We start from the raw sequence: 57,671 nt of genomic DNA on the forward strand, positions 1-57,671 counted from the left end.
CCGGTGAAGCGCCGCTCGCCTTTGGCAATCAGCACCGGATCGAACGTCCCTTCGCGGTCGCGGGGAATCTCGACGTCGAGCAGGTCGTCGTCGGTCGCAACGCGCTTGCGGCTCGTGCCATTGCGGTGGTTTGTACTGCCAGCCGGCTTGGCTTCGCCCTTCTCGTAGCCCAGGTGGTGGGCCAACTCGCCGCCCAGTGCGCGCTCGAAGATCGCCTTCTTGAGCGCGGCAAGCTGCTCGTTGATCGTCGCCCGGTCCAGCGTCCCGGGCATCAGTTGCTTGATCAGCTCCGGGTCAAGGTTCAAGCCCTTGCCCGGTTCAATCGTCACTTCTTCCTTGCGTTTGCGTGGCATAAAGTGGCTCCTTGGCCATCAGTTTATGCCTCACACACAAGGTTCCGGATAGGCTCCATGGGCTCGACACGCCACACCAATATTGCACAGCGATTCAGACAACCCACGATGCTCCGAATCTCGTAATCGTGCTTCCCGCCCGATGCCTCGGCCGTCTGCTTGTCCGAGTTCCTCAGTATCTCGGCAACGATCCGCGCTTCCGCATCCCGCTCGCGGATGCCGAGTTCCTTCGCGACAGTCTTCGCGTGCCGCTTCGCCTTATCGCATTCGCTCTGGTGAAGCCACCGATTAAACCGCACTAAATGGCCACGAACCGATTCCGAATAGCCTTAATGCCTTGTGCGGCGAGATAACCGACCACGGCGAGCAACGCTGAAAATGGGAAACCAGCAAACCAGAGTTGCGGCGGCTGCCCGTTGAGCATCCCGAAGGGGAGCATAAGCGACCACGCAAGAAGCGACGAGAAACAGACATGGACGAGCGGCTCTTTCGTCACTCGCATTGCAAGGATGCCATAGGTCAAAGGAGTCAACACGACATTAGCCGACATCAGCGCGATGACGGCCATCGGGCTTTCACGCAACAGATAACCGATAAATGCGCCCAACATTGGCGGCATTAATGCAATCAGCAAGAACGGAAAGAACCAACGCCCCGTTTCCAGACGCCAGTCGTTCGGCAAATCGGCAAGCGCATTTAGCTTCCGCCCAATGCGACGAAATATTCCGAAACCCAATGCACTGGCGCCTCCCGCCATGAACATAACCCGAAAATCAAAATCCGCCGAGCGAATGAAAGGCGCCCCAAATCCCTCGAACAAGGAAATTGCCAATACAGCCCCGAAAATCGAATAAACCAATACCCTATTTTTCATATCTCAACCAGCCCTCTCTAATTTTTAAATCTTCCCAGCGAAATAATTTCCGCCACATCAACACACCAATTCACCACCAAAGCTCAGCCCAATAATCGGCCACATGGCGGCTCACGATCGCCCCCGAGTTTCCCGCGATCACTTTCATATCATTGCCGCACAACTGCCAATTAAACCAATCCAAATTCATTTGCAAATTCCGGAAGCGTCACCTCCATATTTCATTGAGAAGCCGTAAACTTCGCGAGGTAGCCCGAGAGAGCTATCTACGTCAGAGTCAAATCAATTGTCGCAATAATTTTATTCTTACGGAGCATAAAATGATCTTTTTCGACGCGCTTATCCATCCACCCTCGATCTAGCAGCGCCACCCGATATTTATCCGCAAGTTTATGATTCCACGAATTTTTCAATATGTTTACGTACAGCAACGCACCGCCAAATTTTGCATTCGAATATTGGAGATCAACCGCCCCCCTTCATGCAAGGCGTAATCCATGTCTGCGCTCATCGCAGCCAGCTTCATCTTGGATTCCAGCCTCGATGGATTTTCAACCCCAAATATCAAGGACGCAATTACGCAAATCAGAACCCACACACCGATCAGAACAGTTCTCCAACTCCAACGACTAACGATTTTCATTGCCAATCCCTGGGATAGTAAAGATTTGTTCTCCCCCCGATCACAACTACCGGATCGGCAATCGCGAGGTGACCGAACAAGAGATCCAGGACCGGATCCACGACGAAGAACAATTCGCCACCGAACGACGGCCTCGACGTCGCCCTCGTTCGAAACAGGCATGAACACCAAGCCCGGCATCGACCGGGCTCGGTGTTCAGACTAGCGACCTGATCTCTTCTTTTCGCAAAACCACGTCACTGTTCCCGCGAACAAACTGAACAGCACAATGAACACCGCCATTCGGCCCGCGCGATTCCACGTCGGCAATTGATACGGGATGTCGTACAGCAACCATTGCAGTGCGGGGCCAGCGATCAGTTCGCTGATAGGAATGCAGATTCCCATAATAATCAGCCAAAGCAACGCATTGTGCATCCAACGGAACCATTCAAAGCTTGTCTTCGACTTCATTTCTTAACAGTGCCTCCGTCGAGCTTGTTCTGAACAGCCGCTCCCGTTTTCTCCTGTATTGCGCCCCCAACTACTCCGCCCGCCCACGATGGAACAGCACTCGGCGGGACATATTTCGACATCCCCAGACCAACGTCCTGCCACTCTTGCCGGTACCAAGGGTTCAGCACGCCATTGAGCTTGCCCTCAACCTTGGCACCAATCGGATACCCGATCGCCGTCCCAACCGCAGCACCCGCCATCGCCCCATTCGGGTTCTGACCTTGTAACGCCGAACCAGTCAACGCCCCGCCCACGCCCATCAGGAACACCGGACCGAACCGCATCCCTGTCGATATCGCTCCGGTCACGCCCGACAACGTGAAGCTCGTCCAGTCGAACGGCTGACCGCTCGCGATTTGCACGCCGCCGTTCGCTCCCAAGCCAAGCAGTGCACCGGCGCCCATCATTCCCGCCGAAGCCAGCGGGCCGCTCGTCACCACACCAAGCCCGATCATCCCCACACCGGCAACCGTCGCTCCCACCGGATCCTTCTGGATGTTCGACGTCACCAACTCGTTATACGTCTGCCCTTGACCCAACTGCTGCTGCCCACGGTCATACGCGTCCTGATTCGGCTTGATGTATTGGCCGTTGTAATCGTGATTCGCATACTGCGGATCGTTCTTGTAACCATCGCAATTCAAGTTCTGGCAACCCACGATCCGCCGAATCTCGTAGTCGTGCTTCCCGCCCGACGCCTCCGCCGTCTGCTTGTCCGAGTTCTTCAGTATCTCGGCAACGATCCGCCCTTCCGCTTCCAGCTCGCTGATGCCAAGTTCCTTCGCGACAGTCTTCGCATGACGCTTCGCCTTATCGTATTCGCTCTGGTGAAGCTGTCTGTTGAACCGATCCACACTCGCCCCCACCAACGCCCCGGTCCCACCACCCACCACCGCCCCCGCGGCCCCGGCGATCGCATTCGCGGCCACATTCCCCAACATCTGATCAACATCATCATTCCCGGTCACGCCCTTCATCGACCGCCCGACCTCCTCAAGCGTCGGAGCCAACCCCGCCGACACCCCCGCCCCCACCGCACCACCCACCGCTCCGAGCCCACCACCGGTCAACCCGCCCGTCACCGCTCCGCCCGCTGCATGCGCGGTCACACGATACCGCCCACCTTCCGCCCAGCGCTCCGCCTCCCGCCGATACCGCGCCGCCTTCTCCGGATCGCTCGCCTGCTCCGCCGCCTGTTCCGCGCTCGCCTTCTGCTGGTCCGCGAACGCGCCGATCTGCTTCGCGATCGTCTCCGCCGCCACCTGCGCCGCGCTCATCAGGTCGGCCTGCTTGCCGAGCACATCCTGCAGATCCGGTGTCTGCGACACCGTCCCGTTCAGGTTCGTCGTATCGCGATTCAGCGTCGCGAGATCCTGCTTCTGATTCGCCGGATCCGTGAGCGTGATCGCCCCTTCGCTGACCGCGCTGCGCGTCCATGCGCCGTCACTCCCGCTCTCGCTGACGAACATCGGCAACGCGCCGCCCGGATTCGCATTCCGCTTTTCGCCCTGCTTCTCGCCCTGCTGCTCGCCCTTCTGCTCACCCGGCTTCCCGCCCTGCACCGGCTTCCGCGAATCGACGCCCCGCGTCTTGTAGTTCGCACCACCGTCCCCGACGCCGCCCCCCGCGCTCACGCCGGCACTGCTCGCGCGGTAATCCGAATGATTCCGCACGTCTTCGAAGCTGATCGTGCCCGTCGTCAGGTGATTCCTGTCCCGTGTCGCATCACTCGCGATATACGCCCCCTTCAGATCCGTATTCCCCGTCACGCGAATATCGAACCCGTCGTCACCCGCCTGAATCCCCGACTGCTCGTTCACGCCCGCATAGCTTCCGCTCGCGCGCCCCTTCTGCATGCTGAAGCTGCCGCTCGCGCCGCCAAGGCTCGCGCTGAAGCCGCCGCCGATGCTCGTCTGATGCGCGGCGCTGCGGCTCGTGTCCTGCACGCTCTCGAGATTCAGATTCCCGCCGATGTCCGCGGTCACCCGCTTCCCGCGCACGTTCGCACCGGCGACGTTCGTATCGCCGCCGCTGACGATCGCGAGCTTCCCGCTCGCGACGATGTGCGTGTTGTTCTGCGTAGCCGCATCCGAGTTCGCGTCGCCGTGCGCGCGCGACATCGCACCCGACACGCCGAATCCACCCGTCCCGACCGATACGCCGACGTTCATGCTCGCCGACTCGTTCCAGCTGCGTGTGCGGTCCGTATCCGTGCTGCCGACGAGATTGACCTTGTCGCTCGCCTGCAGCCGCACGTTCGTCGCATACACGTCGGAGCCGCGAATCGTCACATTGCCCTGCCCGTCGGCCTTGTCGCCGGTCGCGACAAACCTGACGCCACCGCCCGCCTTCACGCTGCTGCCCGCGTGCTGCAAGCTGTCCTCGGTGAACGTCGTCTTGCTGCGCGATGAACCGAAGCTGATTTCGAGCTTGCCTTCCGGCATCTTCCCGGCGGCGGACATCGCCGCCGCATCCTTCGCGGCAAGCACCGAATCGACGCCGCTGCCCGCCGCCGCGATCGCATGCAGCGCCGCCGCGCGACCGTCGCGACTAGCGGCCACCCCCTGCGCCTGCTGATTCACGTTCTGCACGGCATCGATCACCGGCGCCTTGATCCCGATCGAGATGCCGGTGCTCTTCATTTCATGCGTCTCGTCGTGATGCCGGCTCGTCTGCGCGGCGTCGACGATCACTTCCTTCGCGACGCCGGTCACGTCGCGCCCGGCGATGACGTCCGACCCGGTCACGTGCAACGCGTTGCCAGCCCGCATATGTACGCTGCCGCCGGTGCTGCCGATCAGGCTGCCTTGCGTGCCGAGCACCGTGTCGCGGCTCGTGTCGGTCGTGCGGGTCGTCCCATACGACACACCGACGCCCGCGCTGCCGAGCCCCGACTTCTTCACGTCGCTGAAGTGATGCTCGCTCGACGCGGTCTGCGCGGTCGTGATCGACAGATTGCGCCCCGCGACAAGCTCCACGTCGCCGCTGCCGGCAACGGTCGCGGCCTTCGCGGTGACGTCGCGCCCCGCGACGACCGTCATCGTATCGCCCGACAGCGTCGTGCCGACCGCATTCGTATAGCTACCCGAATCAATCGTGTGCGTCGACTTCGACGACAACAACCCGCTCTCTTTGCGGTAGCGCTCGTCGTATGCGCTCGCGCTGTGCTCGCCGGCGTTCAGGTTCACGTCACGGCCCGCGCTGACGCCGATCGCACCCGCCGCGCCCACATACGCGGCGGTCGCGTTGACGTCGCGGCCCACCGCGATCGCGAGCCCACCGCCCGCCGCAATCTGCGTGCCGGCATCGATCGTTCGTTCGCGTGTGGAGCGATTGCGGCCGTCCCAGTTCGTCGCATCGCGGCTGCTTTGCCGCACCGCGTTCAGATTCACGTCGTTGCCGGCGACGAGCGCCGCATTGCCCGTCGTCGCGATCGCCGCCGCGTTCGCGTTCAGGTCGCGGCCCGCCTGCACGTGCAACGTGCCCGCGTTGATCGCCGACACGCGATCGATCCCGGTGGCCTCTCCGTTCGCACTACGCGCGGTGCGCGTCGTGCTCGTCAGATTCAGATCGCGGCCTGCCGACAGCGCGACCGCGTTCCCCTGAATCAACCCGCCCAGATTGCTCAGATCCTGCTTCGCTTTCGCATTGATCGAACCACCCACGAGCGTGCCGCGATTCTCGATCGAATCGGCGCGAATGATCGTCAGGCGCCGGCTCGCGATCGTCCCGGAATTCTCGTACGTGCCCTGCGCGTCGACCTGCACGTCCCGGCCCGCGATGATCGTCCCGTCGCCGGTCACGTCCGCCGCGTGCGCGCGCAGATAGACCTGCGGCACGAGCACCGTCTGCCGGCTGCCGTCCGGCAGCGTCGCGGACTGTTCGACGAGCCACACGATGTCGCTCGTCAGCGCCGCCATCTGCGTATCGGTCAGCGCGGTGCCGATGTTCAGCCCGAACTGCCGCGCCGCGTCGACGCCGTTCGCGAGCAGCGCCTGATACTGGCGCTGGTTGTCCGTGTAGTCGCCAACGAAGCGCTGGCCGGTCGCGCGAATCACTTGTTGCTGGATCAGCTGCTGCTCGTAGAAGCCGTCTCCGATCCGCTTGAGCACCGTGCCCGGATCGATCTTCAACGCATCGAGCATCGTGTCGCTCGACAGCCAGCTCCGGTAGTCGGCGAAGCGCGGATCGGTCTCGACGACGAAGCGGCTTCCCGGATCGCGCACGACGCGGTAGAGCGCGTTGTTCGGCACGCGCGTGTCCGGCGCGACCGTGCGCACGACATTGCCGCCAACGTTCGCGTTCACCGGCGGGATCACGTCCGGCGCGACGCCACCGATGCCACCGATTCCGCCGATTCCGCCGATTCCGCCGACGGCGCCGATGCCACCGCCCATGCCGACATCCGCACCGCCCGCGCCATCCCCGCGCGTGCCGGCAATCACGCTCACGCTAACCCCGCTCGTGCCTTGCGCGGCCGCCGCGTCGGCGGCGACCTGCTTCACCGGCTCGACGCGTTTCGCCGGGTCCTGCGCGAAGACCGGCAGCTCGAACGTGCGCGGCGGAATCGCGGGCACGAAATCGGCGCGACTGGCCTTGCGCGTGTCGCCCTTGCCGAAGCCGCCCGATTCCACCCACGTCGTCCATGCGTTGCCGGTACCGGTGAAGGTCTCGGTGCCCCACGCGCCTTCGTTGTGCACGTTGGTCGGATGATTGCGGTCGCCCGCGAAGATCCAGCTCTTGTCGTTCACGCCGGACGGCGTATCGATCTTCATCTTGCCGCCCGACGTAACGACGCCCGGTTGCGACGCGATCACGGTGTCCTTCGCCGACGTCAGGGCGACATCATGCACGGTCCAGCGATCGACGAGATGCGCGTCCACGTCGCGGTCATACGCGGCGATCGCCGCATTCAGCGCCCGATGCGCGCCGCTCCACTGCGCGACCTTCTCCTTGATCGGCGCGCACACGGCCGCCGACGATTCGGCACACGACGTCGGTTTTTTAAGGGGCGGCAAATTCACGCCCATGTCCTTATCGGTCGGGATTTTCAGCGCGAACCAGCCTTTCGGGCCGGGAATGCCGTCGGAGCTGACAGAACCTTCTTTAAGGCTGCCGTTCCTCGCCGGCGCGTCGACGAACGCGTCCGGCCACGGCTGTTGCGGCTGCGCGATGCCGAACGCGTCCCACAATGCCGGGTCCATCTCGCGGTAGATCTCCGGATACAGCTCGTCGGTGCCGGCGATCCGCCCGAACGGTCGCATCGCGGCCGAGTTGATGTAGCCGGCGACGCCGTTATGCGTGAAGCGCCCGAACTTCTCGCGCGGATACGCGTCCGACGGCAGCAACAGGCGCTTCTGATCGTCCTCGTCGAGGCCCCACGTGTAGTCGTCGCCCGGCTTGATCTGGTGATTGTTCTTCTGATACAGAAAGACGTCCGACGCGTCGATGTCGTCGGGCGCCCCGTCCAGGCGATACCAGATTCGCTTGCTGGTCCCGCCTTCAATCTTCTCGGTTCTGAAATCCGCGTTGAGGTTCTCGAAGCGGTCGGTCACGATCGTCAGGGCGCCGCCCGCGTCGATCTGCGCGCCTTTGTTCGTCACGATGCCGGCCGCGCCCGTCGCGCGGCGCGCATCGTCGAGCGCGCCGCCGATGCGGATGTCCCCGCTTGCGTGGATCAACGCGTTCTCATGATTCAGCACGGTGCCGGCGCCGATGTCGAGATCGCCGCGCGACGCGATCACGCCCGCGACTGACTGCGCGTTCCGGCCGTTCGTCACCTTGCGCGCGCCGAGCGCGACCGTGTCGCCGTAGATGCGGCCGGTGTTGTCGACAACATCGCCGGCCGTCACCTTCGTCGCGCCGCCGTCGATCAGACCTTCGTTGACGACGCCCCGGTTCGCGTGCACGTTCGTCGCGCCATTGCCGACGATTTCGCCGGCCGGCCGGTTGTGAATCGCGTCGGCCGTCACGTTCGCGACGCCGCCGGCCGACAGCGTGCCTACGTTGTCGAGCGTGCCGCCGGCGGTCGCGGTCAGGTCGCGGCCTGCAATGATCCGCCCGCCGTTCGTCAGATCGCCGTGTGTCTTCACGTCGACGCCGCCCGACGACTGCAGCGTGCCGCCGTTGTCGAGCCAGTCCGCCGACACCTTCAGGCGCTGCTCGCCGTTGACGTTGCCGCCGGCGTTGAAGACCGTATCCGCGACGTCCAGCGTCGCGTCGCCGCGCGACTGGATGCTGCCCGATGCGTTGTCGATCGTCCGTGCGTGCAGCGACGCATCGCGATCCGCGCGAATCGCGCCGTCTGCGTTGTCGATCGTCTGCAGTGCTTCGAGCGTGACGCGCGCGCCTTCGATCCCGGCCCTCAGTCCCGACACGCCGGCGGTCGTCGGCAGCGTCGCGTTCGCGGTCTGCGCATTGTGGATCGTGTCGGCGGATACCTTGAGCGCGCCGCCCGCCTGCAGCGCACCGCGCGTGTTGTCGACGCGCGTGCCGGTGACGCTCGCGTCGCCGTTGCCGCCGATCTGGCCCGCGACGTTCGACACGTCGCCCGCGCTGTGGATCGACAGCGTGTCGTCCGACACGATCGAACCGGCGTCGTTGGTCACAGAGGCCGCGTGGATCGTGGTTGTGCCGCTCGACGATACGGCGCCCGTCGCGTTGATCAGTTCACCTGCTCGAAGTTCGACACCGTCGCCGAGCACTTGGCCACCGCCCGCGCGGCCGGCGAGCGTGCTGTTGTCGAACTTGCGGCCATGCGTATCGACGTCGCTCTCGCCGCCCGCGCGCAACACGCCGGAGCGGTTGTCGAACGTGCCGGAGCGCGACTTCAGCGATTGCGTCGCCGCGATCGCACCGCCCGTATTGTCGATCTCGTGCGTGCCCGACTCGAGCGAGACGTTCGCACCGGCGATCGTGCCCGATGCATTCGTGAGGCCGTCGTTCCCGAGCGTCGCGCGGTTCGCCGCGAGCAGCTTGCCGTCGCGATTGTCGGTGACGCCGCGCGTCGTCAGCGTCAGCGCGCCGTCGGTCGAGCCGATCTTGCCGCCGCGATTGGACGCGGTCTGCGCATGCAATATGACGTCGCGCGTCGCGGCAAGCGTGCCGTCCGTGTTCGTCAGCGCACCCGCGATGTCGACGTCGACGGCCGCCGCCAAAATCCGCCCCTGCGTGTTGTCGAGCCCGCCGGCCGAACGCACCCACAGTGTCCCCGCCGACAGCAAGCCGTCGCGATTCGACACCGACCGCGCATTCAGGTCGGCAACGTCGCGCGCGCCGATCGCGCCGCCATCGTTCACGAGCGTGCCGGCCTTCAGCGTGACGCCGTGACCGTCGATCGTGCCGCCCGCATTCGACAGCATGCGCACGGCCGTGACGTCGACCACTCCGCCCGCCTTCACGAACCCGCGATCGAGCACGACCTCGTCCGCAACGAGCCCGACACCGCGGCCCGCCGCGAACGTGCCGTCGCTCTTGATGCGTGCCGCGCGAGCCGACAGCGCGCCGTCGCCGGTCGGCCGGCCGTCGGCATCCGCGCCGGCGAACACGCGCCCGCCGTTGTCGAGCGATGCCGCCGCGCTCAATCGCGCATCGCCTGCCGCGGCGATCGTGCCGTCGTTCGACAGTGCGCCGCGCGCGTCCAGATCGACCGCCCGCGCGCTCGTCAGCGTGCCGCGCTGCGCGACGGTTTCGCCGTCGATCCGCATGTCGCCCGCCGACTGGATGCGCGCGCCGGGCTCGATCGTCACGTTGCCACGACTCGACACGCGAATATCCCCCGTCAGCGACGTCAGCTCGCCCGCATCGCGCACGCCGACGCCGGCCTCGGTGCCGACGAGCCGCACGCTGTTCGCGTACATGCCGCCGAGCGCCTGCACGTCGATCGCGACGCCCGGCGCGGGCCCGTCGTCCGCTTGCGCATGTGCGGCGTTCGTCGCGTAGTCGACGCGATTCGCGCCGGCCGTCGCATCGATCGAATCGGCCCACACCTGGCCGTTGATCGTCATCGCGCGCGAGATCAGGTCAATCGCGCTGCCGTGCGCATCGAGCCCCGCACCGGACACACCGATCCGGCCGCGCGACACATCGAAGCCCCCAAGCCCGCCGGCCGCATCGAACGTCGGCAGCCCGGTCGAGAGCGACACGCGCGGCGCGTTGATGAACCCGCATCCGGCACAGGTGATGCCGGCCGGATTCGCGATCACGAGATTCGCGCGACGTCCGGCGATCTCGGTCGGCCCGAGCAACCGCGTCGGGTTGCCGGACGTGACCTGATTGACGATCACGCGCGCGGCACGGTTGCCGATGAACGGATTGCCGGGCACCCAGCCGGCGACCTGCGTCTGCGTGGTGCGGCCGCTGTTCACGATGACCGCACCTTTCGTGCCGACGTTGTATTGCGTAAAACGGTTCATCGACACCCCGGCCGCGTTCGGCGCGGTGATGTTCACCAGCGGCACGCCCGACGCGGACACGCCGATAACCGGATGCGCCGGGCCGCTGCGATCCGGCGTCATCGGCAACGTCGCCGGGTTCGCATCGGCGATCAGTGGCTGCATACCGAATGCGCACAACGTTGCGAACGCAACCGCTTTTGCGGTGAACCAGATCGACATCCGGGAAGCATCGTCCTGCATCGCGTGCGGCGCCAGCCCCGCCAGCCGCACCGGCCGAAGCGCACGCGATCCCGCAGCGCCGCGATGCGCGCACGCATGCTCGCCGACCGCGACCCGCATGCCGCGCACCGCACTGAACACCAGCCGAAAGATCCCCGAATTCATGATCGCTTTTTGCTTGTCGAGAGGAAACGGCCGGGCCGCCGGATGCCCGCTCGGCACCGGCGGCCCGGGCTGCTACGCGGTTACTTGCAGCTCAGCACCGCGATGCCGTTGATGCCGCCGGTGCTCGGCGCACTGACGCCGTACGACACGACGAGATACGGCTTCGACGGATCGCTGCCGACGAGCCTCGTCATCAGCGACGAGCGCGTTGCCGTCGAAGTCTGGATCGCGCCCAGCCATGTGGCGCCTTCGAACGACTGCCCCTTGTCGCTGCCGATCGAGTAGCGCAACGAAATGTCCGCCTTCGGCACGAATTGATCGAAGACATCCTTCTCGAAACGCACCGTTGCAGATGCGTCGTCGAGCGAGCCTGGCGCGGTGTTGCCGTCGGTCGCGGTCGGTCGCGTCGACGCGACGAGCGAGCACGTCAACTTCTCATCGAGCGCCATCGTGACCTGGATCGGCACGCCGACCGCCCATACCTGCCCCTGATTCGCGGCGTACGTGTGGCCGGCCGAATCGCTGCCGGCCGTCCATCGGCCGATCGCGTACTGGCCGTTGCCGGCGATGTCGGTGATCGTGCCGGTCGACAGGCTCAGCACGCTGTCGTCGGACGTCGGCAGCTCGACGTACGCGCCTGGCGCCAGTTCCTTCAGCCCTGCGGCCGGCACGTCGCGCGCGTTGCGCAGCGTCGTGTTGGTCGGCAGCGAACCATCCGCGCGCCACGCAACCGGCGGCACCATCACCCTCGCCGTCGCCACGTCGCCGAACAGCGAAAGCGACTCGCCCTCGACCTTGATCGTCGCCGACGAGCCCGGCGCACCGCCGCCACCTCCGCCCGGCTTTGCCTCTTCGATCGACGCGCCGCCCGCCGCCGGCGTACCGCCCCCGCCCGGCTTCGCCTCATCGAGCGACACGCCGGGCGAAGCCGACGCGCCCCCATCATCATCCCCCCCACACCCCGCGAGCCCGAACGCCGCGAGCACCGCGACCGTCGCCGACGCGAGTTTCAGATAACTGCGTTGTCCTGCGGAATGCACCCTCTGCACCCTCTGCACCATCGTTACCATCCTTGTTTGCTTGTTGCACATGACCGGGCCGCCACCTGCGCGGCCCGACGGAACCACTCCCCGCTCAAAACAGCGCACTCGCCTGAAACAGCAGCGTCGGCGCGCCCGTGACGAAGCCATCGGGCTTCGACAGCGGCCAGCCGACCGACACGTCGTAGTTGAGCGTCGCGCCGAGCGGGTTCTTCGGCGTGACGTTGCCGCGCATGCCGACGACCGCGCCCGCGAGCGTCCGGCCGAGCAGGTACTGCGCAGCCGGCCCGCGCACGCGGCCGGCATCGATGCCCGCGTACAGCGCATGCGTGCCGAACGCGCTCGCCGGCAGATGCCAGTCGAGCTCGTTCGTGACCGCCCACCCGCTTTCCGCGGCGAGCGTGAGTTGCTGATCGAAGCCACGCACCGCGTGGCGGGTGCCGATCGAGAAGTAGTCGGACGGGAGCAGCGGTGTGCGCGCGACCTGCGCGTGCCAGCCGAAGCGATACGACAGCGCGTGGCCGCCGAGCCGGAACGGAAGCTGCGCGTTCGCGCTCGCGAGCAAGAGCCGGGTCTTGCCATCGAAGTCGGGCGCGTCGAGCACGGTGCCAGGGCGATGCGACACACCCGGCAGCGACGCGCGCCACGTGAGCGAGCCGTCGAGCATCGCGTCACCGGCGTACTGCCGATGCGCGATGCCGAGCTCGTAGCCGACGAGATCGCGGTGCTGCACGTCGATGTCGACGCCGTCGATCTCGTTGCGGCTGGTCTTGTGGAACAGGGCGCCGTGAATGTCGGTGCGCGCATGCGCGCTGCGATGCACGACCCCGGACACCTCCGCCTGCCACTGCGACTGCGCGCCGGTATACGCGATCGGCCCGTCGAAGCCGGCGGCCGTCTGCGCGTAGCGCGAGCGGCTCGCGCTCAGCGTCAGCAGCGCATGGCCGAACGGCACGCCGTAGTTCGCGGACGCCGACTGATTGCCCTTCCCGGACGCGCCGACGTGCGCATCGGTCGTGCCGGCGATCTGAAGCTGGTCGTACAGATGCAGCGGCGAATCGAACGTGAACGAGCCGAACATCGCGTATTTGCCGGTCGAGTCGAGGCCGGCGTTGTCCGCGCCGATCACCGCATGCCAGCGCTTGCCGGTGCCGGGCCGCAGCACGACGTCCGATTCGCCCGGCCGCGCGCCGGGCGCGATGTCGAACGTCGCATCGGCCTGCGACTGCAGCCGGCGCAGATTCTCGAGGCCCTGATCGATGTCGCGCTGGTTCAGCAGCGCGCCCGCCGACGTCGGCAATGCCGCGCGCAGCACGCCGATCGCCGGCGCGGCCGCGCGCACCGCGCTCACGCGGCCCGGCACGACCTGCAGCGTCAGCGTGCCCGCGTCGAGCGACTGCGGTGGAATCAGCACGCGCGACGTCACGTAACCGCGCGCGATCAACGCGTTGTTCGCCACGTCCTGAATCGCTTTCAGCGCGTGCTGGCCGACGCACGCGCCGACGGCCGGCTGCAGCAGTGGCGCGAGCCAGTCGAACGCGTTGTCGACGAGCACGATGCGGTGGACCGGAAAGCACGGCCGGTCGGACGGAAGATGCGCGAGATCGGGCGGCGCTTCGGCGCGCACGGACGGCGTCAGCACGTCGGGCGCCGGATTCAGCGCCTTCGCGTCATCGATCTGCCGTTGCTGGCGCCGCTCGACTTCGGGCCCGGGCGTGACGTGGGTGGGCGCCTGCTGCGCGGACGAAGCGCCGGTCATGCCGGCCAGCGCCGCCAGCGCAACGGAAAGCGCCACCGGGACGATACTTTTCATGCTGCGTTGCGTGTGGATGGTCTCTCGGCACGCAACTTAAAACAAAACATCAGACGAAAATCGACAACCTTTCATTTTCATGACGCAAGTCTAAAGATCGCTTCCACCCGCTTGCTCGATTACCGTGATTGACGCAACATTTCTCCTGCTATTTTTGAGACAACGCCGGCGCAAGCAACAACGACACTTAAAAGACACGTCGCCGCCGCATTTCTCTTCGGCACGCCGCTCGGCACGTGCGTATCATCGACGTCGGGCGCGCCCGATCCCGCGCGCCCGGTAGTGATCGCTCATTTCCCGGCGCGGTATACTTCCCGCGCCCTCCCCCGACGCCCGCTTGCCCGATGACGTCCCCGACCATCCATCCGCTCGGCGATTCCGCGCTCGTCTGCGCCGTGCCGCCGCCCGCCACGCTCGACTGCCAGCGCCGCATCTGGGCGGTCGCGGCGATCGCGCGCGCGTGGCCGCACGTCGTCGACGTCGTGCCCGGGATGAACAATCTGACCGTCGTGTTCGATCCGCTCGAAGTCGACATCGACGCGTTCGCGCCGAGGCTCGGCGACGCGTGGCTCACCGCCGCCGACGCCGACGAAGCCGGGCGCGACGTCGAGATTCCGGTCGAATACGGCGGCGACGCGGGCCCCGATCTCGCGGCCGTCGCCGCGCATACGGGGCTGTCGGCGGACGAAGTCGTCGCGCGCCATACGGCCGGCGAATACGTGGTGTTCTTCCTCGGCTTCCAGCCGGGCTTCGCGTATCTCGGCGGCCTCGACGCGGCGCTGCACACGCCGCGCCGCGCGGTGCCGCGCATCGAGGTGCCGGCCGGCTCGGTCGGCATCGGCGGCGCGCAGACGGGCATCTATCCGGCCGCGGCACCCGGCGGATGGCAGCTGATCGGCCGCACGCCGCGCGTGCTGTTCGATCCGGCCGGCGCGTCGCCGACGCTCCTGCTGCCCGGCGACCGCGTGCGCTTCACCGTCGCGGGAGCCCGCAGGTGACGGGCCCGGGCAACGCGCCGTCGAGCGTCGAGGTGGTGCGCGCGGGCCCGCTGTCGTCGGTGCAGGACGCGGGGCGCCACGGCGCGCGCCATCTCGGCGTCGCGCAGAGCGGCGCGCTCGACAATCTCGCGCTCGCGGTCGGCAACCGGCTCGTCGGCAACCGCGCGGACGCGGCCGCGATCGAGATCACGCTCGGCCCGGCCGCATTCCGCTTTGCGCGCGCGACGCGGATCGCGATCACCGGCACGGAGTTCGGCGCGACGCTCGACGGCCGGCCCGTCCATTCGTGGTGGAGCCTGCCCGTCGAAGCGGGGCAGACGCTCGTGCTGCCCGTCGCGAAGCGCGGCATGCGCGGTTATCTGTGCATCGCGGGCGGCATCGACGTGCTGCCGATGCTCGGCTCGCGCAGCACCGATCTCGCGTCGCGCTACGGCGGGCTCGGCGGGCGCGCGCTGCGCGACGGCGACCGGCTGCCGGTCGGCACGCCGCCGGCGAGCGCGCCCGGCTGCGTCGCGCCCGACGCGCCGGAGTTCGGCGTGAAGGCGCCGGCGTGGTGCGCGTTCGCACGCGTCGACGCGCCGCCGCGCCGGCACCGGAGCACGCATGCGCCGTGGGCGATGCCGGTTCGCGCGCTGCCGGGCCCCGAGCACGCATCGTTCTCGGCCGACGCGCAGCAGGCGTTCTGGGATGACGAGTGGCTCGTGACCGCAAACAGCAACCGGATGGGCTACCGCCTCGCCGGCCCAGAGCTGACGCGCGAGCGGCCGGCGGAGCTGCTGTCGCACGCGGTGCTGCCGGGCACGATCCAGGTGCCGCCGAACGGCCAGCCGATCGTGCTGATGAACGACGCGCAGACGACCGGCGGCTATCCGAAGATCGGCACGGTGATCCGCGCGGACCTGTGGAAGCTCGCGCAGGCCCGGCTGAACCTGCCGATCCGCTTCGTGCGAACCACGCCCGAAGCGGCGCGAGACGCGCTCGCCGCCGAGCGCGCATACTTGCGGCAGATCGACATCGCAATCGCGATGCGTAAAGAAACGCTTGAACGCACACGCTCACAGGCGGCCTGAGAGGAGACCAGTCGAGCGCCGCATCCGAGCGGCGCACCACGGAACAGGTGGACGAGGGCCAACATGGAAATTGATTTGAATGCTGATCTTGGCGAAGGGTGCGGCTACGATGAGCCGCTGCTCGATCTCGTCACGTCGGCAAACATCGCGTGCGGCTGGCACGCGGGCGGTGCGAACGCGATGCGCGACTGCGTGCGCTGGGCCGTCCAGAAAGGCGTCGCGATCGGCGCGCACCCGAGCTTTCACGACCCGGAGAACTTCGGGCGCAAGGAAATGGACCTGCCGGCCACCGACATCTACGCGGGCGTGCTCTATCAGCTCGGCGCGCTGTCCGCGATCGCGCAGGCCGAGGGCGGCCGCATCGCGCACGTGAAGCCGCACGGCGCGCTCTACAACCAGGCCGCGCGCGATCCGATGATCGCGGACGCGGTCGTGTCCGCGATCCACGATTTCGATCCGTCGCTCGCGGTGTTCGGCCTCGCGAACAGCGTGTTCGTCGCGGCCGCGCGGGAAACCGGCCTCGCCGCGATCGAGGAGGTGTTCGCCGACCGCGGCTACCGCGCGGACGGCTCGCTCGTGCCGCGCAACGAGCCCGGCGCGCTGATCGACGACGAGGACACCGTGCTCGCGCGCACGCTCGACATGGTGCGCCACCAGCGCGTGCGCGCGATCGGCGGCGAATGGGTGCCGCTCAACGCGCAGACCGTCTGCCTGCACGGCGACGGCCCGCACGCGCTCGCGTTCGCGCGGCGGATCCGCTCGGCGCTCGAAACGGCCGGCGTCGACGTCGTCGCGCCCGCGCTGCTGCAGGCCGACGAAGACGCCTGAGCGCGCGCGACCCATCCCGCGGCAATGGCCGCATTCCCGAAAGAAACGAAGCGAAAAAAGAAAAAGCGCCTGTCGGCGCTTGTCTGCTGGTTTCCGGTCGAACGTCCTCGTCCGCCCGATCGCCACCCGTGAACCGTTTTAGAAACGGCGCCGGACAGCGAAGTCCCGAATAAAAACGTCCGCCACCGTCCTGTGCTGCAGCCCCCGGCCGGACGGCGGAACGTCGGATTCGCAAGTCAGCCGCATGCTTTGCTACCGGACGATGGTTGGCCCCGCCGTGCATGCAGTCATTCCGCAGCCGGCACGTCATGTACGTGCCGGCCGCGCTCACCCCGCGCTATTCTTTTATTCCCCGTAGAACTTTATTTTTCTTTTCAATTTTTCAAATCTTGTGGGATGAAGAATAGGTTCGGCGCAAATGGGATGTCAATCGTTTTAAACGCGATATCCGGTGGAAACGAGGGTTTTCCTTATCGCCGCGTGGCGCCGCTCCAACATTCAAACAGCGGCGTCCCGGACGGCATCCGGCGGCGCCGAATCTAGCTCGCGTCGACGCGAAATCCCTGCTCGCGCAGCAGCTCGAGCACACCGCGCCGCCCGCCCAGATGCAGCGCGCCGATCGCGACGAACAGCGGCCGGTTCGGCGTCGCGAGCGCGGCCATCCGCGCGGCGAAGCGCCGGTTGCGCTCGTACACGATCCTGTCGTCGATCGCGTCGGACAGCGCCTTCGAGCGCGCGAGGTGCTCGGACTTCGCGTTCGCCCACGCGGCGAGCGCATCCGCGTCGCCGATCCGCCAGAGCCGGTGCAGCGCGCGCACGTCGTCCGCGTTTTCGGCGGGGGTCTGCACCATGTCCTGCGCGAGCATCTCGCGCTGCTCCGCGAGCGTGAGCCCGGTGAACGCGTGCATCTGCTCGGCGAGCGTCTCGAGCCCGACGACCTTGCCGCCGTGCTTCTTCAGGAACACGTTCTGCAGTTGCGACTCGGTGCCGTACTCGGTCTGCAGCCCGGCCGACAGCGAATCGTACGTCTCGACGACGAGCGACGCGAGCCACGGCCGCATCTTGCGGATGCCGGCGAGCGCGGCCGGATTGCCGTGCAGCCGCCGGGCAAGCCGATGCCAGAGCGTCGGCGTCAGCAGGCGCGGCAGGCACGCGTCATTGCAGACGCCGTACTTCGTCACGTCGTCCTGCGATTCGAGCAGATCGTCCGGCGACAGCTCGAGCGCGAGCGTCGGCGATGCGGCGAGCGCCGCGAGGATGTGCCGGCGGAACGGCTGCCCGGCCGGATAGTCGGCCGGGTCGCCGGTGTGCAGCGTGCCGAGCAGGTAGATCGTGACCCTGCCCTTCGTCGCGACGTAGAACGGCATCCGCGCCGGCTGCGCGTGCGGCGCGCCGCCGGCCGACGGCACGCGGGCGCCCGGCAGGCTGAGCCCCGGCGGCGGCACCGGCGACGGGCGCAGCGACGCCGCCGCCAGTGCGCCCGCCAGCGCACCCGCCTGCGCATGCACGCTGCGCACGGGCACGCCGACGCCCGCCGCCACGCACGCGGCGGCCAGCGCCGCGCCGGTCACCGCGCGCACGCTCCAGCGGCGTGCGGTGCGGCATGCGTGCTCGACGCGCTCGATGCGCTCGATGCACGTGCCGCCGATGCGCGAGCGGCGCGCGAGGCCGCGCGCCGCCGGGCCTTCACGCATGCGTGTCCCCCACCTCCTCGGCACGATGGCACGCGACGCGCCGCCCGTCGACGTCGCGCAGCTTCGGCTCCTCGGCCCGGCACCGCTCGACCGCGTACGGGCAGCGCTGATGGAATGCGCAGCCCGACGGCGGATTGAGCGGCGACGGCAGCTCGCCCTGCAGCTTGATCTGGATCTTCCGGTCCGCCTCGAAGATCGCCGGCGTCGCCGACATCAGCGCGCGCGTGTACGGATGGCGCGGCCGCGCGTAGATCGTCGCCTTGTCGCCGATTTCCGCGACGCTGCCGAAGTACATCACCATCACGTCGTCCGCGACGTGCTCGACGACCGCCAGGTTGTGCGAGATGAACACGTAGCTCGTCTTGAACTGCTGCTGCAGATCCATGAACAGGTTCAGGATCTGCGCCTGGATCGACACGTCGAGCGCGGACACCGGCTCGTCGGCGACGACGATCTGCGGATCGAGGATCATCGCGCGCGCGATCGCGACGCGCTGCCGCTGCCCGCCGGAGAACATGTGCGGATAGCGCTTCGCGTGCTCGGGCCGCAGGCCGACCGTGCGCATGATCTGCGCGATCCGCTCCGCGCGCGCCGACGCGGACAGCGCGGTGTTGATCGCGAGCGGCTCGCCGAGCGTCTGCTCGACGGTCTTGCGCGGATTCAGCGACGCGAACGGATTCTGGAACACCATCTGCACGCGGCGGCGCAGCGCGGCGAGCGCCGCGCGATCGGCGCCGGCGACGTCGTTGCCGTCGATCGCGAGCGAGCCGGACGTCGGCGCCTCGACCATCGTCAGTTGCCGCGCGAGCGTCGACTTCCCGCAGCCGGACTCGCCGACGACCGCGAGCGTTCTGCCGCGCGCGAGCGAGAACGACACGCCGTTCAGCGCCTTCACCGTGCCCGTGCCGAACATGCCGCGCTTCACCGTGTAGTGCTTCGCGAGCGCGTCGGCAACCAGCACCGGCTCGTCGTGCCCCGCATGAGGCGTTGCCTGGACTGCATTCATCGTGCGCCTCCCGTCGGGTTCGAGCGAGAAAGGTTGAGCGGACGGATGCAGCGCGCGCGCATCGCGTCGTTGCCGGGCTCGAGCTCGGCGAGCGCCGGGCGCGCCTTCGCGCAGCCGTCGACCACGTACTTGCAGCGCGGCGCGAACAGGCATCCGGTCGGACGATCGTCGCGGCCCGGCACCATCCCCGGCAATGCGGCAAGGCGTCGCGCGCCCTTGTTGTGCTCGGGAATCGCCGCGAGCAGCGCTTCCGTGTACGGATGATGCGGCTCGCTGAAGATGTCCGGCACGCGGTTCGTCTCGATGATCTCGCCCGCGTACATCACCGCGACGCGCTGCGCGACCTCCGACACCACGGCCAGATCGTGCGAGATCAGCACGAGCGCCATTCCGCGCTCCTTCTGCAGCGTCACGAGCAGGTCCATGATCTGCGCCTGGATCGTCACGTCGAGCGCGGTCGTCGGCTCGTCGGCGATCAAGAGCTTCGGGTTGCACGCGACCGCCATCGCGATCATCACGCGCTGGTTCATCCCGCCGGACATCTGGTGCGGGAACGTGTCGATGCGGTTCTTCGCGTCGGGAATCCCGACCTGGTCGAGCAGCTCGAGCGCGCGCCGCTTCAGCGCGTCGCCGCGCAGGCCCTCGTGCAGCTTCAGCACCTCCCGGATCTGGTAGCCGACCGTGTAGCTCGGGTTCAGGCTCGTCAGCGCGTCCTGGAACACCATCGCGATGTCCTTGCCGATGATCTTGCGGCGCGCCTTCGCGGGCGCGTTCAGCAGATCCACGCCGTCGAACGTCACTTCGTCCGCGGTCACGATGCCCGGCGCGTCGATCAGGCCCATCAGCGCCATCATCGTCACGCTCTTGCCCGAGCCCGATTCGCCGACGACGCCGACGACCTCGCCCGGCGCGATCGACAGGCTGATCCCGTCGACGGCCGGCAGGCCGTTGAAATTCACCGCGAGATTGCGGATGGTCAGTAGGTCACGCATATTCATGCCATCCGTTTGAGTTTCGGATCGAGTGCGTCGCGCAGCCCGTCGCCGAGCAGGTTGATCGCGAGCACCGAGATCAGGATCGACAGGCCCGGCATCGTCACGATCCACCATGCGTTGTCGATGTAGTCGCGCGCCGACGCGAGCATCGCGCCCCACTCGGCGGTCGGCGGCTGCACGCCGAGGCCGAGGAAGCCGAGCGCGGCCGCGTCGAGAATCGCCGACGAGAAGCCGAGCGTCGCCTGCACGATCAGCGGCGCCGTGCAGTTCGGCAGCACCTGCGAAAACATCAGCCGCGCGGTGCCGGCGCCCGCGACGCGCGAAGCCGTCACGTACTCCTTCTGCAGCTCGCCGAGCGCGGACGCGCGCGTGAGGCGCACGTACGCGGGCAGCGCGACGATCGCGATCGCGAGCATCGTGTTCGTCAGGCCCGGCCCGATGATCGCGACGACCGCGACCGCGAGCAGCAGCGACGGCAGCGCGAGCAGCACGTCCATCACGCGCATCACCGCCGTGTCCGCCCATTTCTGGAAGAACGCGGCGACGAGCCCGAGCACGACGCCCGGAATCAGCGCGAGCACGACCGACACGAAGCCGATCCAGAACGACATCCGCGCGCCGTACATCAGGCGCGAGAGGATGTCGCGGCCCGCTTCGTCGGTGCCGAGGATGAATTTCCAGTTACCGCCGGCGAGCCACGCGGGCGGAATCTTCACGAAGTCGCGATACTGCTCGGCCGGGCCGTGCGGCGCGATCAGCGGCGCGAACACCGCGACGAAAACCAGCGCGAGCACGACGATGCCCGCGCCGACCGCACCGCGATTGCGCGAGAAGTTCGCCCAGAATTCGCGCAACGCGAGCGTGCGGCCGCCGACCGGCGCGGTCTCGCGCGACAGGGCGTTTTGAAGGTCGCTCATGATTTACCTCGTGTGGCGGATGCGCGGATTCAGCACGCCGTACAGCAGATCGACGACCAGGTTCACCAGGATCACGAGCGTCGCGATCAGCAGGATCCCGCCCTGCACGACCGGATAGTCGCGGCGGCCGATCGCGTCGATCAGCCACTTGCCGATGCCGGGCCACGAAAACAGCGTCTCGGTCAGCACCGCGCCCGCGAGCAGCGTGCCGACCTGCAGGCCGATCACGGTGACGACCGGGATCAGCGCGTTGCGCAGCGCATGCACGACGACGACGCGCGCGGGCGACAGCCCCTTCGCGCGCGCGGTGCGGATGTAGTCCTCGCGCAGCACCTCGAGCATCGACGAGCGCGTCATCCGCGCGATCACCGCGAGCGGGATCGTGCCGAGCACGATCGACGGCAGGATCAGGTGGCTGACCGCCGAGCGAAACGCGCCTTCGTCGGTCGACAGCAGCGAGTCGATCAGCATGAAGCCGGTCACGTGCGGGATGTCGTACTCGACCGCGATGCGGCCCGACACCGGCGTCCAGCCGAGCGTCGCGGAAAACACCATGATGAGGATCAGGCCCCACCAGAAGATCGGCATCGAGTAGCCGGTCAGCGCGGTGCCCATCACGCCGTGATCGACGATCGTGCCGCGCCTGAGCGCCGCGATCACGCCGGCCGGCAGCCCGACCGCGAGCGCGAACACGAGCGCGCACAGCGACAGCTCGACCGTCGCCGGGAAGCGCGCGAAGAACTCGCCAGCGACGCCCGTGTTCGTCACGATCGACGTGCCGAGGTCGCCGGACAGCGCGCGGCCGATGTAATGGACATATTGCACGGGCAGCGGCAGGTCGAGCCCGAGGCGATGCATGGCTTCAGCGTGCATCGCGGGGTCGACGCCGCGCTCGCCCATCATCACTTCGATGGGGTCGCCCGGTATCAGGTGAATCAGCGCGAACGCGAGGATCGTGATCCCGATGAAGGTCGGAATCACCATGCCCACGCGGCGCAACACGAATCGGAACATGATGCGTCTCGTATTTTCTGAGCGGAAATGTGCGACCGGCGACGGGAGGCACTGGGCCTCCCGCCGCCGGATCCAGAGTCAGCCAGCCGGTCGTCGCGACAGCTTACGCCCGCCGCGTTACTTCACGCTGACGCCATCGAAGCGCGCATAGCCGAGCGGCTCGATGCGCATGTCGACGACATTCTTTCGCACCGGTTGATAGACCGTCGAATTCGCAATCGGCGAGAACGGAAGCTGCTGCGCGAAGATCTGCTGCGCCTGCGTGTAGATCGTCGTGCGCGCGTCCTGGCCGGTCGTCGTGCGGCCCTTCTGGACCAGATCGTCGAACGGCTTGTAGCACCAGCGCGAGAAGTTGTTGCCCTTCACCGCCTCGCAGCCGAGCAGCGTGCCGAGCCAGTTGTCCGGATCGCCGTTGTCGCCGGTCCAGCCGATCAGCATCGAGTCCTGCTCGCCCGCGTGCGCGCGCTTGATGTACTCGCCCCACTCGTACGTGACGATCTTCGCCTTCACGCCGATCTTCGCCCAGTCGGCCTGGATCATCTCGGCCATCAGGCGCGCGTTCGGGTTATACGCGCGCTGCACCGGCATCGCCCACAGCGTGATCTCGAAGCCGTTCGGGAAGCCGGCCTTGCCGAGCAGCGCCTTCGCCTTCGCGGTGTCGTAGGTCGCGACCTTCAGGTTCTTGTCGTACGACCACTGCGTCGGCGGCACCGGCGCGGACGCGGCCTGGCCGGCGCCCTGGTACACCGAATCGATAATCGCCTTCTTGTTGATCGCCATGTCGAGCGCTTCGCGCACTTCGAGCTTGTCGAACGGCTTGTGCTCGACGTTGTACGCGAGATAGCCGAGGTTGAAGCCGGGCTGCGACGGCATGTCGACGTTCGAATCGGCCTTCAGCGTCGCGATGTCGGCGGGGCGCGGATAGCTCATCACCTGACATTCGTTCTGCTTGAGCTTCTGCACGCGCACGCCCGGATCGGGCGTGATCGAGAAGATCAGCTTCGAGATCTTCACTTCGCCCTTCTTCCAGTAGTCGGGGTTGCCGTCGAAGCGGATCGTCGCGTCCTTCGTGTAGCTGCGGAACACGAACGGGCCGGTGCCGATCGGCTTCTGGTTGATGTCGGCGGCGCGGCCGGCCTTCGTCAGCTGGTCCGCGTACTCGGCGGACAGGATCGACGCGAACTCCATCGCCATGTTCTGGATGAACGGCGCGTTCGGCTCGGACAGCGTGAAGCGGACCGTGTACGGATCGACCTTCTCGACCTTCGTGATCAGCTTGTCGAGGCCCATGTCGGTGAAGTACGGAAACGACACCGGGTACGCCTTGCGGAACGCGTTGTTCGGGTCGAGCATCCGGTCGAACGTGAACAGGACGTCGTCCGCATCGAACTCGCGGGTCGGCTTGAAGAAGTCGGTCGTGTGGAACTTGACGCCGTGGCGCAGATGGAACGTGTAGACCTTGCCGTCCGGCGAGACGTCCCACTTCTCGGCGAGGCCGGGCTCGACCTTCGTGCCGCCGCGGACGAACTCGACGAGACGGTTGTAGACGGTGAACGTCGACGCGGTGAAGTCGACACCGGTCGTGTACTGCGCCGAATCGAAGCCCGCCGGGCTGCCTTCCGAGCAGTAGACGAGCGTCTTGTTCGGGATTTGGGCGAACGCGGATCCCGCGACGCCGATCGATGCCGCTGCAACACCTGCAATCGCGGTAACGCGCAGGGAGCGCAACAGACGATGATGAGCCATGTTTCCTCCAGGTCTTTGTCTGATCCGGCCCCGGGTAGGAGCCGGCGTACGCGGATATTACTTGACCTTGCAGTTTTGGAACAAGCTGGAGGAAAACCCAACGCTCACCGCACGCGCCGCGCGTCGAGATCCGCGCTGCGCGCGGGCACGAACGCGACCGCGACGATCGACACGGCGATCCCGCCCATCACGTAATAGGTCGGCGCGAACGGCGAGCCGGTGGTCCTGATCAGCCACGTGACGATGAACTGCCCGAAGCCGCCGAACACCATCACCGCGACGTTGTACGCGAGCGAGAGGCCGGTCGAGCGCACGTTCGCCGGAAACAGCTCGGCGATCAGCGCGCCGAACGGCCCGTAGTAGCCGGCGAGCGTCACCGACAGCGTCGCCTGCACGATGATCAGCCGCTCGATGCTCGGCGCGTCGTTGAGCCACGAGAACAGCGGAAGGATCGCGACGAGCGTGATCCCGAGCGACCACAACGACAGGCCGCGCCGCCCGATCCGGTCGGACAGCGCGCCCGCGAGCGGCGACAGCACGGTGAGCAGCAGGTTGCCGACGATCACCGCGTAGAACGACTGCGCATACGGCAGCCGGAGCTCCCGCACCGCGAAAGTCGGCAGATAGCTGATCAGCACGTAGATCGTGGCCGTCAGCGCGATCACCGCGCCGAGCCCGCACAGCACTTCGCGCCCGTGCCGCGCGAGCACGTCGCCGAGCGTGGCGCGGCGCGCGCTCTGCCGCGCATGCAGGAATGCCTCGGAATCGCCGAGGCGGCGGCGGATGTAGAAGCCGATCGGCCCGATCGCGAGGCCGAGCACGAACGGCACGCGCCAGCCCCATGCGCGCAGCGCGTCCGGCGTCAGCCCGCGCGTGACGGCCGCGCCGACGAGCGCGCCGATCAGCAGCGCCGCCGCCTGGCTCGCCATCTGCCAGCTGCCGTAGAAGCCGCGCTTCGAGAACGGCGCGGCCTCGATCAGGAGCGCGGTCGCGCTGCCGAACTCGCCGCCCGCGGAGAAGCCCTGCAGCAGCCGGCCGAACACGATCAGGAGCGGCCCGCCGACGCCGATCGCCGCGTACGGCGGCGCGATCGCGAGCAGGAAGATGCCGGCCGTCATCAGCAGGATCACGAGCGACAGCGCGGCCTTGCGCCCCGCGCGATCCGCGTACAGGCCGAGCACGATGCCGCCGATCGGCCGCATCACGAACGCGACGCCGAACGTCGCGGTCGTCAGCATCAGCGACGCATATTCGTTCGACGCCGGGAAGAACAGCTCGGCGATCACGACGGCCAGAAAGCTGTAGACCGAGAAGTCGTACCACTCGAGCGCATTGCCGATCACGGCCGCCACCACCGCGCGCCGATTCAGCGCGCGCTCGGGCCGCACCAGCTTCGTTGAACCCGCAATCGTCGCCATGCGCGTGTCGTCCTTGTTGGCTCTCGCCGGGCCGCCGTTGTGCTGCGAGTGTAAAAAGCCGCGCAATTGTTTTCAAGCGTCATGCGAAAACGCCCGCCATCGGACGATGGCGGGCGTTTCGCGGATGGGTTCGCATGCGGCACCGCACGATGCCGCGCGCCGTCACGCCTTCTTCGAGTAGGCGCTGCACCAGCCTTTCGCGGACACCTGCTTGCCCGGGAATGCGCCGCACGGGCCCGAGGCCGCGCCCGCCTTGCCCTGATACAGCATGCACGTCGCGCAGTGTTCGCCGGCCGCGTACTTCGGATACTTGGCCTTGTCGACCTTGGTTGCGTCAGCCTTGTAGCCGAGCGACTGGGCGGTCGGATCGCTTTCCGGCAGCATCGGCAGATCGGCGGCGAGCGCTTCGCGCGACAGCGCCAGCGCGGATACGACGCCCACGCTTGAAATCAGGAAACTCCGACGGGATGTTTTCATGAGGACTCGCTCCAACGTTATCAGTTTGAAAGCTGCTCTGGCGGCAGCAGGTTGAAAGCATACGCCCGTCGCGCACGAATGTGCGCCCCGAAATGCCGGAGATAAAAGAAATCGCAGAGAAAAACCGCGCGCGTCAGCCGTGCGCGGTCATCTCGCCGATCCGCTGCGCGAGCGCGAGCGACGCGGTCAGCCCCGGCGACTCGATGCCGAACAGGTTCACGAGCCCGCGCACGCCATGCTGCGCGGCGCCCTGCACGACGAAATCCGCCTCGCTCTCGCCCGGCCCGGCGATCTTCGGGCGGATGCCCGCGTACGCCGGCTGCAGCGCGCCGTCCGGCAACCCGGGCCAGAACGCGCGGACCGACGCGTAGAACGCGTCCGCGCGGGCCGGATCGACGTCGTAGCGCAGTGCGTCGATCCACTCGACGTCGGGCCCGAAGCGCGCCTGGCCGGCGAGATCGAGCGTCAGGTGCACGCCGAGCCCCGCGCGGTCGGGCATCGGATAGATCAGATGCCGGAACGGCGAGCGCCCGGCGAGGTTGAAATAGTTGCCGCGCGCGAGATAGAGCGGCGGCACCCAGCGCGGATCGAGCCCGTGCGTGCGGCGCGCGAGCGCCTGCGCGCCGAGCCCCGCGCCGTTGATCACGCACGCGGCCTCGATCTCGGTCGGCGCGTCGCCGCCGGTGCGCACGACGAAGCGCGCGCCGCGCAGCACGTCGATCGACTCGACCGGCGACTTCAGCACGCAGAACGCGCCGTTGCGCTCGGCGTCGCCGAGCAGCGCGAGCATCAACTGATGGCTGTCGACGATGCCGGTCGACGGCGAGAACAGTGCCTGCACGCATTCGAGCTCGGGCTCGAGCGCCTGCGCCTCGGTGCGCGACAGCGGCAGCAAGTCGAGCACGCCGTTCTCCTCGGCGCGCGCCGCGATCGCCGCGAGCTGCTTCACCTGCGCGGCCGACGTCGCGACGAGCAGCTTGCCGGTGCGCCGATGCGGCACGTGATGCGTGTCGCAGAATTCGTACAGCAGGTCGCGGCCGTGCACGCACGACATCGCCTTCAGCGACCCGCGCGGATAGTAGAGCCCCGCGTGGATCACCTCGCTGCTGCGCGAGCTCGTGCCGGTGCCGATCGCGTCGGCGGCCTCGAGCACCAGCGTCTCCCGGCCGCGCGCGGCGAGCTCTCGCGCGATCGCGAGCCCGACGACGCCCGCGCCGATCACTACACAATCCGTCTGCTCCATGACCATTCGCGCCGCTAGCGCGTCGAGGGAGGAGAAATCGATTGTACGTCGGACCGACGGAAAGGTCAGAACCCGATCGGCCGGCGCTTGCCCGCCCCCTCGTCCGCGCGGATGTCGCGCGGCTCGATCGCGTCGCGCCCGTCGAGCCGCGCCGCGCCGAACGCGTGCAGTAGCGCGCGGCGCATCGTGCGCGGCGGCGTCGCGGCGAGCACGTCGAGCGCGCCGTCGCCGAGCGTTTCCGGGAAACGCCGGCCCCATGCGTGCGCCGCGCGAATCTCGCCGTAGATGATCTGCGCGATGCGCCGCGCGCCCGCCGCGTCCGGCGCCGCGATCTCGTATACGTTCATCCGGTTCAGGAGCGGCTCCGGAATCGCGTGCGCTTCGTTCGCGGTCGCGATCCAGATCACGTTGCCCGCGTCGATCGGCACCTCCGCGAACTCGTCGACGAACGCGCGCGCGGTGTCGTGCTCGAGCAGCGCGTACAGCGCGCCGAGCGGATCGTACTGCGCGTCGCTGCCGGCCTTGTCGATCTCGTCGACCGCGATCACCGGGTTCGCGTAGCTGCCGTTCACGAGCGCGTCGAACACCTTGCCGGGCTTCGCGTTCTTCCACTGCGACGACGCGCCCGACAGGATCCAGCCCGCGGTCAGCGAGCTCATCGGCACATAGTGATACGACGTGCCGAGCAGCAGCGCGAGCGCCTTCGCGAAATGCGTCTTGCCGATCCCGGGCGGGCCGAGCAGCAGGATCGGCATTAGCTCGAGACGGTCGTCCGTCTCGAGGCACAGCGCGACCTGCTTGCGCACGTCGTCGAGCGGCTCGCCGAAATTCGGCAGCGCGTCGTTCAGCGCGTCGAACGACGGCATCCGGTTCGGCTTTACGCAAAAGCGCAGATTGCCCGCCTTCAGCATCCTCTCGTAGGTGGCGCGCAGCGCATCGCTCGCGCCTTCGTTCAGATCGTTCAGCGCGGTCTCGACCTGCTCCAGATCGTAGACCGTGCTGAACGACGCCACCGCCAGTTCCTGCTTCACCATCGCCGTCGTCATACCAACCTCGCCACCGCTTCTCGACCACCGTTCCCGCCAACGCGTGCCGTGCGCACCATCAGACCCTTTCGATTTCAGTGTAGCGGGCCCAGGCGCCCGCGCAAGCGAGCAGCCGGGCGCGGGTGCTGCTGATACCCGTCATGCGCTGCATGCTTTCGCGCACGCGTTTATCATCGACGGTTCACGGGCGTTCGGGGCGTTCGAGCGTAAGATGTGCGTCCGTCCCACGCTTGCCGCGCATTTCCGGAGAGGCTTCATGCTGAGACACGGCCTGGCCGCCCTGCTCGCGAGCGCCGCGCTCGCCGCCCACGCGCAGAGCCCCGCGCCCGCTGCCGTTGCGTGGGAGATCCAGGTCGTGCGCGACGGCCAGACGATCGACACGTTCAAGGAGACCACCACCGTGGGTCAGACCCGCACCGACACGCACCACTATCCGGCGTCGGTGTCGGTCGGCTGCGGCGACAAGGCGCGCGTGTTCCCGGCCGAGCGCACACGCGCGGTCACCGTCGCGCCGCTCGCGGCCGACGGCGGCGCGATCACGCTCGCGCTCGACGTGCAGGAAACACTCGACGACGACAGCGCCACGCCGAACGCCGATCCGTGCATGCCGGCGTCGCCGCGCCAGATCGTCGCGAGCCATCCGGGCCTCGCGGTCGGCGGAACGAGCTGGACCGACTGGACGCTGATCGCGAACCATCCGCAACTCGTCTACCGCGTGCGCGCGCACGTCGCGAAGGACTGACCCGCCATGTCCGCCGCCGCCAACGCCGTCGCACTGCCTTACGCCGAGCCGCACGCCGCGCCCGACGAACTGACCGCGGTCAGCTGGAACCTGCACAAGGGCCGCTCGCCGCTCGGCTTCACCGCCTGGAACGCGATGCGCAACTGGATGCAGTCGACGCACGCGGACGTCTACTTCCTGCAGGAGGCGATGGCGCGCCGGATGCCGCGCACGGCGCTCGCGCCCGGCTTCGGCTCGCCGATGGACGATCCCGTCGACGACGTCTGGCACTGCCAGGCAACCGAGATCGCGAGCGCGCTCGACTGGCAGATCGCGCTCGGCCCGAACGTGTTCAAACCGTCGTGGCGACACGGCAATGCGATCCTGTCGCCGCATCCGCTCGACCTCGGCGGCCGCTGGGACATCTCCGCGCACCGCTTCGAGCGGCGCGGGCTGCTCGTTGCGCGCGCGACGCTCGCCGGCTCGCGCCCGGTCACGCTGCTGTGCGCGCACCTCGCGCTCACGCGCGCGGCGCGGCTGCGCCAGATGCACTGGATCGCGCACTGGATCGTGCGCCACGCGAAAGACGGCCCGCTCGTGCTCGCGGGCGACTTCAACGACTGGCGCAGCGATTCAATTCCGCTGTTCGCCGAGATCGGGCTGTCGGAGGTCGCGACGCAGCTCGGCGAGTCGGGCCGCACGTTCCCCGCATTCTCGCCCGCGCTCGCGCTCGACAAGATGTTCGTGCGCGGGATGACGCCGCTCGAATGGAGCGCGCCGTCCGGCGAAACCGCATGGCTGTCCGACCATTTGCCGTACATCGCGCGGCTGCGGCTCGATCCGGCCTGAGCGCAATGCGAAGCGCACCCGCGTTGCACGGGGTAAAGTAGCGGATCGTCCCGCCCGCCCCCGCGCCGCCATGTCCCTGCTGCCGATCCTGCTGCAAATCGCCGTTGTCTACCTCGTCGCCGCGATCACGCCCGGCCCGAATTTCTTCATGATCTCGCAGTTGTCGCTCGCGGGGCGCCGCGGCGTCGGCGCGGCGTCCGCGCTCGGCGTCGGCACCGCGTCGGTGATCTGGGCGTCGCTCGCGCTGCTCGGCCTCGCGGCCGTGTTGCATCAGCTGGCGTGGCTCTACGAAACGATCCGGATCGGCGGCGCGATCTATCTCGCGTGGTTCGGCTTCAAGCTGCTGCGCGCGAGCGCGCGGCGCGATCCGGCGCCCGCGGTCGTGCCCGACGCAGCGCCCGACGCAGCGACACAACAGCCGCAACCGGCGCCGCATCTGCGCGACTATCTGCGCGCCTACCGGTCCGGGCTCTTCACCTGTCTGACGAACCCGAAATCGTGCGCGTTCTGGACCAGCGTGTTCGCGGCGATGCTGCCCGCGCACGTGCCCGGCTGGTTCGACGGCGCGGTGCTGCTGACGATCGGCACGCTGTCGGCCGGCTGGTACGGCAGCGTCGCGCTGCTGTTCGCGAGCCCGCGCGCGCAGCGCGGTTACCGGCGGGTGCGCCGGCCGCTCGACGCGTTCTGCGGCGTGGCGCTTGTCGGCCTCGGAATGAAGCTCGCAGCCGATCGCTGACGTCGCGCAAAATCCGCGTGCCGGCCGGGGTCAAGCCCGCGAACCTCGCAAGCAAGGTAAAATACGCCGTCATTTCACCGTCAGTGATCGAGAAGGCGCGTGTGTCCGGCGTCTGCCGGCCGATCCCCGGGATCGGGCCGTCGCCCTCGTTTTTCGACATACGCTTCCATTTTCGAAGTCATGAGCAAATTCGACACCGCCACAGTCCAATCCGTCCACCACTGGACCGACACGCTTTTCAGCTTCACCTGCAGCCGCGACGCGGGCCTGCGCTTCAATAACGGCGAATTCACGATGGTCGGCCTCGAAGTCGACGGCAAGCCGCTCACGCGCGCATACAGCATCGTGAGCCCGAACTACGAGGATCACCTCGAGTTCTTCAGCATCAAGGTCCAGAACGGCCCGCTGACGTCGCGGCTGCAGCATCTGCAGGTCGGCGACACGGTCCTGATCGGCAAGAAGCCGACCGGCACGCTGATCGCCGACAACCTGCTGCCCGGCAAGACGCTGTGGCTGCTGTCGACGGGCACGGGCCTCGCGCCGTTCATGTCGATCATCCGCGATCCGGACATCTACGAACGCTTCGAGCGCGTCGTCCTCACGCACACGTGCCGCCTGAAGGGCGAGCTCGCGTACATGGACTTCATCAAGCACGACCTGCCGGGCCACGAGTACCTCGGCGACATCATCAAGGAAAAGCTCGTCTACTACCCGACCGTCACGCGCGAGGAGTTCGAGAACGAGGGCCGCATCACCGACCTGATCGCGTCGGGCAAGCTGTTCACGGATCTCGACGTGCCGTCGTTCTCGCCGGAGAGCGACCGCGTGATGCTGTGCGGCAGCACCGCGATGCTGAAGGACACGACCGCGCTGCTGAAGCAGGCCGGCCTCGTCGAAGGCAAGAACAGCGCGCCGGGCCACTACGTGATCGAGCGCGCGTTCGTCGACTGATCCTGATCCGTCGAACCAGCGGTTAACCTGCGTCAAAGACCGGAGCGAAAGCTCCGGTTTTTTTTCGTCCGCGTTCCGGGAATTTGTAACAATAGACGAATAGCTCATCTCAATTTGTTACATTCTGACGTTGTCTTTACGCCACTGCCGCGTCGGTATTTGTCCTACATCGGGTTCGTCCTGACGATAATGAATTGACCGAAAATAGCCGACATTGCCGATCATTTGCCAAATTTAGAGACATGATTCACGACATTCGCTCGACTGAAAGGACAAAGAAAGATAGAAACACTTTGTTACACTCGTCGAAATTTGTTACGTTTTACCCGACGACTCGTGCGGGGCGGTGTCCGTCCTTCCCATCGTCGATACCCGTTGTTGCCGAGCGGTCCGAGTAGAGCCTTCTGACAGCAGGGAGAGTCATGGATACGCCGTTTATTGCGCCCCTGAGCGCCGACGTCACGTTCCCGTCCTCGTTGCAGCAGCCGCCCGCCGGCGCGACGCCATGTTGCGACGCCGCCACCGGCCGCGATGCGCTCGCCGCGCGGATCGCGCAGCTGTCCGCCGAGCTGCTCTGCGCCGACGAAGCCGTGCGCCGCCATCTGGCCGGCGAGCTGCACGACGGGCTCGGCGCGGAACTCACCGCCGCGCGTTTCGCGCTTGCGAACATCAGCACCTGGCTGCCGGCCGACGCACCCGACGACTGCTGGCGCGCGCTCGATCTCGCGCAGCGCGCGCTCGACACCGCCGCCAATGCGAACCGTCGGCTGGTCGCCGAACAGGGGTCGGTCGCGCTCGAAGGCGGCCTCGTCGGCGCGCTGGCCGCGTGGATCGCCGACTACGCGGAGCGCGCCGGGCTGCGCACCGGCTTCGTCTGCGCGGCCGACGCGCGCCTGCTCGAGCTCTCGAGCCCCGGCGCGCTCGCGATCTTCCGCGTCGCGCAGGAAGCGCTGTCGAACGTCGCGAAGCACGCGCGCGCGAAATCCGTCGACGTGTGGATCGACGCCGGCTCGACCCATCTGTCGCTGATCGCCGTCGACGACGGCCGCGGCTTCTCGCGCTCGCACCGCCGCGGCTACGGGCTCTCGGGCATGCGCGCGCGCGCCGAGGCATTCGGCGGCGGCCTCGAGATCGGCTCGGGCGACGGCGGCCGGGGCACGCGGCTCGTCGCGCGCTTCGCATGGCACGCGCTGTGCGCGGGCTCGGCGCCGGCAAGGCGCGTTTCGCATTCGTGAGGAAGGGATGAGTTTGCACATTCTGCTCGTCGACGATCACGCGATCGTCCGGCAAGGCGTTCGTCAGCTGCTGATCGACCGCGGCATCGCGCGCGCGGTCGACGAGGCCGAGGACGACGTCGGCACGCTCGCGCAGATCGACCGCCACGCGTACGACGTGATCCTGCTCGACATCTCGCTTGGCGACACGAACGGGCTCGAGCTGCTGAAGCGCATCAAGCGCCGCGCGCCGAACGCCCCGGTGCTGATGTTCTCGATGTATCGCGAGGACCAGTACGCGGTGCGCGCGCTGAAGGCCGGCGCCGCCGGCTATCTGTCGAAGACGGTCAACGTCGCGCAGATGATCGCCGCGATCCAGCAGGTCGCGTCGGGCCGCCGGTACGTGAGCCCGGCCGTCGCCGAGGCGATCGTCGAGTACGTCGCGTTCGAGAACGACCCGCTGCCGCACGAGAAGCTGTCCGACCGCGAATATCAGACGCTCTGCATGCTCGCGTCCGGCAAGCGGCTGACCGACATCGCGAACGCGCTGTCGCTGTCGGTCAAGACGGTCAGCGTCTATCGCACGCGGCTGCTCGAAAAGATGAAGCTGTCGAACAACGCCGAGCTCACCTATTACGTGATGCGCAACCAGCTCGTCGACATGGCGCCCGCCGGCTGCTGAAACCGGCGAGCACGGGCCGCGCGGGCATGCCGCGCCCGCCGCGCTCCGCAAGCGCTTGTTTTCATTGGACGATCCCGCCGGGCCCACGGCCGGAGCGTCCTCTGACAAATCGGCTAAAATCGCCGCTTTTCATCCGATTCCGCCACGCGGCCGCGCGTGCGGGCATCCAAGTCATGTCTCTCTTCCGCAAGAAAAACGTCGATCTGATGATCGCCGGCGCGCACGCCGCCGGGCTCAAGAAGGCGCTCGGCGCGATCGACCTCACGTTCCTCGGCATCGGCGCGATCATCGGCACCGGGATCTTCGTGCTGACCGGCACCGGCGCCGTGCAGGCCGGCCCCGCGTTGATGGTGTCGTTCGTGATCGCCGCCATCGCGTGCGGTCTCGCCGCGCTGTCGTACGCGGAATTCGCGTCGACGATTCCGGTCGCCGGCTCGATCTACACGTATTCGTACGCAACGCTCGGCGAGCTCGTCGCATGGATCATCGGCTGGGATCTGATGCTCGAGTACGGGCTCGCCGCGTCCGCGGTGTCGGTCGGCTGGTCCGGCTACCTGCAGTCGCTGCTGCAGGGCTTCGGCGTATCGCTGCCGACCGTGCTCACCGCCGCGCCCGGCGCGATTCCCGGCACCGCGACGTGGTTCAACCTGCCCGCGTTCGCGGTGATGCTCGTGATCACGACGCTGCTGTCGGTCGGCATCCGCGAATCGACGCGCATCAACAACATCATGGTGTTCATCAAGGTGTCGATCGTGCTGCTCGTGATCGCCGTCGGCGTGTTCCACGTGACGCCCGCGAACTGGCATCCGTTCATGCCGCACGGCTGGAACGGCGTGTTCGGCGCCGCCGCGGTGATGTTCTTCGCGTTCATCGGCTTCGACGCGGTATCGTCCGCGGCCGAGGAGGTCCGGAACCCGAAGCGCGACCTGCCGATCGGGATCATCGCGTCGCTCGCCGTGTGCGCGGTGCTGTACGTCGCGGTCGCGGCGATCGCGACCGGCATCGTGCCGGCCGCGCAGTACGCGAACGTCTCGCACCCGATCTCGTACGCGCTGCAGGTCGCCGGCGAGAAGTGGGTCGCGGGCTTCATCGACCTCGGCGCGGTGCTCGGGATGCTGACCGTGATCCTCGTGATGAGCTACGGGCAGACCCGGATCATCTTCGCGATGTCGCGCGACGGCCTGCTGCCGCGAACGCTGTCGCGCGTGCATCCCCGCTTCGCGACGCCGTTCCTGACGACCTGGATCGTCGGCCTGTTCTTCGGGCTGATCGCCGCGCTCGTGCCGCTCAACGTGCTCGCCGAGCTGATCAACATTGGCACGCTCGCGGCGTTCTCGATGGTGTCGATCGCGGTCGTCGTGCTGCGCCGCACGCATCCGGACCTGCCGCGCGCGTTCCGCTGCCCGGGCGTGCCGGTCCTGCCGCTGCTCGCGGTCGCCGCGTGCGTGTTCCTGATGCTGAACCTGCAGGCGATCACGTGGATCGCGTTCGCCACCTGGCTCGTGATCGGCCTCGCGATCTACTTCCTGTACTCGCGCCGCCATTCGAAGCTCGCGCACGGCCAGCACGGACACTGACGCATGCCGCGCGGCAGCCGCGCGACGTCGGGTTCATAATCCTTGTCATTGCGCACCGGGCCCGGCAGGCGCATCCGACATGCGGCAAGGCAAGGAAAGGAAACGACGATGGAAAGTGTGGATCTCGACGTGCTGAAGACGAGCGCGCGCTGGATCGAGGAAGGCCGGCGCGCGCTGCTCGTGACGGTCGTGAAGACGTGGGGCTCGTCGCCGCGCCCCGAGGGCGCGATGCTCGCGGTGCGCGACGACGGGCTCGTCGTCGGCTCGGTGTCCGGCGGCTGCATCGAAGACGACCTGATCGCCCGCGTGCACGCGGCCGGCATCGCGGCCGACGCACGGCCCGAGGCGGTCAAGTACGGCGTGACGGCCGAGGAGGCGCATCGCTTCGGGCTGCCGTGCGGCGGCACGATCCAGCTCGTGCTCGAGCCGCTCACGCGCGCGAGCGGGCTCGCCGCGCTGTGCGACGCGATCGAGTGCGGCCGCCTCGTCACGCGCACGCTGGCGCTCGCGACGGGCCGCGCGACGCTCGCCGACGCGGATGCGACGGCTGGCCTCGCGTTCGACGGCGAGCGGCTCGTGACCGTCCACGGGCCGCGCTACCGGATGCTCGTGATCGGCGCCGGACAGCTGTCGCGCTATCTGACGCAGATCGCGGTCGGGCTCGACTATCAGGTGACGGTCTGCGATCCGCGCGAAGAGTACACGGACGCGTGGGACGTGCCCGGCACGAAGCTCGTGCGCACGATGCCCGACGACACGGTGCTCGAGATGAAGCTCGACGCGCGCTCGGCGGTGATCGCGCTCACGCACGACCCGAAACTCGACGATCTCGCGCTGATGGAGGCGCTGAAGACCCCCGCGTTTTACGTCGGCGCGCTCGGCTCGCGGCGCAACAACGCGGCGCGGCGCGAGCGGCTGAAGGAGTTCGATCTCAGCGACGCGGAGCTCGCGCGGCTGCACGGGCCGGCCGGGTTCTACATCGGCAGCCGCACGCCGCCGGAGATCGCGATCTCGATCCTCGCCGAAGTGACGGCCGCGAAGAACGGCGTGTCGCTGCCGACGATCGTGCAGGTGGAAGGTGCGAAGGCCGCGCGCGAGATCGAGGCGCGCGGCGAGGACGCGTGCGGCGTCTGACGGCGCAGGCGCTGGTGCCTGCGCTGGTGCAGGCGCTGGTGCAGGCGTAGGCGTAGGCGCAGAGGCGCAGGCGCCGATGCGGGCGCTAGTGCGTCACGCGAGGCCGGCGGCGAGCGCCGCCGCGACCGAGCCCGCGACGAGCACCACGCCGACCGTGCGGCGCTTGTTCAGCTCGGTCCACAGCAGCACGCCGGTCAGCGACAGCAGGATCAGCGAACCGGCGATCGTGTCCATCAGCAGAATCCAGCCGATGCCGAGCCCATCGCCGCGATGCAGGCTCTTCAGCACGCCGCCGAACGTGTTCGCGGTGCGCTTGACCGACACATAGCCGTTGCCGACCCAGTACTCGGCCTGCACGCTGTGGCGCGGCCCGACGAGGCCGAGCTGCCAGTGCTCCGGCTGCACGACGTGCCGGTCGCCCCACGCGACCGGCTGCGCGGCCTCGCGACGCATCCGGCCCGGCCGGCCGTCGAAGCTCAGCTCGCGCTGCAGCCAGGCGGCCATCGCGGCGGGCGTCGCGGGCGACGGATCGGGCAGCGCGATCTGCAGCGCGTCGACCTGCGGCGTGCCGACCGGAATCCGCATCGGCCCGGCGCGGTGATTGAGCAGCACGCCGGTCACGCCGAACATCAGGCCGAGCACCGCGCCCCACAGGCCGACCCAGCCGTGCACCTTGCGCAGCCACTTGATGAAGACCGCGCGGCGCGACCGGCGCTCACGCGCGGCCCGTTCGGCCTCGGCCAGCGGGCGGGCCGCCGGCTTCACGGCGGGCGGGATGTCGATCGTTTCGGGCGCATTCACGCGTTTCGTTCCATTCGTTCGGACCACGGGCGGCACGCGTTGTCCACGTTTCGGCCACGTTTCATCCACGTGCCGCTCGCTTGAAATTAAATGAGAACGCGTATCATTACATAAATTGCAACGCGACTCAATCGGCCGCCGCGCATGCGCCGGCGCCCGGCTCAGCGGATCGGCGGCAGCGGGAAGCCGGGCGGGACGCCGCCGGAAACCGTGTCGGCGTCGGCGTCGTTACGCTCGAGCGCGTACAGCCAGGCGAGCAGCTCGGCGACCGCCTGGTAGAGCTGCGGCGGAATCCGTGCGTCGAGGTCCACCTGCATCAGCAGCGACACCATCTCCGGCGCGGTGTGCACGTAGAGCCCGGCGTCGCGCGCCCGCGCGACGATCATCTCGGCGACCGCTCCGTAGCCTTTCGCGATCACGCGCGGCGCGGTGTCGCCGCCCTTCGCGTCGTAGACGAGCGCGGCCGCGCGCTTGCGGCTCCGGTCGCTCATCGCGCCGCTCCATCGCCGAAACCGCTGAAACCGCTGAAACCATTGAAACCGTCGACATCGCCGGCGCCGGGCGACGCTACGGCGGGGCGGACGCCATCGGACGCCTGCGCGTAGGCCGCCGCGGCAGCACGCGCCGCCGCGACGTCGAGCGCATCCGGCGCCCCATCGACCGCGCGGACCGACAGCCCGCCGAGCGTCAGCCCCGACGCGTGCAGCCGCTGCCGCAGCGCGCCCTCGTACCGGGTCAACCGCGCCGCGCCCGCCTCGCTCGCACGCAGCCGCGCGACGACCTGCTCACCGTTCAGCACCAGCTCCGCATCGACGGTGCCGAGCGACGGCAAACTCAGCGTGAGCCGCGTGCGCCACGCGATACCGTCGCCCGCGTCGTCGCCGCGCGCGGTCTGCGCGCCCGTGTCGTCGGGCTCGATCGTCCAGTCGAGACGCGCGCCCGGCCACGCCTCGCCGATCCAGCGGAACTGGTCGGTCGCGAGCACGTCGAGCTGCTGGCGCACGAGCGTCACGGTCGCCGGGTGCAGCGTGACGAGCGGCGGCGCAGCGAGATCCGGCGAAGCATCGGCCAGCACGGCTAGCGCGCGCACGCCAGGCGCGGCCGCGCGCGGATCGCCTGCGATCGCGGCAAACCGCTGCGACACCGGAAGATCGGCGGGCAGGAACGTGCGGAATGCGCGCGCTTCGTTCGCGGACGGCGGCGAATCGGGGAGCGAATCGGGGAGCGAATTGGGTCGCGAATCAGGAGGCGAACCGGGAGACGAACCGCGCAGCGAATCAGACAGTGAATCGGGAAGCGAACCGCGCAGCGAATCAGAGAGCGAATCGGGAAGCGAACCGCCCAGCGAATCAGACGGCGAACCGGGAAGCGAACCCCGCAGCGAATCGGACAGAGAACCGCGCGGCGAATTCGGCAGCAAATCGGGCAGCGATCCGGAAGCGCGCGCGGATAGCTGACCCGGCGGCGATCCCGACGCGCGCGCCGCAGGCGGATCGGACAGCGCCGCCGACGTGCGCGCAGGCGGCACATCGAGCGGAGACGCAAACGCCCGCGCCGGCGACGGCTGCTGCAACGATGACGGCACGGCCGCCCCGCCCGCCTGCGGCGGATACTCGGCGAGCAGCGCATCGAACGGGTCGTCGGTCGCATCGGGCTCGGCCGGCCGCGTCAAGCGCGCCTGCGGCTCGCGCGCGAGCGCGGCGGCCGGCCGCTGGCCGGCCAGCCACTGCGCGAGATGGGATTCGTAGAACAGACCGCTGTCGCTCACCGCCTGCGCGAGCGCGTCGCGCAGCGGCGTCGACGGCGCCGCCTGAGCCGCAACCTGAGCAGCCTGCGCGCCGCTCACCTGCCCGGACGCGGATGGCGCAACCGGATCGCCCGCCGACGTCGCCGCCAACGTCGCCGCCGGCCTCGCATCGGCGATCACCACCGTGGCGCCGCCTTCGGCCACGCCCGGTTGCGGCACCGCCGCCGCCAGCAGCACCGCCGGATCCGCGAGCAGTGGCGCCTGCCCGACGACGGGCGGCGTCGCGTCGCCGCCGTAGCGCGAGATCGCATCGAGCGCGAGCGCGACGTCGGACAACGCGGTCTGCGCGGACGCCTGCCGCAGCGCCAGCGCCGCCGGATCGGCCGACGGCCGCGCGGCCGCCGCGCCGGCTGCCGGCGTGCCGACGCGCGCAGCCGGCGCCCCGCCGGCCGACGGCAGCACGCTGCCGGTCAGCAGGCTGTCGAGGCGGCTTACCAGCAGGGCGGCGGCTACGGGGTCGATACCGGTCATGGTCCATCCCGGCGCGAGCCGGACGAGAATTGGAACGAAGCGGAACGAAGCGGAATGAAGCGGAACGAAGCGGAACGAAGCGGAACAACAGGCAGCGCGCCCGGCGCCGATGCGGCGCCCCACTCGCTCAGGCGCGCGCCCGGTAGAAATCCTTCAGCACGTTCGTCGAGCGGCGCACCTCGAGCAACGTCGACAGCCGCGCGACGTCGGGGCTCGCGAGATCGCGGATCGCCGCGTCGTCGGCGAGGATCCGGCGAATCAGGCGGAGCTTGCGGCCGAGCTCGGCCTGGTCGAGCGTGACGCCGTCCGCGGCCTCCCGCAGCCCGTCGACGAGCTGCCGGTATTCGTCCTGCAACCCCGCGAGCACGCTCCAGTCGCCCGTGCGCGCCGCGTTCAGCATCCGCGCGGACACGTCCGCGATCGCCTCGTAGCGCGCGAAATAGTCGGCCTTGCGGTTCATCGCGGCTGTTCCACGGCCTGCGGGGCCATCCGTGCGGCCTCCGGGCCGATCCCGGTCCACGCTTCCTCGAGCGTCGCGAGCAGTCCGTCGACCTCGATCAGCATCGGCTCGCTCGCGTGCACGTTCGCCTCGACGAGACGGCGGCAGATGTAGCCGTACAGCGCGTCGAGCCGCGCGGCGATGTCGCCGCCCGCTTCGCGGTTCAGCGCCAGCTGCAGCCCGCTCTCGACGATGCGGATCGCCTTGCCGACCGCCTCGCCGCGCGCGGCGACGTTGTCCTGCTGCGCATGCATCCGGGCCAGCGCGATCGCCTGCCGCGCGCCCTGATACAGCATCGCGATCAACCGATGCGGGCTCGCGCCCATCACGCCCGTCTCGACGCCGACGCGCGCGTACGCGTTGGCTCCAGCGTGTGCTGCGGAAAACATGCGCCTCTCCTTCATCGTGCGGGGGAATAGAGGGTGCCGCGGCCGGTGTGGCGCAACGCGCGGCGATCTTCTGAAGTTATCGGAAGGGATTGGAAAAGCTTTAGTGGCCGGCCCGGGCGCGACTGCCGGCCACCGCGGTCAGACCGACATCTGCATGATCTGCTGATACGCGCTCACCAGCTTGTTGCGGACCTGCAGCCCGAACTGGAAGCCGATGTTGGCCTTCTGCATGTCGACCATCACGTCGTTCAGCGACACGTTCGGCGCGCCGACCTCGAACGCCTGCGCCTCGCCGAGCGCCTTCTGCTGGTCGCCGCTGATCTTGTCGAGCGACGCCTGCAGCGCGCCCGAGAACGTACCGAGCGTCGCCGCGCCCGAGCCGGTCGCGGCCGTCGCCGCCGCCGCGTTCGCCGTGCCGCCGGCCGCCTGCGCGGCCATCGTCTGCATCTGCTGCAGCACCGAACCGATTCCGCCGATGTTCGCGGTCATGCTTTCTCCTGTGAAGCGCTCGAAAGGTGGGATGCCGGCAGCGCGCGCCGGGCGGCGCCCGATGCCGGATCGAGAAGCAGGATAGCAATCGCGCCCCGCGCCGAAGCCGAGAAAGTACGGCCGAAACCCGGCTCTATTCCGGCGATCGATTGCGCGGTCGCGTCCCGATAATTCCACCGTGCCATTGTCCGTCCGCTCCGGTCCGGGGCGGGCCACGCTACCCGGAGAACCTCGACGCATGGATTCGCAGGCCAATTCGCTGATCAATCCCGACGCCCGCACGGGCCTCGCCGGCGCGGTGCCGCACGCCGCGGCGGCCGCGGCGATGCCGGGCACGGGCGGCGCCGGCGCGGATCTCGGGCTCGGCGGCTTCGCCGAGCGCATGTCCGGCATCACGCGGATGAAGGGCAATCCGAAGCTGCCGCTGATCGTGATCGGCTCGCTCGCGCTCGCCGCGCTCGTCGCGCTCGTGCTGTGGAGCCGCGCGCCCGACTATCGCGTGCTGTACAGCAACCTGTCCGACCGCGACGGCGGCGCGATCATCGCCGCGCTCCAGCAGGCGAACGTGCCGTACAAGTTCGCGGACGCCGGCGGCGCGATCCTCGTGCCGTCGAACCAGGTTCACGAGACGCGCCTGAAGCTCGCCGCGATGGGGCTGCCGAAGGGCGGCTCGGTCGGCTTCGAGCTGATGGACAGCCAGCGCTTCGGGATCAGCCAGTTCGCCGAGCAGGTCAACTACCAGCGCGCGCTCGAGGGCGAGCTGCAGCGCACGATCGAGTCGATCAACGCGGTGCGCGGCGCGCGCGTGCATCTCGCGATCCCGAAGCCGTCGGTGTTCGTGCGCGAGCGCGAGGCGCCGTCGGCGTCGGTGTTCGTCGATCTGTATCCGGGCCGCGTGCTCGACGACGGGCAGGTGCTCGCGATCACGCGGATGGTCGCGTCCGGCGTGCCCGACATGCCCGCGAAGAACGTGACGATCGTCGATCAGGACGGCAACCTGCTCACGCAGCCGTCCGCGAACGCGGGCCTCGACGCGACGCAGCTCCGGTACGTGCAGCAGGTCGAGCGCAACACGCAGCAGCGCATCGACGCGATCCTCGCGCCGCTGTTCGGCACCGGCAACGCGCGCTCGCAGGTCAGCGCGGACATCGATTTCTCGAAGGTCGAGCAGACCTCGGAGAGCTACGGCCCGAACGGCACGCCGCAACAGGCCGCGATCCGCAGCCAGCAGACGAGCGCGTCGACCGAGCTCCAGCAGGGCAACGCGTCGGGGGTGCCGGGCGCGCTGTCGAACACGCCGCCGCAGCCGGCGTCCGCGCCGATCGTCGCGAACGGCGCCGCGCAGCCCGGCGCGCCGGCCGCGACGCCCGTCAGCGACCGCAAGGACCAGACGACCAACTACGAGGTCGACAAGACGATCCGCCACCTCGAGCAGCCGGTGGGCAGCGTGAAGCGGCTGTCGGTCGCGGTCGTCGTCAACTATCAGCCGGTCGCGGACGCGAAGGGTCACGTGACGATGCAGCCGCTCGCCGCCGACAAGCTCGCGCAGGTCGAGCAGCTCGTGAAGGACGCGATGGGCTACGACGCGAAGCGCGGCGACTCGGTCAACGTCGTGAACAGCACGTTCTCGAGCGAGGCCGACCCGCTCGCGAACCTGCCGTGGTGGCGCCAGCCCGACATGATCCAGATGGGCATGAACGCCGCGAAGTGGCTCGGCATCGCGGTGGCCGCGGCGGCGCTGTATTTCATGTTCGTGCGCCCGGCGATGCGCCGCGCGTTCCCGCCGCCGGAGCCGGCGCGCGCGCTGGCGTCGCCGAACGACCCGGTCGCGCTCGACGGCCTGCCGTCGCCGGAGCGCTCAGCCGCGGCCGCCGACGCCGACACCGACGTCGCGCTGCTCGGCTTCGAGAACGAGCGGAACCGTTACGAACGCAACCTGGAGTTCGCACGCACGATCGCGCGCCAGGATCCGAAGATCGTTGCAACCGTCGTGAAGAGCTGGGTGTCCGATGAACGCTGAAGGGTTGACGAAAAGCGCGCTGCTCCTGATGTCGCTCGGCGAGGAGGAAGCCGCGCAGGTCTTCAGGTTTCTCGCGCCGCGCGAAGTGCAGAAGATCGGCGCGACGATGGCCGCGCTGCGCAACGTGACGCGCGATCAGGTCGAGACCGTGCTGCAGGAGTTCGCGAAGGAAGCCGAGCAGCACACCGCGCTGTCGCTCGATTCGGGCGAGTACATCCGCTCGGTGCTGACCAAGGCGCTAGGCGAGGACAAGGCCGGCGTGCTGATCGACCGCATCCTGCAGGGCAGCGACACGAGCGGCATCGAAGGGCTCAAGTGGATGGACTCATCGTCGATCGCCGAGCTGATCAAGAACGAGCATCCGCAGATCATCGCGACGATCCTCGTGCATCTGGACCGCGACCAGGCATCCGAGATCGCGTCGTGCTTCACCGATCGCCTGCGCAACGACGTGCTGCTGCGGATCGCGACGCTCGACGGCATCCAGCCCGCCGCGCTGCGCGAGCTCGACGACGTGCTGAAGGATCTGCTGTCCGGCAGCGACAACCTGAAGCGCAGCCCGATGGGCGGCATCCGCACCGCCGCCGAGATCCTGAACTTCATGAAGAGCGTGCACGAAGAATCGGTGCTCGAGAGCGTGCGCCAGTACGATCCGGACCTCGCGCAGAAGATCGTCGACCAGATGTTCGTGTTCGAGAACCTGCTCGAGCTCGAGGATCGGGCGATCCAGATGCTGCTGAAGGAAGTCGAATCGGAGGCGCTGATCGTCGCGCTGAAGGGCGCGCCGCCGGCGCTGCGCCAGAAGTTCCTGTCGAACATGTCGCAGCGCGCGGCCGAGCTGCTCGCCGAGGATCTCGACGCGCGCGGGCCGGTGCGCGTGTCGGAAGTCGAGCAGCAGCAGCGCAAGATCCTGCAGATCGTCCGCAATCTCGCCGAGAGCGGCCAGATCGCGCTCGGCGGCAAGGCGGAAGACGCGTATGTCTGATCCGCTGCGCCATCCCGCGAAGCCGCTCTCCGCGTATCAGCGCTGGGAGATGACGTCGTTCGATCCGGCGCCGCCGGTCGACGACGAAGCGGCGGCCGCCGCCGCGCTCGCGGCCGAGCTGCAGCGCGTGCGCGACGCCGCGCATGCGGAAGGGATGGCCGCCGGGCATGTCGAGGGGCAGGCGCTCGGCTATCAGGCCGGCTACGAGCAGGGCCGCCAGAAGGGCTTCGAGGTCGGCCAGGCCGACGCGCGCGCGGAAGCCGCGCGGCTCGCGGCGCTCGCCGCGTCGTTCCGGGAGGCGATCGCGGCCGTCGAGCACGATCTCGCCGGCGACCTCGCGCAGCTCGCGCTCGACGTCGCGCAGCAGGTCGTGCGACAGCACGTGATGCAGGATCCGGCCGCGCTCGTCGCGGTCGTGCGCGAGGTGCTCGCGGCCGAGCCCGCGTTGCAGGGCGCGCCGCATCTGTGCGTGAATCCGGCCGACCTGCCGATCGTCGAAGCGTATCTGCAAGAGGAACTCGACGCGCTCGGCTGGAGCGTGCGCACCGATGCGGCGATCGAGCGCGGCGGCTGCCGCGCGCAGGCGGCGACCGGCGAAGTCGACGCGACGCTGCCGACCCGCTGGCAGCGCGTCGCCGCCGCGCTCGGCAAGGCGGGCGCATGGTGACGGCGACGCCCGATGCGTTCGCGCACGACGCACTCACGCCGCTCGAGCGCGAGCTCGAACTCGCGTCGCACGCTGCGTCGGAGCACGCCGCGCCCGCGCCGATGAAGGCCGACGCGCCGAACGCGCCGAACGCACCGGACAACCCGCATCTCGCGCACTGGCGCGCGCATCTCGACGGGCTCGCCGCGCGCAACGCGCGCGCGCTGCCGCTGCGCGCGTGCGGGCGCCTGACGCGGGCGGCGGGGCTCGTGCTCGAGGCGATCGGCCTGCGGCTGTCGGTCGGCGCCGAATGCACGATCGAGCTGCCGCCCGGCAGCGCGCTGCCGTGCGCGGACGCGGAAGTCGTCGGCTTCTCCGGCGAGCGGCTGTTCCTGATGCCGACGACCGACGTCGCCGGCGTGCTGCCCGGCGCGCGCGTGTGGCCACGCGAGAGCGCGCCGATCGCCGATCCGCTCGCGGGCGCGAAGCGGCTGCCGGTCGGCTGGCAGATGCTCGGGCGCGTCGTCGACGCGGCGGGCCGTCCGCTCGACGGCCTCGGCCCGCTCGCGGCGAAGGACGACGCGCCGCTGTCCGCGCCGTCGATCAACCCGCTCGAGCGCGAGCCGATCCATCACGTGCTCGACGTCGGCGTGCGCGCGATCAACGCGCTGCTGACCGTCGGCCGTGGACAGCGAATGGGCCTGTTCGCCGGCTCGGGCGTCGGCAAGTCGGTACTGCTCGGCACGATGGCGCGCTACACGAGCGCCGAGGTGATCGTGATCGGCCTGATCGGCGAGCGCGGCCGCGAAGTGAAGGAGTTCATCGAGCAGATCCTCGGCGAGGACGGGCTCGCGCGCTCGGTCGTCGTCGCGGCGCCCGCGGACGTGTCGCCGCTGTTGCGGATGCAGGGCGCCGCGTACGCGACGTCGCTCGCCGAATATTTCCGCGACCAGGGCAAGCACGTGCTGCTGCTGATGGATTCGCTGACGCGCTACGCGATGGCGCAGCGCGAGATCGCGCTCGCGATCGGCGAGCCGCCAGCGACGAAGGGCTATCCGCCGTCGGTGTTCGCGAAGCTGCCCGCGCTCGTCGAGCGCACCGGCAACGGCCCGGAGGGCGGCGGCTCGATCACCGCGTTCTACACGGTGCTGACCGAGGGCGACGACCAGCAGGATCCGATCGCCGACTCCGCGCGCGCGATCCTCGACGGCCACGTCGTGCTGTCGCGCACGCTCGCGGAGGCCGGCCACTATCCGGCGATCGACGTCGAGGCGTCGATCAGCCGCGCGATGACCGCGCTGATCGACGACGCGCATTTCGACCGCGTACGCCGCTTGAAGCAGATGCTGTCGCGCTACCAGCGCAACCGCGACCTGATCGCGGTCGGTGCGTACGCGCCGGGCCGCGATCCGCAGCTCGACCGCGCGATCGCGCTGTATCCGCGCATCGAGGCGTTCCTGCAACAGGGCTTTCGCGAATGCGCGCCGTTCGATGCGAGTCTCGCCGGGCTCGACGCGCTGTTCGAATACGAAGGAGGCTGACGATCATGGCTCAACGCTTTCCGTTGCAGATCCTGCTCGAGCGCGCGCAGGGCGATCTCGACGCGGCGACCAAGCGGCTCGGCGTCGCGCAGCGCGAGCGCGCCGACGCGTCGAAGCAGCTCGAAGCGCTGCTGCGGTATCGCGACGACTATCACGCGCGCTTCGCGCAGTCCGCGCAGAGCGGGATGCCGGCCGGCAACTGGCGGAACTTCCAGGCGTTCATCGACACGCTGGACACGGCGATCGACCAGCAGCGCCGCGTGCTCGCCGCCGCCGACGCGCGGCTCGACGACGCACGCCCGCACTGGCTGCACAAGAAGCGCGTGGTCGGTTCGTTCGAAGTCCTGCAGACGCGCGCGGCGACGCAGGATGCGCAGCGCGACGCAAAGCGCGAGCAGCGCGACGCCGACGAGCACGCGGCGAAGATGCTGCGGATGCGCGCCGATGCGGCGAAGTCGCCCTGAGCGGCCCCTTTTCGATTCCGGGAATTCCGATGCCTTCACTGTCCCTGGCCGGCGCGCTGCTCGACATCGCCGGCGCCGTCTCCGCCAAGAACGCACGCCAGAGCGACGCGCCCGCGCCGACGACCGCGAGCGACGCGTCGTCGCCGTCCGCTTCGGCGACGACGCCATTCGGGCAGACGCTGCAGCAAAGCGTCGCTGCGCAGAAGTCCGGCGCGGCAGTTGCGTCGTCGGCGACGTCGGCTGCAACGCCGTTCGGGCAGACGCTGCAGCCAAGCGTCGCCGCGCAAAATTCCGGCGCGGCAGTTGCGCCGGCGGCTTCGTCGACTGCGACGCTGTTCGGGCAGGCGCTGCAGCCAAGCGTCGCCGCGCAAAACGCCGGCGCGATGGCCGCGGCATCGGCATCGGCATCGGCATCGGCATCGGCATCGGCATCGACATCGACATCGACATCGACATCGACATCGGCCTCGGCGGCATCGTCGGCCTTGACGCCATTTGGACAGGTGCCGCAGCAGAGCGGCGCCGCGCAGAAGCCCCGCGCGGCGGCGTCATCGTTCGCCGCCACGACGGTGTCCGCTGCCTCCACCGTGCAGGACGCGCCATCGACGTCGGCCGACGGCACGCAGCCGTCCACCTCGTCCGGCGACAAAAAGACCGACGATGCGTCCGACGCGACGCCGAATGCCGCCGCGCTCGCCGCCGCCGCGGCCGTGCAGGCGCAGTTGCTCGCGCGTCCCGACCTCGCGCCGCCACCGCCCGCACCGCCCGCCGCGCAAACGGCCGCCGACGCGCAAGTGCAGCTCCAGACGATCGGCCATACAGCCGCCGCCGATGTGCAGGACGACGCGCCGCCGGCCACGGACGCCACGGACACGACGACGCCGATCTCCCATGCGCTGCAGGCCGCCCTCGCGAATCTCGCCGATGGCGCCACGAGCGCGCCGGCCACAGCAGCCGCCACGCCGGGCGCGGCGCCGCAAGCTGCCGCACCGGGCACGCTGTCATTGACGCCGAACGCGCCGGCGTTCGGCAAGACGCTCGCCGACGCGAACGGCACGCTCGCGACCCAGTCGACGCAACAGTCGACCACCGACACCTCGTCGCTGAGCACCGGCGTCGCCACCGCGAAAACCGACACGGCGCATGCGCCCGCCACGCAACCGGACGCAACGAACACCGCCCAGGCGACGCTCGCCGCCGCGGCCACCGCGGCCACCGTCACGCAGCAGCAGCCCGCCGCCGGCGCAATCGCCGCCGCGACCTCGGGCGCGCACGCGCTCGCGCCGCACGTCGGCACCGCCGACTGGACGGACGCGCTGAGCCAGAAGGTCGTGTTCCTGTCGAATGCGCACCAGCAGAGCGCGGAGCTGACGCTGAATCCACCGGACCTCGGCCCACTGCAGGTCGTGCTGCGCGTCGCGGACAATCACGCGCACGCGCTGTTCGTGTCGCAGCACGCGCAGGTGCGCGACGCGGTCGAAGCCGCGCTGCCGAAGCTGCGCGATGCGATGGAAGCGGGCGGGCTCGGCCTCGGCAGCGCGACCGTCAGCGACGGCGGCTTCGCGTCGTCGCAGCAGAACCCGCAACAAGCGTCGTCCGGCGGCCAGCCGGCGCGGCGCGCGAACGGGCCGGCATCAGCCGGCGGCGCGTCGGCCGACGCCGCGCCATCCGCTTCCGCCGCCGGCATCGCGCCTCAGCGGCAGGTCGGCCTCGTCGATACGTTCGCCTGAACATCCGCCCGGTCGCACACGGCTCAGCGGATCAGCGGATCAGCGGATCAGCGGATCAGCGGATCAGCGGATCAGCAGGTCCGCAAGTCAGCGGCTCAGCGCCCGTGCAGCGCGGACACCGCCTCGCCGCGCGCCGCCCCCGCCTTGCGCGTGGCCGCGATGAAATCCGCCGCGCGCTCGCCGATCATCACGGACGGCGCATTCGTGTTGCCGCCGATCAGCGTCGGCATCACCGACGCATCGACGACACGCAGCCCGTCCACGCCACGCACGCGCAATTGCGGATCGACGACCGCGGCCGGATCGGTGCCCATCCGGCAGGTGCCGACCGGGTGATAGATCGTGTCCGCGCGCTCGACGATCGTCTCACGCAGTTGCTCGTCGGTCTGATGCGGATTCGTGTACAGCTCGCGCCCGCCCTGCGACGCGAGCGGCGTCTGCGACAGGATCCGCCGCATCGCATGCGCGCCGCTCACGAGCAGATCGAGGTCGCGCGCATCGCTGAAAAAGCGCGGATCGATCAGCGGCGCATCGCGCATGTCGCTACTCACGAGCGCCACCGTGCCGCGGCTCTTCGGCCGCAGCGCGCACACGTGCAGCGAGTAGCCGAAGCCCCAGTGCATCGTGCGGTTGTGGTTGTCGACGAGCGCGGTGCAGAAGTGCAGTTGCAGATCCGGACGATCGAGCCCCGGCTCGCTCTTGATGAAGCCGCCCGCCTCCGCGACGTTGCTCGTCATCATCCCCTGCCGGCTCGACAGATAGCGCGCGAGCGCGGGCGTCATCTTCGCGAGCCCGCGCAGGCACACGCCGACGAGCTCCGACGAATTCACGCGCGTGTTGATGATGAAGTCGATGTGGTCGATCAGGTTCTCACCGACGTCGGGCGCGTCGTGCACGACTGAAATCCCTCGACGCCGCAGCGCGTCGGCCGGCCCGATCCCCGAGCACATCAGCAGCTGCGGCGAGTTGAACGCGCCGGCCGACAGCACGACCTCCGCGCGCGCGCCGAGCGTCTCGACCCGGCCGCCGCGCGCAACCGACACGCCGCTCGCGCGCTTGCCGTCGAACGCGACGCGCAGCACGGTCGCGTCGGTGATCACGTGCAGGTTCGGCCGGCTGCGTCCGTAGATGTAGGCGCGCGCGACGCTGCAGCGCGAGCCGTCGCGATGCGTGACCTGATAGAAGCCGACGCCTTCCTGATTCTCGCCGTTGAAGTCGTCGTTCAGCGGATAGCCGGCCGCGTGCGCGGCCTGGATGAATCGTTCGGAGAACGGATTGCGAAAGCGCAGATCGGACACCGTCAGCGGGCCGTCCGCGCCGTGCCACGCACTTGCGCCGCGCTGGTTGCCTTCCGCGCGCCGGAAGTACGGCAGCACGTCCTGCCAGCTCCAGCCGGTGCAGCCGAGCTGCGCCCATTCGTCGTAGTCGAGCGGATGGCCGCGCGTGTAGATCATCGCGTTGATCGCGCTCGATCCGCCCATCCCGCGCCCGCGCGGCTGATAGCCGCGACGTCCGCCGAGGCCGGACTGCGGGACGGTTTCGTAGCCGTAGTTCGTTTTCAGCTTGAACGGCACGAGCGCCGCGATGCCGGCCGGCATGTTCACGAGCAGGTTCCTGTCGGTATGCGGCCCCGCTTCGATCAGCGCGATCGTCGCCTCGGGGCACGCGTCGGCGAGCCGGCCCGCGAGGCTCGACCCGCCGGAACCCGCCCCGACGATGATGTAGTCGTATTGCATGTCACGTCTCCGTTCCTGTCCACGAATGGCGTCGTCCGGCTGAGCCGAATTCTTTCGATGTCCGGCCATTTTAGGAATGCCGCGCACGCGCACGGCGCACCGAATCAAGAGCGATTCCTCTAAACGTATGCGTGAACTAAATTTAAGATGCGTGGATTCTTTGGGCGCGCCGCACGCGGATGCGGGCCGCGCCATGCGCGCCGCGTCGCGGCTGACATTTGCCTCCATTCGCATCGACCGTCGCGCAAATGCGACGACCCAGGGACATCCCCGCCGCCGCACTCGCTCCGAGGAATCGACATGAAGAATGATCTGCCCGAACTGGCCCCGCAAGATGACCCCGCGCTCGCCGCACTGACCTCGTTGCTGCGCGACCAGCGCGCCGCCTATCTGCGCGCGCCGTTTCCGGCGTGGGACGTGCGCGCCGCGCATCTGCGCGCACTGCGCGCGATGGTGCTCGACAACGCCGACGCGCTCGCCGACGCGATCAGCGCCGACTTCGGCCATCGCGCGAAGCAGGAGGTGCTGCTGTCGGAAATCTGGACGTCGAAGGAAGAGATCGACGAGGCGCTGAAGCACGGCAAGCGCTGGATGAAGCCGATGCGCCGCGCGACGAACAAGTGGCTGCGCCCCGCGCGCGCAAAGGTGATCCCGCAGCCGCTCGGCGTGATCGGCATCGTCGTGCCGTGGAACTATCCGGTGATGCTGTCCGTCGGCCCGCTGATCGGCGCACTCGCGGCCGGCAACCGCGCGATCGTCAAGATGTCCGAACTGACGCCGCGCACGTCCGCGCTGTTCGAGCAGTTGATCGCGAAGACGTTCGCGCGCGAGCACGTCGCGGTCGTGAACGGCGACGCCGACGTCGGCGCCGCGTTCAGCGCGCTGCCGTTCGATCATCTGCTGTTCACCGGCTCGACGCAGGTCGGTCGGCACGTGATGCGCGCGGCCGCCGAGCATCTGACGCCTGTTACGCTCGAGCTCGGCGGCAAGTCGCCGGCGATCGTCGGGCCGAACGCGCGCTTCGACACCGCGGTCGATTCGATCGTCACCGGCAAGACGCTGAACGCGGGCCAGACCTGCATCGCGCCCGACTACGTGCTGCTGCCGCGCGGCATGGAAGCCGCGTTCATCGAGCGCGCCCGCGCGCGGCTCGAGAAGCTCTACCCGGATTTCGCGCGCAACGCCGATTTCACGTCGATCGTGTCCGATCGCCATTTCGCGCGGCTGCAGCGGCTCGCGAGCGACGCGCAGGCGGCCGGCGCGCAGTTGCATCCGCTCGCCGACGCGGCGTCCGATCCGTCGCTGCGCCGCTTCGTGCCGTGCGCGGTCACGCACGTGCCGGATGCATCGCAGCTGATGCAGGAAGAGATCTTCGGCCCGCTGCTGCCACTCGTGCCGTACGAGACGCTCGACGAAGCGATCGCGTACGTGAACACGCGGCCGCGCCCGCTCGCGCTGTATCTGTTCGACGACGACCGCGGCACGATCGACCGCGTGATGCAGGAGACGATCTCGGGCGGCGTGACGATCAACGAGACGCTGATGCACATCGCGTGCGGCAGCCTGCCGTTCGGCGGCGTTGGCGCGAGCGGGATGGGCGCGTATCACGGCTACGACGGCTTCGTCGCGTTCTCGAAGATGAAGCCGGTGCTCACGCAGGCGCGCTGGAACGTGCGCGAGCTGATCGCGCCGCCCTACGGGAAGCGCTTCGCGGCCGTGATCAGGATGATGCTGAAGCTCTGAACGAAGCGGGCGCGGTGCACCCGCGCGCGCTCACACCGTCCACGCCACTCACACCGGCCACAGCGGCCCTTCCTGCATCGCGCCGATCTGCTCGCGCAATTCGAGCACGCGCGCTTCCCAGTACCGATGCGTGTTGAACCACGGGAACGCGGCCGGGAACGCGGGATCGTCCCAGCGCCGCGCGAGCCATGCCGCGTAGTGGATCAGCCGCAGCGTGCGCAGCGCCTCGACGAGATGCAGCTCGCGCGGCTCGAATTCGCAGAAGTCCTCGTACCCGGCGAGCAGATCCGCGAGCGCGCGCGACGCGCCCTCGCGGTCGCCCGGCAGCAGCAGCCACAGATCCTGGACCGCGGGCGCCATCCGGCTGTCGTCGAAGTCGACGAAATGCGGGCCGGCGTCGGTCCACAGCACGTTGCTCGGATGGCAATCGCCGTGCGCGCGCAACAGCCGGATCTCGCCCGCGCGCTCGAACGCGGCCTCGACGCCCTCGAGCGCGAGCGCGAGCACGGTTTCGTACGCGGGCCGCACGTCGACCGGGATGAAATCGTGCGCGAGCAGATAGTCGCGCGGCTCGTAGCCGAACGTGCGGATGTCGAGCGCGGGCCGGAACGCGTACGACTCGGTCGCGCCGACCGCGTGAATCCGTCCGATGAATCGGCCGAGCCATTCGAGCGTGCCGCTGTGGTCGAGATCCGGCGCGCGGCCGCCGCGACGCTCGAAGATCGAGAAGCGGAAGCCCTCGAACGCGTGCAGCGTGCGGCCGTCGAACGCCCGCGCGGGCACCGCCGGAATCTCGCGCTCAGCGAGTTCGGCGACGAACGCGTGTTCTTCGAGAATCGCGTCGTCGGACCAGCGCGCGGGACGGTAGAACTTCGCGACGATCGGCGGGCCGTCTTCGATGCCGGCCTGATACACGCGGTTTTCGTAGCTGTTGAGGGCGAGCAGGCGCCCGTCGGTGCGCAGCCCGGCGGGGATCAGCACGCTGTCGAGCGCATCGAGCACGCGCTCGGGCGTGAGCCCGGCGAACGGCGGGGCAGCGGGGGCGGTGTCAGTGGCGGGGAGTTCGTTCATGCCCCGCATTGTGCTCCGCGCCGGACCGAAAGACGAGCGTGCCGACGTTCAGTGCACCGCCGCGCCGGCCGGCAGCACGGATTCGCCGGTGTCGATCAGATCCTCGAGAAAGAACGGTTCGGTGTTGAGTTCCTTCGACTGGCCCGGCACGCCCACGTACCAGGTCACCATCGCCATGTCGCCCAGGATGCGCTGGACGATCCCGCGTGCGCCCTTCGGCACCGCGATATGGGTAGTGCAGACAATCGACCCGATATGCATGATGTTTCCCCACTCTTTTTGAGCCCGGCCCGCGCCATCCGGCCGGGCAAGGCACGATCCGCGCGGCCGTGCTGTCGCCGGCCGCGCGTCTCCCATTGTTCACGGTTTATCGAAGCGTGCAAAGAAAAAGGTGCGGATACTGTGCCGCGATCTTGCCGGCTGTCTCGAATCAACCACTCGCTCCCGCGCGCGCCTGGCGCGCGGGATGCCCTCATCATACCCTGCCGGATGTGACGGCCCGGCATTCGCGCCCGTCGCGCGCCGTGCGACGACACGAGACGGACGCGGGACGGCACGAATCGCGCAATCGGCGTATCGTGACGCCTTTCGTTCCGCCCCCTGGAGACATCGCGTGACCGTCCCGCCCGGAACCGCATCCCCGACACCGCGCGCCGCGGCGTCTCCCATTTCCGACGCCTATCTCGAACGCGGTTCGCGCAGCTACTGGCGTGCGAGCATCGCGCTGCTGTTCGCCGGCTATGCGACGTTCTCGCTGCTCTACTGCGTGCAGCCACTGTTGCCCGCGTTCTCGCAGGCGTTCGGCGTGAGCCCCGCGCAGAGCAGCCTCGCGGTGTCGTTCTCGACCGCGGCACTCGCGCTCGCGATATTCGTCGCGGGCTTCGTGTCAGAAGGACTGAGCCGCCACCGGCTGATGACCGCGTCGCTGACGCTGTCGTCGCTGCTGACGCTCGGCACGGCGTTCGTGCCGCATTGGCCGCAGATGCTCGCGCTACGCGCGCTCGTGGGAATCGCGCTCGGCGGCGTGCCCGCGGTCGCGATGGCCTATCTCGCCGAGGAGGTGCATCCGGACGGCCTCGGCCTCGCGATGGGCCTGTACGTCGGCGGCACCGCGATCGGCGGGATGGCCGGGCGCGTGATCACGAGCGTGCTCGCGGATCTGGTCGGCTGGCGCGTCGCGATCGGCGCGATCGGCGTGCTCGGGTTCGCGTCGACGCTCGGGTTCCGCGCGCTGCTGCCGCCGTCGCGGCACTTCACGCCGAGCCGCGGGCTCGCGCTCTCCGATCATCGCGCGGCGCTCGCGCGGCACCTGAGCGGCGGCCTCGAGCTGCCGGTGCTGTTCGCGATGGGATTCCTGCTGATGGGCAGCTTCGTCACGCTGTACAACTACCTCGGCTACCGGCTGCTCGCGCCGCCGTACCGGATGAGCCAGTCGACGATCGGCGCGATCTTCGTCGTCTATCTGGTCGGCGTCGTCGCATCGCCGTGGGCCGGCCGCATGGCCGACTCGTTCGGCCGCGGCCGCGTGCTGATCGCGAGCCTCGTCATCATGCTCGCGGGTGTCGCGCTGACGCTGTTGCATCCGGTCGCCGCGATCGTCGCCGGCATCGCGTGCGTGACGTTCGGTTTCTTCGCCGGGCATCCGGTCGCGAGCGGCTGGGTCGGCCGCCTCGCGAAAGCGGGCAAGGGGCAGGCCGCCGCGCTGTATCTGCTCGCGTACTACGTCGGCTCGAGCGTCGTCGGCTCGTTCGGCGGCCACGTGTGGAGCACGTTCGGCTGGCCGGGCGTCGCGGCACTCGTCGCGACGCTGCTCGTCGCCGGTCTCGCCGCCGCCGCGTGGCTGCGCCGGCGCGAACGCGCGGGCGCAGCCTGACGAATCGCGCACCGCGCTTTTCGCCCGACTTTTAATCATTCGGCTAGAGAAAACCGCGCGCCGTTTCCTATACTCGAAATGACCGCCCGCGAGAACGGGCCGGCCACGACGAAAATAGGAGACACGCATGACCACCTATTTCACGATCGGCGATTTCATTCTGCTGATCCCGATGGCGCTCGCCGGCGCGCTGTTTCTCGGCGCGGTTCCATGTGCCACCGAATTCCGCCATAACCTGCTGCGCGTGCTCGGCGCAATGCTCGGCGTCGGCGTCGCGATGCTGCTCGTCGAAGGCCTGCCCGCGTTGATTTAGCGGTGCGTCGCGCCCGTCGTGTGCATTCCGGGCGCATTCCGGGCGCGTGTTGTGCACATTTCGCGCGCACCGTCGTTGCGCCGCGCCCCCGTCGCGGCAAGCCCTTCGGCGCTCTTCGTCGCCCGTCAGATCGCCTGATCGGTCGACGGTTTCTCCCACAGATTGATCCCGCCTTCCGTCGCGTACCGATCGATCTCGGCGAGTTCGTCGGCCGAGAACGCGAGGTTTTTCAGCGCGCCGACGTTCTCGCGCACCTGCTCCGGACGGCTCGCGCCGATCAGCGCCGAGCTCACGCGGCCGTCGCGCAGCACCCACGCGAGCGCCATCTGCGCGAGGCTTTGCCCACGCCGCTCGGCGATCGCGTTCAGCCGGCGCACGTGCTCGAGATTCTCCGCGCTCAGATGCTCGCTCTTCAGCGAGCCGCCGCCCGGCCGGTTCACGCGCGCATCGGTCGGCACGCCGTTCAGGTACTTCGACGTCAGCAGCCCCTGCGCGAGCGGCGTGAACGCGATGCTGCCGGCGCCGATCCCGTCCAGCGTGTCGAGCAGTTCGCGTTCGACCCAGCGGTTCAGCAGGTTGTACGCGGGCTGATGGATCAAAAGCGGCACCTTGTACTCGGCAAGCAGCGCGGCCATTTCGCGCGTCTTCGCGGCCGAGTATGACGAAATCCCGATGTACAGCGCCTTGCCCTGCTGCACCGCGGACGCGAGCGCGCCCGCCGTCTCCTCGAGCGGCGTGTGCGCGTCGAAGCGGTGCGAGTAGAAGATGTCGACGTAGTCGAGCCCCATCCGCTTCAGGCTCTGGTCGAGGCTCGCGAGCACGTACTTGCGCGAGCCGCCGCCGCTGCCGTACGGGCCCGGCCACATGTCCCAGCCGGCCTTCGTCGAGATCAGCAGTTCGTCGCGATACGGCCGGAAGTCTTCGTTGAGCAGGCGCCCGAAGTTCGTCTCCGCGCTGCCGTACGGCGGCCCGTAGTTGTTCGCGAGATCGAAGTGCGTGATGCCGAGATCGAACGCGGTGCGCAGGATCGCGCGCTGCGTGTCGATCGGCGTCGCGTCGCCGAAGTTGTGCCACAAGCCGAGCGACAGCGCGGGCAGCCGGAGCCCGGATTTGCCGCACGTGCGATACGCCATGTCGGCATAGCGTTCGGAAGCTGCTACGTAGGCCATGAGAATTCCTGTCGGGACGTCGAATGAAGCGCGCCGGCCGCGCACGCGGCGCGAACGCGCGGAAACAATCTGCGGACGGCTATGGTAGCGGACGCCGCACCGGTTCGCACGGCGATGGACGCGGCCGCATCGCTCACCTACACTGCGGCGTCCTGATCCATCGTTCCAGAGGGTTGATATGAAACATCCCCCACGCTCACTTCGTTCGCTGCCCCCCGAGGGGGCGGTCAGCCTCCTTGGGGCGGCCCGGCGGAGGCTGACATGACGAAGGCCATCTCGGTGGCGCTGATCGTCGGCGGCGTGGTGCTGCTGTACTTCGGCGGCCAGTCGTTCCATTCGATCAACGATCACGTGTCGCAATTCTTCACCGGCTCGCCGGCGACGAAGACGATCCTGCTGATCGCGGGCGGCGCAACCGCGATGTTCGCGGGCCTGATCGGCCTCGCGATGCCGGGCGGCAGACGCTGACCGACCATACGGCGGCGGGCGGCGGGCGGCGGGCGGCGCCGCCGCGCGGGTTCGGATCAGAACGGTACTTCGGGCTTCGACGCGGAGCGCGAGCCGTCGATCGGCCGGTTGCTCGCGCCGTGATAGGTGAACACGAGCGAGAACTTCACCTGATCCGAGCGGTTCTGCCCCGCCGAATGCAGCGTGTTGCAGTGGAAGAACACGACGTCGCCGATGTTGAGCGGCGGACACACCGCCGCATCGATCATCTTCCGGTTGGCGGGCAGATCGCCGCGGAAGAATTTCGCGCTGTCGAAGCACTCCGGCCCGAATTCGGCGCTATGCGAGCCCGGCACGAGCCAGAGCGCACCGTTCTCGTCCGTCTCCGGCCCGAGCGCGAGCCACACGGACACCAGATCGGGCCGCTCGAACGACCAGTAGCGCACGTCGCGATGCCAGCCGGTCAGGCTGCCGTACGCCGGATGCTTCGTCATCATGCAGTTGTGATGCGCGCGCGACAGCACCGGTTGCTCGCCGAAATATTCGCGCATCCACGCGGCGATCTCGGGCGCGACCGCGCGCTCCGCGAACGACGGATCGCGCGTATACGCGTCGAGCAGGCGCCGCACCGTGTGGCCGCCGGGCGCATGCTTCGATTCCGGCGCGCCCGGATAGCGCAGGTCCGCTTCGAACTCGACCGGCTGCGCGGCCTCGCTCAACTGGCGCTCGGCGAGCCGCTTCAGCGCGGCGCACTGCTCGGCGCCGACGAGCCCGGGCGCGACGACGAAGCCGCGTTCACGCAATTCCGCGACCTGCTCGCGCACCGTTTCCGACTGCAGAAAAGACATGGGTTGCTCGATGTATTTTTTGTGAATGTTTCGATTGTAAATCGGCCCCGGATTGCGCGCGACGGCGGGACATCGAACCTGCGCCGTTCGGTCGCAAGCGGGGAACTGTTGCGCGCTTTCGCTGCCTCACCGACAAGCAGCACGCATGTCGATCGAGGCACGAGGGTTATCCGCGACTTTTGCGCGTCATGATTCGGCTGTAGCCTCGGTAAACCCTGTCGATTCGGGCAGGCCCGCAGACCCAGATGCAGTCGCATTCGACAGGATGTGGCGCCCTACGAGGCCATTCATACACCAAGCGCTCCACGCGGGCGC

The 57,671-nt window shown here is 68.6% G+C and carries 48 protein-coding genes; 21 read left to right on the plus strand and 27 right to left on the minus strand.

Features of this window, described 5'->3' with window-relative positions:
• The 6 genes from HZI36_RS12005 to HZI36_RS12030 form a co-directional block, all read right to left on the minus strand.
• The coding region (locus HZI36_RS12005) for a transposase (RefSeq protein ID WP_179403016.1) at window positions 1–329 on the minus strand (329 nt) is incomplete at its 3' end.
• 322 nt (window positions 330–651) lie between these two features.
• Window positions 652–1,227: a hypothetical protein gene (locus HZI36_RS12010; protein WP_179402877.1), complete on the minus strand. Its 576-nt coding sequence runs from the start codon at window positions 1,225–1,227 to the stop codon at window positions 652–654.
• Between the two features lie 844 nt (window positions 1,228–2,071).
• Complete coding sequence (locus HZI36_RS12015) at window positions 2,072–2,323, minus strand: hypothetical protein (RefSeq protein WP_179402878.1); 252 nt, start codon at window positions 2,321–2,323, stop codon at window positions 2,072–2,074.
• On the minus strand, window positions 2,320–11,145 hold the full coding sequence (locus HZI36_RS12020) for a hemagglutinin repeat-containing protein (RefSeq protein ID WP_179402879.1): 8,826 nt from the start codon (window positions 11,143–11,145) through the stop codon (window positions 2,320–2,322). The genes HZI36_RS12015 and HZI36_RS12020 overlap by 4 nt, the downstream gene beginning before the upstream one ends.
• An 80-nt stretch (window positions 11,146–11,225) precedes the next feature.
• Window positions 11,226–12,206 carry a hypothetical protein gene (locus HZI36_RS12025; protein WP_179402880.1) on the minus strand — a complete coding sequence of 327 codons (981 nt, stop codon included), beginning with the start codon at window positions 12,204–12,206 and terminating at the stop codon, window positions 11,226–11,228.
• 73 nt (window positions 12,207–12,279) lie between these two features.
• Window positions 12,280–13,998 carry a ShlB/FhaC/HecB family hemolysin secretion/activation protein gene (locus HZI36_RS12030; protein ID WP_246327055.1) on the minus strand — a complete coding sequence of 573 codons (1,719 nt, stop codon included), beginning with the start codon at window positions 13,996–13,998 and terminating at the stop codon, window positions 12,280–12,282.
• A 344-nt stretch (window positions 13,999–14,342) separates the two neighbouring features.
• Between HZI36_RS12030 and pxpB the strand changes: the two genes are divergently transcribed.
• The 3 genes from pxpB to pxpA all read left to right on the plus strand — a co-directional run bounded on the left by pxpB (window position 14,343) and on the right by pxpA (window position 16,894).
• Window positions 14,343–14,996: a 5-oxoprolinase subunit PxpB gene (gene pxpB / locus HZI36_RS12035; protein WP_179402881.1), complete on the plus strand. Its 654-nt coding sequence runs from the start codon at window positions 14,343–14,345 to the stop codon at window positions 14,994–14,996.
• A complete protein-coding gene (locus HZI36_RS12040) occupies window positions 14,993–16,066 on the plus strand; it encodes a 5-oxoprolinase subunit C family protein (protein ID WP_343050127.1) in 1,074 nt (357 codons plus the stop codon). Before pxpB ends, HZI36_RS12040 begins: the two co-directional genes overlap by 4 nt.
• 63 nt (window positions 16,067–16,129) lie before the next feature.
• Window positions 16,130–16,894 carry a 5-oxoprolinase subunit PxpA gene (gene pxpA / locus HZI36_RS12045; RefSeq protein WP_179402883.1) on the plus strand — a complete coding sequence of 255 codons (765 nt, stop codon included), beginning with the start codon at window positions 16,130–16,132 and terminating at the stop codon, window positions 16,892–16,894.
• Window positions 16,895–17,433: 539 nt separating this feature from the next.
• Here pxpA and HZI36_RS12050 read toward each other — a convergent pair.
• From HZI36_RS12050 to HZI36_RS12095, 10 genes are all read right to left on the minus strand, one after another.
• Window positions 17,434–18,588, minus strand: a complete 1,155-nt coding sequence (locus HZI36_RS12050) for a TraB/GumN family protein (RefSeq protein WP_179402884.1) — start codon at window positions 18,586–18,588, stop codon at window positions 17,434–17,436.
• Window positions 18,581–19,594 (minus strand): peptide ABC transporter ATP-binding protein, encoded by a 1,014-nt coding sequence (locus tag HZI36_RS12055; RefSeq protein WP_179402885.1) that lies wholly within the window; start codon window positions 19,592–19,594, stop codon window positions 18,581–18,583. The genes HZI36_RS12050 and HZI36_RS12055 overlap by 8 nt, the downstream gene beginning before the upstream one ends.
• Window positions 19,591–20,586, minus strand: coding sequence for an ABC transporter ATP-binding protein (locus HZI36_RS12060; RefSeq protein ID WP_179402886.1), 996 nt, complete (start codon window positions 20,584–20,586; stop codon window positions 19,591–19,593). Before HZI36_RS12060 ends, HZI36_RS12055 begins: the two co-directional genes overlap by 4 nt.
• A 2-nt stretch (window positions 20,587–20,588) precedes the next feature.
• The gene (locus HZI36_RS12065) at window positions 20,589–21,506 is read right to left on the minus strand and encodes an ABC transporter permease subunit (protein WP_179402887.1); all 918 of its coding nucleotides are present in this window, start codon (window positions 21,504–21,506) and stop codon (window positions 20,589–20,591) included.
• A gap of 3 nt (window positions 21,507–21,509) precedes the next feature.
• Complete coding sequence (locus tag HZI36_RS12070) at window positions 21,510–22,520, minus strand: ABC transporter permease subunit (protein WP_179402888.1); 1,011 nt, start codon at window positions 22,518–22,520, stop codon at window positions 21,510–21,512.
• Between the two features lie 117 nt (window positions 22,521–22,637).
• Window positions 22,638–24,266 carry an ABC transporter substrate-binding protein gene (locus HZI36_RS12075; protein WP_179402889.1) on the minus strand — a complete coding sequence of 543 codons (1,629 nt, stop codon included), beginning with the start codon at window positions 24,264–24,266 and terminating at the stop codon, window positions 22,638–22,640.
• A gap of 104 nt (window positions 24,267–24,370) precedes the next feature.
• The gene (locus HZI36_RS12080) at window positions 24,371–25,684 is read right to left on the minus strand and encodes an MFS transporter (protein ID WP_179402890.1); all 1,314 of its coding nucleotides are present in this window, start codon (window positions 25,682–25,684) and stop codon (window positions 24,371–24,373) included.
• Between the two features lie 162 nt (window positions 25,685–25,846).
• Window positions 25,847–26,161, minus strand: a complete 315-nt coding sequence (locus HZI36_RS12085) for a high-potential iron-sulfur protein (RefSeq protein WP_179402891.1) — start codon at window positions 26,159–26,161, stop codon at window positions 25,847–25,849.
• Window positions 26,162–26,294: 133 nt separating this feature from the next.
• Complete coding sequence (locus HZI36_RS12090; RefSeq protein ID WP_179402892.1) at window positions 26,295–27,404, minus strand: NAD(P)/FAD-dependent oxidoreductase; 1,110 nt, start codon at window positions 27,402–27,404, stop codon at window positions 26,295–26,297.
• 65 nt (window positions 27,405–27,469) lie between these two features.
• A complete protein-coding gene (locus tag HZI36_RS12095) occupies window positions 27,470–28,450 on the minus strand; it encodes an AAA family ATPase (RefSeq protein WP_179402893.1) in 981 nt (326 codons plus the stop codon).
• Window positions 28,451–28,706: 256 nt separating this feature from the next.
• Here HZI36_RS12095 and HZI36_RS12100 point away from each other — a divergent pair, with 256 nt between their 5' ends.
• The 8 genes from HZI36_RS12100 to HZI36_RS12135 all read left to right on the plus strand — a co-directional run bounded on the left by HZI36_RS12100 (window position 28,707) and on the right by HZI36_RS12135 (window position 36,314).
• Window positions 28,707–29,192, plus strand: a complete 486-nt coding sequence (locus HZI36_RS12100) for a hypothetical protein (RefSeq protein ID WP_179402894.1) — start codon at window positions 28,707–28,709, stop codon at window positions 29,190–29,192.
• A 6-nt stretch (window positions 29,193–29,198) separates the two neighbouring features.
• Complete coding sequence (locus HZI36_RS12105; protein WP_179402895.1) at window positions 29,199–30,020, plus strand: endonuclease/exonuclease/phosphatase family protein; 822 nt, start codon at window positions 29,199–29,201, stop codon at window positions 30,018–30,020.
• A gap of 70 nt (window positions 30,021–30,090) precedes the next feature.
• Entirely contained in the window at window positions 30,091–30,756 is a 666-nt protein-coding gene (locus HZI36_RS12110; RefSeq protein WP_179402896.1) for a LysE family translocator, read from the plus strand.
• Between the two features lie 180 nt (window positions 30,757–30,936).
• Window positions 30,937–31,707, plus strand: a complete 771-nt coding sequence (locus tag HZI36_RS12115; protein WP_179402897.1) for a ferredoxin--NADP reductase — start codon at window positions 30,937–30,939, stop codon at window positions 31,705–31,707.
• Window positions 31,708–32,129: 422 nt separating this feature from the next.
• Window positions 32,130–32,942, plus strand: coding sequence for a sensor histidine kinase (locus HZI36_RS12120; protein WP_179402898.1), 813 nt, complete (start codon window positions 32,130–32,132; stop codon window positions 32,940–32,942).
• Between the two features lie 7 nt (window positions 32,943–32,949).
• Window positions 32,950–33,603 (plus strand): response regulator transcription factor RqpR, encoded by a 654-nt coding sequence (rqpR, locus tag HZI36_RS12125; RefSeq protein ID WP_179402899.1) that lies wholly within the window; start codon window positions 32,950–32,952, stop codon window positions 33,601–33,603.
• 173 nt (window positions 33,604–33,776) lie between these two features.
• The gene (gene bcaP / locus HZI36_RS12130) at window positions 33,777–35,180 is read left to right on the plus strand and encodes a branched-chain amino acid transporter BcaP (protein ID WP_179402900.1); all 1,404 of its coding nucleotides are present in this window, start codon (window positions 33,777–33,779) and stop codon (window positions 35,178–35,180) included.
• Window positions 35,181–35,288: 108 nt separating this feature from the next.
• Window positions 35,289–36,314 (plus strand): XdhC family protein, encoded by a 1,026-nt coding sequence (locus HZI36_RS12135; RefSeq protein ID WP_179402901.1) that lies wholly within the window; start codon window positions 35,289–35,291, stop codon window positions 36,312–36,314.
• 93 nt (window positions 36,315–36,407) lie between these two features.
• Here the strand turns inward: HZI36_RS12135 and HZI36_RS12140 are convergent, their stop codons facing one another.
• The 6 genes from HZI36_RS12140 to fliE all read right to left on the minus strand — a co-directional run bounded on the left by HZI36_RS12140 (window position 36,408) and on the right by fliE (window position 40,770).
• Window positions 36,408–37,115 (minus strand): PepSY-associated TM helix domain-containing protein, encoded by a 708-nt coding sequence (locus HZI36_RS12140; RefSeq protein WP_179402902.1) that lies wholly within the window; start codon window positions 37,113–37,115, stop codon window positions 36,408–36,410.
• Between the two features lie 161 nt (window positions 37,116–37,276).
• Window positions 37,277–37,606, minus strand: a complete 330-nt coding sequence (locus HZI36_RS12145) for an EscU/YscU/HrcU family type III secretion system export apparatus switch protein (RefSeq protein WP_179402903.1) — start codon at window positions 37,604–37,606, stop codon at window positions 37,277–37,279.
• Window positions 37,603–39,393 (minus strand): flagellar hook-length control protein FliK, encoded by a 1,791-nt coding sequence (gene fliK / locus HZI36_RS12150; RefSeq protein ID WP_179402904.1) that lies wholly within the window; start codon window positions 39,391–39,393, stop codon window positions 37,603–37,605. Before fliK ends, HZI36_RS12145 begins: the two co-directional genes overlap by 4 nt.
• Before the next feature lie 127 nt (window positions 39,394–39,520).
• Window positions 39,521–39,853, minus strand: coding sequence for a flagellar protein FliT (locus HZI36_RS12155; RefSeq protein WP_179402905.1), 333 nt, complete (start codon window positions 39,851–39,853; stop codon window positions 39,521–39,523).
• Complete coding sequence (gene fliS, locus HZI36_RS12160; protein ID WP_179402906.1) at window positions 39,850–40,281, minus strand: flagellar export chaperone FliS; 432 nt, start codon at window positions 40,279–40,281, stop codon at window positions 39,850–39,852. Before fliS ends, HZI36_RS12155 begins: the two co-directional genes overlap by 4 nt.
• Before the next feature lie 138 nt (window positions 40,282–40,419).
• Entirely contained in the window at window positions 40,420–40,770 is a 351-nt protein-coding gene (gene fliE, locus HZI36_RS12165; RefSeq protein ID WP_179402907.1) for a flagellar hook-basal body complex protein FliE, read from the minus strand.
• Between the two features lie 238 nt (window positions 40,771–41,008).
• Here fliE and fliF point away from each other — a divergent pair, with 238 nt between their 5' ends.
• The 6 genes from fliF (at window position 41,009) to HZI36_RS12195 (ending at window position 48,156) form a co-directional block, all read left to right on the plus strand.
• Window positions 41,009–42,790: a flagellar basal-body MS-ring/collar protein FliF gene (gene fliF / locus HZI36_RS12170; protein ID WP_179402908.1), complete on the plus strand. Its 1,782-nt coding sequence runs from the start codon at window positions 41,009–41,011 to the stop codon at window positions 42,788–42,790.
• On the plus strand, window positions 42,780–43,775 hold the full coding sequence (gene fliG, locus HZI36_RS12175) for a flagellar motor switch protein FliG (protein ID WP_179402909.1): 996 nt from the start codon (window positions 42,780–42,782) through the stop codon (window positions 43,773–43,775). The genes fliF and fliG overlap by 11 nt, the downstream gene beginning before the upstream one ends.
• On the plus strand, window positions 43,768–44,442 hold the full coding sequence (fliH, locus tag HZI36_RS12180; RefSeq protein ID WP_179402910.1) for a flagellar assembly protein FliH: 675 nt from the start codon (window positions 43,768–43,770) through the stop codon (window positions 44,440–44,442). The genes fliG and fliH overlap by 8 nt, the downstream gene beginning before the upstream one ends.
• Window positions 44,436–45,962: a flagellar protein export ATPase FliI gene (gene fliI, locus HZI36_RS12185; protein WP_179402911.1), complete on the plus strand. Its 1,527-nt coding sequence runs from the start codon at window positions 44,436–44,438 to the stop codon at window positions 45,960–45,962. Before fliH ends, fliI begins: the two co-directional genes overlap by 7 nt.
• 5 nt (window positions 45,963–45,967) lie before the next feature.
• Complete coding sequence (gene fliJ, locus HZI36_RS12190) at window positions 45,968–46,426, plus strand: flagellar export protein FliJ (RefSeq protein WP_179402912.1); 459 nt, start codon at window positions 45,968–45,970, stop codon at window positions 46,424–46,426.
• Between the two features lie 383 nt (window positions 46,427–46,809).
• On the plus strand, window positions 46,810–48,156 hold the full coding sequence (locus HZI36_RS12195; protein WP_246327063.1) for a flagellar hook-length control protein FliK: 1,347 nt from the start codon (window positions 46,810–46,812) through the stop codon (window positions 48,154–48,156).
• A 95-nt stretch (window positions 48,157–48,251) separates the two neighbouring features.
• Here HZI36_RS12195 and HZI36_RS12200 read toward each other — a convergent pair whose 3' ends face one another.
• A complete protein-coding gene (locus tag HZI36_RS12200; protein ID WP_179402914.1) occupies window positions 48,252–49,892 on the minus strand; it encodes a GMC family oxidoreductase in 1,641 nt (546 codons plus the stop codon).
• A 300-nt stretch (window positions 49,893–50,192) separates the two neighbouring features.
• Between HZI36_RS12200 and HZI36_RS12205 the strand changes: the two genes are divergently transcribed.
• On the plus strand, window positions 50,193–51,635 hold the full coding sequence (locus HZI36_RS12205; RefSeq protein ID WP_179402915.1) for a coniferyl aldehyde dehydrogenase: 1,443 nt from the start codon (window positions 50,193–50,195) through the stop codon (window positions 51,633–51,635).
• Between the two features lie 48 nt (window positions 51,636–51,683).
• Here the strand turns inward: HZI36_RS12205 and HZI36_RS12210 are convergent, their stop codons facing one another.
• The gene (locus tag HZI36_RS12210) at window positions 51,684–52,715 is read right to left on the minus strand and encodes a serine/threonine protein kinase (RefSeq protein WP_179402916.1); all 1,032 of its coding nucleotides are present in this window, start codon (window positions 52,713–52,715) and stop codon (window positions 51,684–51,686) included.
• Between the two features lie 39 nt (window positions 52,716–52,754).
• Window positions 52,755–52,967, minus strand: a complete 213-nt coding sequence (locus HZI36_RS12215) for a hypothetical protein (RefSeq protein WP_179402917.1) — start codon at window positions 52,965–52,967, stop codon at window positions 52,755–52,757.
• Window positions 52,968–53,319: 352 nt separating this feature from the next.
• On the opposite strand from HZI36_RS12215, the gene HZI36_RS12220 reads away from it, so the two are divergent.
• Both HZI36_RS12220 and HZI36_RS12225 read left to right on the plus strand, forming a co-directional pair.
• A complete protein-coding gene (locus HZI36_RS12220) occupies window positions 53,320–54,579 on the plus strand; it encodes an MFS transporter (RefSeq protein WP_179402918.1) in 1,260 nt (419 codons plus the stop codon).
• Window positions 54,580–54,706: 127 nt separating this feature from the next.
• Entirely contained in the window at window positions 54,707–54,892 is a 186-nt protein-coding gene (locus HZI36_RS12225; protein WP_179402919.1) for a hypothetical protein, read from the plus strand.
• Window positions 54,893–55,017: 125 nt separating this feature from the next.
• Here the strand turns inward: HZI36_RS12225 and mgrA are convergent, their stop codons facing one another.
• Entirely contained in the window at window positions 55,018–56,061 is a 1,044-nt protein-coding gene (gene mgrA, locus HZI36_RS12230; RefSeq protein WP_179402920.1) for an L-glyceraldehyde 3-phosphate reductase, read from the minus strand.
• 261 nt (window positions 56,062–56,322) lie between these two features.
• On the opposite strand from mgrA, the gene HZI36_RS12235 reads away from it, so the two are divergent.
• Window positions 56,323–56,529, plus strand: coding sequence for a DUF3185 family protein (locus tag HZI36_RS12235; protein WP_179402921.1), 207 nt, complete (start codon window positions 56,323–56,325; stop codon window positions 56,527–56,529).
• A gap of 56 nt (window positions 56,530–56,585) precedes the next feature.
• On the opposite strand, the gene HZI36_RS12240 is transcribed toward HZI36_RS12235, so the two are convergent.
• The gene (locus HZI36_RS12240) at window positions 56,586–57,356 is read right to left on the minus strand and encodes a phytanoyl-CoA dioxygenase family protein (RefSeq protein ID WP_179402922.1); all 771 of its coding nucleotides are present in this window, start codon (window positions 57,354–57,356) and stop codon (window positions 56,586–56,588) included.
• Between the last annotated feature and the right edge of the window lie 315 nt (window positions 57,357–57,671).

Origin of the sequence: Burkholderia guangdongensis, assembly GCF_013403875.1 — a bacterium.
GTDB classification, from domain to species: Bacteria; Pseudomonadota; Gammaproteobacteria; order Burkholderiales; family Burkholderiaceae; genus Burkholderia; species Burkholderia guangdongensis.

What these genes read in the sequence shown, in the direction of transcription:
- HZI36_RS12010 (WP_179402877.1), bottom strand. Translation starts at nt 1,227, where the DNA reads ATGAAAAATAGGGTATTGGTTTATTCGATTTTCGGGGCTGTATTGGCA.
- HZI36_RS12015 (WP_179402878.1), bottom strand. Translation starts at nt 2,323, where the DNA reads ATGAAGTCGAAGACAAGCTTTGAATGGTTCCGTTGGATGCACAATGCG.
- HZI36_RS12020 (WP_179402879.1), bottom strand. Translation starts at nt 11,145, where the DNA reads ATGAATTCGGGGATCTTTCGGCTGGTGTTCAGTGCGGTGCGCGGCATG.
- HZI36_RS12025 (WP_179402880.1), bottom strand. Translation starts at nt 12,206, where the DNA reads ATGGTGCAGAGGGTGCAGAGGGTGCATTCCGCAGGACAACGCAGTTAT.
- HZI36_RS12030 (WP_246327055.1), bottom strand. Translation starts at nt 13,998, where the DNA reads ATGAAAAGTATCGTCCCGGTGGCGCTTTCCGTTGCGCTGGCGGCGCTG.
- pxpB (WP_179402881.1), top strand. Translation starts at nt 14,343, where the DNA reads ATGACGTCCCCGACCATCCATCCGCTCGGCGATTCCGCGCTCGTCTGC.
- pxpA (WP_179402883.1), top strand. Translation starts at nt 16,130, where the DNA reads ATGGAAATTGATTTGAATGCTGATCTTGGCGAAGGGTGCGGCTACGAT.
- HZI36_RS12050 (WP_179402884.1), bottom strand. Translation starts at nt 18,588, where the DNA reads ATGCGTGAAGGCCCGGCGGCGCGCGGCCTCGCGCGCCGCTCGCGCATC.
- HZI36_RS12055 (WP_179402885.1), bottom strand. Translation starts at nt 19,594, where the DNA reads ATGAATGCAGTCCAGGCAACGCCTCATGCGGGGCACGACGAGCCGGTG.
- HZI36_RS12060 (WP_179402886.1), bottom strand. Translation starts at nt 20,586, where the DNA reads ATGCGTGACCTACTGACCATCCGCAATCTCGCGGTGAATTTCAACGGC.
- HZI36_RS12065 (WP_179402887.1), bottom strand. Translation starts at nt 21,506, where the DNA reads ATGAGCGACCTTCAAAACGCCCTGTCGCGCGAGACCGCGCCGGTCGGC.
- HZI36_RS12070 (WP_179402888.1), bottom strand. Translation starts at nt 22,520, where the DNA reads ATGTTCCGATTCGTGTTGCGCCGCGTGGGCATGGTGATTCCGACCTTC.
- HZI36_RS12075 (WP_179402889.1), bottom strand. Translation starts at nt 24,266, where the DNA reads ATGGCTCATCATCGTCTGTTGCGCTCCCTGCGCGTTACCGCGATTGCA.
- HZI36_RS12080 (WP_179402890.1), bottom strand. Translation starts at nt 25,684, where the DNA reads ATGGCGACGATTGCGGGTTCAACGAAGCTGGTGCGGCCCGAGCGCGCG.
- HZI36_RS12085 (WP_179402891.1), bottom strand. Translation starts at nt 26,161, where the DNA reads ATGAAAACATCCCGTCGGAGTTTCCTGATTTCAAGCGTGGGCGTCGTA.
- HZI36_RS12090 (WP_179402892.1), bottom strand. Translation starts at nt 27,404, where the DNA reads ATGGAGCAGACGGATTGTGTAGTGATCGGCGCGGGCGTCGTCGGGCTC.
- HZI36_RS12095 (WP_179402893.1), bottom strand. Translation starts at nt 28,450, where the DNA reads ATGACGACGGCGATGGTGAAGCAGGAACTGGCGGTGGCGTCGTTCAGC.
- HZI36_RS12100 (WP_179402894.1), top strand. Translation starts at nt 28,707, where the DNA reads ATGCTGAGACACGGCCTGGCCGCCCTGCTCGCGAGCGCCGCGCTCGCC.
- HZI36_RS12105 (WP_179402895.1), top strand. Translation starts at nt 29,199, where the DNA reads ATGTCCGCCGCCGCCAACGCCGTCGCACTGCCTTACGCCGAGCCGCAC.
- HZI36_RS12110 (WP_179402896.1), top strand. Translation starts at nt 30,091, where the DNA reads ATGTCCCTGCTGCCGATCCTGCTGCAAATCGCCGTTGTCTACCTCGTC.
- HZI36_RS12115 (WP_179402897.1), top strand. Translation starts at nt 30,937, where the DNA reads ATGAGCAAATTCGACACCGCCACAGTCCAATCCGTCCACCACTGGACC.
- HZI36_RS12120 (WP_179402898.1), top strand. Translation starts at nt 32,130, where the DNA reads ATGGATACGCCGTTTATTGCGCCCCTGAGCGCCGACGTCACGTTCCCG.
- rqpR (WP_179402899.1), top strand. Translation starts at nt 32,950, where the DNA reads ATGAGTTTGCACATTCTGCTCGTCGACGATCACGCGATCGTCCGGCAA.
- bcaP (WP_179402900.1), top strand. Translation starts at nt 33,777, where the DNA reads ATGTCTCTCTTCCGCAAGAAAAACGTCGATCTGATGATCGCCGGCGCG.
- HZI36_RS12135 (WP_179402901.1), top strand. Translation starts at nt 35,289, where the DNA reads ATGGAAAGTGTGGATCTCGACGTGCTGAAGACGAGCGCGCGCTGGATC.
- HZI36_RS12145 (WP_179402903.1), bottom strand. Translation starts at nt 37,606, where the DNA reads ATGAGCGACCGGAGCCGCAAGCGCGCGGCCGCGCTCGTCTACGACGCG.
- fliK (WP_179402904.1), bottom strand. Translation starts at nt 39,393, where the DNA reads ATGACCGGTATCGACCCCGTAGCCGCCGCCCTGCTGGTAAGCCGCCTC.
- HZI36_RS12155 (WP_179402905.1), bottom strand. Translation starts at nt 39,853, where the DNA reads ATGAACCGCAAGGCCGACTATTTCGCGCGCTACGAGGCGATCGCGGAC.
- fliS (WP_179402906.1), bottom strand. Translation starts at nt 40,281, where the DNA reads ATGTTTTCCGCAGCACACGCTGGAGCCAACGCGTACGCGCGCGTCGGC.
- fliE (WP_179402907.1), bottom strand. Translation starts at nt 40,770, where the DNA reads ATGACCGCGAACATCGGCGGAATCGGTTCGGTGCTGCAGCAGATGCAG.
- fliF (WP_179402908.1), top strand. Translation starts at nt 41,009, where the DNA reads ATGGATTCGCAGGCCAATTCGCTGATCAATCCCGACGCCCGCACGGGC.
- fliG (WP_179402909.1), top strand. Translation starts at nt 42,780, where the DNA reads ATGAACGCTGAAGGGTTGACGAAAAGCGCGCTGCTCCTGATGTCGCTC.
- fliH (WP_179402910.1), top strand. Translation starts at nt 43,768, where the DNA reads ATGTCTGATCCGCTGCGCCATCCCGCGAAGCCGCTCTCCGCGTATCAG.
- fliI (WP_179402911.1), top strand. Translation starts at nt 44,436, where the DNA reads ATGGTGACGGCGACGCCCGATGCGTTCGCGCACGACGCACTCACGCCG.
- fliJ (WP_179402912.1), top strand. Translation starts at nt 45,968, where the DNA reads ATGGCTCAACGCTTTCCGTTGCAGATCCTGCTCGAGCGCGCGCAGGGC.
- HZI36_RS12195 (WP_246327063.1), top strand. Translation starts at nt 46,810, where the DNA reads ATGGCCGCGGCATCGGCATCGGCATCGGCATCGGCATCGGCATCGGCA.
- HZI36_RS12200 (WP_179402914.1), bottom strand. Translation starts at nt 49,892, where the DNA reads ATGCAATACGACTACATCATCGTCGGGGCGGGTTCCGGCGGGTCGAGC.
- HZI36_RS12205 (WP_179402915.1), top strand. Translation starts at nt 50,193, where the DNA reads ATGAAGAATGATCTGCCCGAACTGGCCCCGCAAGATGACCCCGCGCTC.
- HZI36_RS12210 (WP_179402916.1), bottom strand. Translation starts at nt 52,715, where the DNA reads ATGCGGGGCATGAACGAACTCCCCGCCACTGACACCGCCCCCGCTGCC.
- HZI36_RS12215 (WP_179402917.1), bottom strand. Translation starts at nt 52,967, where the DNA reads ATGCATATCGGGTCGATTGTCTGCACTACCCATATCGCGGTGCCGAAG.
- HZI36_RS12225 (WP_179402919.1), top strand. Translation starts at nt 54,707, where the DNA reads ATGACCACCTATTTCACGATCGGCGATTTCATTCTGCTGATCCCGATG.
- mgrA (WP_179402920.1), bottom strand. Translation starts at nt 56,061, where the DNA reads ATGGCCTACGTAGCAGCTTCCGAACGCTATGCCGACATGGCGTATCGC.
- HZI36_RS12235 (WP_179402921.1), top strand. Translation starts at nt 56,323, where the DNA reads ATGACGAAGGCCATCTCGGTGGCGCTGATCGTCGGCGGCGTGGTGCTG.
- HZI36_RS12240 (WP_179402922.1), bottom strand. Translation starts at nt 57,356, where the DNA reads ATGTCTTTTCTGCAGTCGGAAACGGTGCGCGAGCAGGTCGCGGAATTG.